This is a genomic window from Pseudoalteromonas sp. AWH4_217 (assembly GCF_056161105.1).
Genome location: NZ_JBSWYM010000015.1, coordinates 56439 through 114109 on the forward strand (window position 1 = coordinate 56439; position 57671 = coordinate 114109).

A 57671-nucleotide genomic window follows, 5' to 3' on the forward strand; every position below is an offset into this window, starting at 1 on the left:
GGTTGTGAATTGTGAAGGACGAGTTTTCCAGAGGCCAGCTGACCGGGAACTTGTCAGCCACGGGTTTGCCTGTAGTGGCACAGAAGATCAGGCGAGATTTCTTAACTGCCAGGCTGGTGGTCGGCTCTTGCAAAAAGTGGCTAAAACTTTTCAGTGTAGAAGTATGAATTTCTTTGACTTTACCTGCTGCTACAACGGGTATCCCCGGAGCGAGGTGGCTAAGCTGGGATAGCTGATGTTGCAGTAGTCCAGCATTTTTTGGCACCTTTATTAGAATCAGATCGCACTGCTTTGGCAAGTCAGCCAGACTATCCAGCTGGGTGAATCTAGCGTCGTCCTGTATCCAGTCCAGTTGATTTTCAGCCAGGTTATGGCATGTTGCCTGCCGGGCCACGAATGAGTCACTCACCTGTGTGATCTGCCACTGCGAGTGATCTTTCAGTTGTGCTGCCAGCGTACAGCTTAATGCCCCAAAGGCATCATTGAGGATCAGGATGTCGCGTGCATCCGGGTAGGCTGTGGTAATATGGTCCAGCAAGTATTCGTCGGCCGCATCCCAGGCTTGCAGGCTGCGGTTTTTTTGCTCAAGGGGAAAACGATGCAGGGTCAGAGCCGTGCCGGCCAGTACAGCGTCGGTGATCATGACGGGGCTAATCTCACTCATGGTTGGTGCCAACACTTTGCAAAGTGTTGGCAAAACTAACAGAACACGTAATATAGCATGTCGAGACTGAACAAAGAATGTTTGCCCGGGCAAACGCCGCAATTGCCGCCTGGCTTTGAGTTTTTGCCCACCTGTATCGGGTTTGAGAAAAGCTTGTCGCTGTATAAACATTTGGCGACAACACTGAGCTGGCAGCAGCCCAGTATCACACTTTTTGGCCGAACCTCGCCAATTCCCAGGCTCCAGTGTTTTATTGCCGACCCGTCGGTATCTTACGGATATTCGGGCACTCAACTCAACAACACCCCCTGGCCAGATGTACTCAGAGCAATGCGTTCCCGCCTGAAGCGTGAGTATGGGCAGGACTTTAATGCTCTGTTGGTTAATTGGTACCGAGACGGTCAAGACAGCATGGGCTGGCATAGCGATGATGAAGCTGAGCTGGGCCTCAACCCGACGATTTTTTCCTTATCACTGGGCGCAACACGCGCTTTTAAAATTCGCCACATACAGACACATGAGACGGTGACGCTGCCCCTGCCAACCGGCTCTGGGCTATTAATGACGGGCCGCAGTCAGCATGACTATCAGCATGCACTGCCCAAACAAGCGCGGGTAACTCAGGGCAGGATCAACCTGACGTTCAGAACAGTTGGTTAATGGCGCATAAATGCGTATAGTATGCGCTAAATTTTCTCCGTACTGGGAGTGAGTTATGTCAATGCAACAACAAATCTACAGCAAACTCGCCGATGCCATTGCGTGCAAACACCTTAATGTTCTCAATGAAAGCCATATGCACAGCCGAGGCAGCGAGTCACACTTTAAAGTGATTGTGGTCAGCGACAAGTTTGCCGGACAGCGCCTGTTACAGCGCCATCGTTTGATCAACGAGGTATTAAAGGAGGAGTTGGCAAATCACATTCATGCGCTGGCGATCCACACTTATACCCCGGAAGAATATGCCGAGCAGCATGGCGCAGTACCAGATTCACCGAGCTGCCTGGGTGGTTCAAAATTCGACAGCGAGTGATCAGACCTGTGTTTTCAGGATCTGCATTTAAACTAACGCGGTTTTCACAATACAGAATATGTAGGAATAGACATGGTCATCAAACCTAAGATCCGTGGTTTTATCTGTACTAATGCCCATCCAGTGGGCTGTGCCGAGCACGTAAAAGAACAAATTGCTTATGTTAAGGCTCAGGGCCCAATCAATAATGGCCCTAAAAATGTGTTGGTGATCGGCGCATCAACCGGTTATGGTCTGGCTTCTCGCATCACCGCAGCATTCGGTGCTGGCGCAAAAACTCTGGGTATCTTCTTCGAGAAAGAAGGTACAGAGAAAAAAACGGCCTCTGCTGGTTGGTATAACACAGCAGCATTTCAACAGGCTGCTGATGAAGCTGGCCTGTGGTCAAAGAACATCAACGGCGATGCTTTTTCAGATGAGCTAAAAGCCAAAGCAGTTGAAACCATCAAAGCCGAAATGGGCAAAGTAGACTTGATCATCTACAGTCTGGCATCTCCGCGCCGCACCGATCCCAAGTCGGGCGAGACCTTTTCATCGGTACTTAAGCCAATTGGTCAGACGATCACAACCAAAAACCTCAATACTTCCAAGCGGGTTATAGACGAAGTGACTGTGGAAGCTGCGAATGAGGAAGAGATCGCCAACACAGTGAAAGTGATGGGCGGTGAAGACTGGGAGCTGTGGCTGGAAGCGCTGAAAGAGGCGGATGTACTGGCCGAGGGATTCAAAACATCGGCATACACCTATATTGGCAAAGAACTGACCTGGCCTATTTACGGTCATGCGACTATTGGTAAAGCCAAAGAAGACCTGGACCGTGCAGCTGACGCTATCAAAGCCTCAACAAAAGCGTTAAATGGTGAAGCTTACGTGGCGTCATTAAACGCTGTAGTAACTCAGGCGAGCTCGGCTATTCCGATTATGCCTTTGTACATCTCTACGCTGTTCCGGGTAACCAAAGAAGATGGTACTTACGAGGGGACTATCGAGCAGATCCAGGGGTTGTTTAGCGAAAACCTGTACGGTGAGACGCCACGTTTTGACGAAGGCGGTCACCTGTTCCAGAACTATAAAGAACTGGAAGACGGTGTACAGGCACGCATCAAGGTGATCTGGGATAAAGTAGACACCGACAGTATTGATGAGCTGACAGATTACGCTGGTTATCACAATGAATTTCTGAAGCTGTTTGGCTTCGGCATTGAGTCAGTTGACTATGATGCAGATGTCAATTCTGTGGTTGAGATTAACCATCTAATCTAGCCGACAAGCGGGCGAATTCGTGTAGTTCGCCCGTTTTAACTTGTGCCCACAGTAGAGAAAACGCCTTCCCAATTTGCCTTTCATTTTTCATCAATACCACTTTGGTCTATATTTAAATTCTTGCAGTGACGCCCAATGAACTAAATCCATTGTTAAGTCGTATTATTTTCATATTTCCACTCGCATAGTCAGTACGATTAATGTTAAAATTGCGGAAATATGTAAGGACTATATACCACGGTGCTCGTTTCCCGTTGCGGACAGGTTGGCCCGACTTTGTGTATGTTGTGCCAGCTCTTTGACTCCAATACAACTCAGAGAATAGTGCCGTGGTAAGTAAAGATTTATCAATTTCTTTCCGTTAATGTAATGCAAGTGCGTATGATCAACATAAAAAAAGGTCTGGACTTACCCATAGAGGGCGCACCACAGCAAGTTATTCATGATGGTTCTGCTGTCAAACGAGTAGCTGTGTTGGGTGAAGAGTTTATTGGTATGCGTCCAACCATGCGAGTCCGTGTGGATGACCAAGTCAAGAAAGGCCAAGTTCTTTTTGAAGACAAAAAGAATCCTGGCGTCAAGTTTACTGCGCCAGCCTCTGGTGTAGTTAAAGAAATTAACCGTGGAGCCAAGCGTGTTCTTCAGTCCGTTGTGATTGAAGTACAGGGCGATGAGCAAATCACTTTTGAAAAGTTCCCGGCTGCTGAACTCGGCAACCTGGATCGTGAAAAGGTGAAAGAAGTGCTGATCGAATCGGGTCAATGGCCAGCGTTGCGTGCACGTCCTTTCAGTCGTGTAGCAGTACCTAGCGCGTCGCCAAGCTCGATCTTTGTTACCGCAATTGACACTAACCCTCTAGCTGCGGATCCTGCTGTTGTGATCGCTGAAAACGTGGAAGCGTTTGAGGCTGGTCTGGCTGTGGTTTCGCGTCTGACTGATGGCAAAGTGTTTGTTTGTAAGCAAGCTGGCAGTAAGGTGCCGAGCTCTTCGCTTTCTCAGGTAGAAGTACATGAGTTTGCGGGTGTTCACCCTGCTGGTCTGGTTGGTACACACATTCACAATCTTGATGCTGTTGGCGCTAACAAGCAAGTATGGCACCTGGGTTACCAGGATGTGATTGCTTTCGGTAAGCTATTCCTAAGCGGTGAAGTCTACTCAGATCGTGTTGTTGCTTTGGCTGGTCCGAGTGTGAAGAACCCGCGTCTTGTTAAGACTCAAGTTGGTGCGTCGTTAACCGATTTAGTTGCAGGTGAACTTGAAGATGGTGAAAACCGGGTCATTTCTGGCTCTGTGTTAGCTGGTAAAACAGCCACTGGTCCTCATGCTTACCTGGGTCGTTACCATGTACAGGTTTCTGTGTTGTCTGAAGGTCGCGAAAAAGAGCTGTTTGGCTGGATCGCACCAGGTAGTACGAAGTTTTCTGTAACCCGTACTTTCATCTCTCACTTTGCGCCAAGTCGTCTGTTTAAGATGACCACTTCTACTGGTGGCTCAAAGCGTGCGATGGTGCCAATTGGTAACTATGAGCGTGTAATGCCGCTTGATATCCTGCCAACTCTGTTGTTGCGTGATCTGATCTCTGGTGATCTGGACAGCGCGATTTCACTGGGTGCGCTAGAGCTGGATGAAGAAGATCTGGCGTTGTGTACTTTCGTTTGTCCGGGCAAATACGACTATGGATCAATCTTGCGTGATTGCCTGACTACAATCGAGAAGGAAGGTTAAAATGGCCTTAAAGAAATTTTTAGAAGACATTGAACCTCACTTTGAACCTGGTGGTAAACACGAGAAGTGGTATGCCCTGTACGAAGCAGTTGCAACTGTTTTTTACACGCCAGGTTATGTCAACAAAGGCGGCACTCACGTACGTGATAATATCGACCTGAAACGTATCATGATCTTAGTATGGATGGCGACATTCCCAGCTATGTTCTTCGGTATGTTCAACATTGGTCACCAGGCAGCTATCGCGCTGGGCAATGGTTTTGAAATTGCAAACACTTGGCAGGCGGCACTATTCCAGCTGTTTGGTGGTGAGCTTACGGCTGATTCTGGCTGGGGCGCGAAAATGTTCTACGGTGCCTGTTTCTTCCTGCCGATTTACGCCACTGTATTTATTGTCGGTGGTTTCTGGGAAGTATTATTCGCCTCAGTGCGTAAGCACGAAGTAAACGAAGGTTTCTTCGTAACATCAGTACTGTTTGCCCTGATCCTGCCTGCAACGATCCCGCTATGGCAAGTTGCGCTGGGTATCACCTTCGGTGTGGTAGTGGCAAAAGAAGTATTCGGTGGTACAGGCCGTAACTTCCTGAACCCGGCACTGGCTGGTCGTGCATTCCTGTTCTTCGCATACCCAGGTGACATCTCAGGTGACACCGTGTGGACAGCGGTAGACTCTTTCTCAGGTGCAACTTACCTGGGGCAGGCTGCAACAGGTGCGCTTGATTATGACAACATGGTACTGTGGTGGAATGCATTCTACGGCTTTATTCAAGGCTCAGTAGGTGAAACTTCTACACTGGCTATCATGATTGGTGGTTTGTTCCTGATTTATGTTCGTATCGCATCGTGGCGCATCGTCCTGGGTACTTTCCTGGGTATGGTGGTGATGTCTATGCTTCTGAACATGGTCGGCTCAGACACTAACACAGTATTCGCTATGCCTTGGCACTGGCACTTAGTACTGGGTGGTTTTGCATTCGGTATGTTCTTCATGGCAACCGACCCGGTATCTGCGTCATTCACAGACAAAGGTAAGTGGGCATATGGTGCATTGATTGGTGTAATGGTTGTGCTTATCCGTGTTGTTAACCCGGCATACCCAGAAGGTATGATGTTGGCAATTCTATTCGCAAACCTGTTCGCACCACTTTTCGACCACATGGTTGTGCAGTCAAATGTGAAGAGGAGATTAGCACGTGTCTAGTAACAATGAATCTATCGGCAAAACGCTAGGCGTTGTTGTTGGCCTATGTTTAGTGTGTGCGGTTGTCGTATCTTTTGCGGCAGTACAGCTTCGCCCACTCCAACAGGCAAACAAAATCGAAGACGTGCAGCGCAACATTTTGGCGGCTGCTGGCGTTGAGAACGTTGAAAACGTGTCAGAAACCTACAACCAAGTGATCGATGCACGCGTTGTAGACATGAACACCGGTGAGTTTGTAGACACAGATCCTAACTCATTCGATTTCACTATGACTAAGTTCGATGCGGCGCGCAGTGTTGCTTTACCAAAAGCAAAAGACGTTGCAGGCGTTCAGCGTATGACGACTGAGTCTCCGGTTTACCTTGCGAAGAACAGCAACGGTAAATATGAGTCTGTGATCCTGCCAATTCAGGGTTACGGTCTTTGGGGTATCATGTACGGCTTCGTAGCATTGGATTTGGATGGTGAAACCATTCAGGCAATCAAATTCTACCAGCACACTGAAACTGCGGGTCTGGGTGGTGAAATCCAAAACCCAAGATGGACTGCAACCTGGGAAGGCAAAAAGCTACCAATCGACGTAGTGAAAGGCACAGCAGGTAACGACGTGCATAAAGTAGATGGTCTGTCTGGTGCAACGTTAACGTCTAACGGTGTTGAAAATACATTTACGTTCTGGACAGGCGACGATGCGTTTGGTCCATTCCTTGCGAAAGTACGTGAAGGGGCATTGAACTAATGGCAAACTCAAAAGAAATGAAGCAAGTCCTGTTTGGACCTGTTTTCGCAAATAACCCAATTGCACTGCAAGTACTGGGTATCTGTTCTGCGCTGGCAGTAACATCAAGCCTGAAAAACGCACTGATCATGTCAATTGCATTGACAGTGGTAACTGCGTTCTCAAGCTTGTTCATCTCTATGATCCGTAACCACATTCCGTCAAGTGTACGGATCATCGTTCAGATGACCATCATCGCTTCTCTGGTTATCGTTGTTGACCAGGTACTTCAGGCATTTGTGTATGCCACGGCAAAAGAACTGACGGTATTCGTTGGTCTTATCATTACTAACTGTATCGTAATGGGTCGTGCAGAAGCCTACGCAATGAAGTCGCCACCTCTGATGTCATTCCTGGATGGTATCGGTAACGGTCTTGGTTACTCAGTTGTCCTGATCGCGATTGGCTTTGTACGTGAGCTGTTCGGTGCTGGTGCTCTGTTCGGTGTTGAAATACTGCCACTGATCTCTAACGGCGGTTGGTACCAGCCTATGGGTCTGTTGGTTATGCCATTTAGCTCGTTCTTCCTGGTAGGTGTATTCATCTGGGCACTACGTACCTGGAAGAAAGACCAAGTAGAAGCTAAGGCATAAGGGGAGAGAGATGGAACATTATCTGAGTTTATTTGTAAAAGCGGTTTTCGTTGAAAACTTAGCGCTATCTTTCTTCCTGGGGATGTGTACTTTCCTGGCGGTATCTAAGAAAGTAACTACCTCATTCGGTCTGGGTGTTGCGGTAATCTTCGTACTGGGCGTTGCTGTACCAGTCAACAACGTGGTTTATCACGCTATCCTGGCACCAGGCGCACTTGAGTGGTTAGGTTTCCCAGAAGCTGACTTAAGCTTCCTGAAGTTCCTGACATTTATCGGTGTAATCGCGGCACTTGTACAGATCCTTGAAATGACGCTGGACAAGTTCTTCCCGGCACTTTACAACGCTCTGGGTATCTTCCTGCCTTTGATCACAGTTAACTGTGCGATCTTCGGTGCGGTATCCTTCATGGTTGAGCGTAACCTGAACTTTGGTGAGTCAGTGGTCTTTGGCTTAGGTTCTGGTGTGGGCTGGGCGCTTGCTATCGTATTGCTAGCAGGTCTTCGCGAGAAAATGAAGTATGCTGATATTCCTGATGGTTTACGTGGTCTGGGTATTACCTTTATCACTGTAGGTCTGATGGGCTTTGGCTTCCTGTCATTCTCTGGTATTTCACTTTAAGGTAGCGAGGAAACTATACGATGGAAACTATTGTATTAGGTGTAAGTATGTTCATCGCTATCGTTGTGGTGTTGGTACTTATCATCATTGCAGCGAAATCTAAGCTGGTACCTAGCGGTGACATCATGATCGGCATTAATGGCGATCCTGAAAAAGCAATTAAATCTGCACCAGGTGGTAAGCTGTTAGGCTCACTGGCTGATGCTGGTATCTTCATTTCATCAGCCTGTGGTGGCGGTGGTTCATGCGGTCAGTGTCGCGTCCACGTTCACTCTGGTGGTGGTGACATTTTGCCAACTGAACTTGATCACATCACTAAAGGTGAAGCCCGTGAAGGCTGTCGTCTGGCGTGTCAGGTTGCTGTTAAAACAGACATGGAGATTGAAGTTGAAGATTCAATCTTCGGTGTGAAGAAGTGGGAATGTACTGTTATCTCTAACGATAACAAAGCAACCTTCATCAAAGAGCTTAAGCTGGCTATTCCTGACGGTGAGGTTGTACCTTTCCGCGCGGGTGGTTATATCCAGATTGAAGCGCCTGCACACCATGTTAAATACGCAGACTTTGATATTCCTGATGAGTATCGTCCGGACTGGGAGCGTTTTGGCTTCTTCAAGCTGGAGTCTAAAGTAGACGAAGAAACGATCCGTGCATACTCAATGGCGAACTACCCAGAAGAGTACGGCATTATCATGCTGAACGTACGTATCGCAACTCCGCCGCCTAATAACCTAAGCCTGCCTTGTGGTAAGATGTCATCGTATATCTGGTCACTGAAAGAAGGCGACAAAGTCACGATTTCTGGCCCATTCGGTGAATTCTTCGCGAAAGACACTGATGCAGAAATGGTCTTCGTTGGTGGTGGTGCAGGTATGGCGCCAATGCGTTCACACATTTTCGACCAGCTTAAGCGTCTTAACTCTGATCGTAAGATGTCTTTCTGGTACGGTGCACGTTCTAAGCGTGAAATGTTCTACGTGGAAGACTTTGACGGCCTGCAGGCTGAAAATGACAACTTTGAGTGGCATGTTGCACTTTCTGATCCTCAGCCTGAGGATAACTGGGAAGGCTACACAGGCTTCATTCACAACGTACTTTATGAAAACTACCTGAAAGATCATGAAGCACCAGAAGACTGTGAATTCTACATGTGTGGACCACCGATGATGAACGCGGCGGTTATCAACATGCTGAAAGACCTGGGTGTTGAAGATGAAAACATCCTGCTTGATGACTTCGGTGGTTAAGCTGAAATACATATGATCTTAAAGTGGTTTTTAAGATAAAATAGAAGCCCCTTAGCAGTTTTGCTGAGGGGCTTTTTTTTATGGGTAATGCTCCGTACAGAGCGGGGGTTACTGGCAATTGAATTACAAGGGATGACACTGATGCTAAGACAGAGCCAGTTTTGTTTAGTTTTTTTATTGAGCATGTTGCTTGTGGCATGCGGCCAGGCAAACAAATCAGCTGAACCTATTGTGCTACAGGGCAGTACAATGGGCACAACCTATAACATTAAGGCTTTTCCCCAGCAAAGCACACTGACAGAAGCGCAGTTACATACTGAGGTTGAGGCTGCGCTAAAAGCGGTGAATCAATCTATGTCGACCTATATTCCAGATTCAGAGATCAACCAGTTCAATCGTCTGGCTGCTAACCAGGTCATGCCTGTCAGTGAGGACTTCAGAAAGGTGGTGGCTGAGTCCATTCGCCTGGGTCAGTCTACAGAAACTCTGGATGTAACCATGGGGCCGCTTATTGATTTATGGGGATTTGGCCCGGACAAACGCCCGACCAAGCGACCTTCCGATCAACAGCTGGCGCAGATGCGCGAAGAAATTGGCCTGGATAAGCTCATTTTAACCGATGCGGGCCTGGCAAAAACTCTGGACCATCTGGAGCTGTCTTTTTCAGCAACAGCGAAGGGCTACGGTATAGACAAAGTGGCCGAACTCATCGAGTCTCACGGTATCACTAACTATATGGTGGAAATTGGGGGTGAGCTGAGACTATCGGGTACTAAGCCGGGTGATGAGCCTTGGCGCATTGCCATTGAGAAGCCGGATGCACCGGTTGGACAAAGACAAATTCACAAAGTGATTGAGCCGGGTAAGAACAGTGTGGCGACGTCAGGCGATTATCGTATTTTTTATGAAATGGATGGTGAGACCTTTACCCACCTGATCGATCCGGGTACGGGTAAGCCTGTCAAACACGATCTGGTGTCTGTGACGGTATTGCACCCTTCTGCGATGACAGCCGATGGACTCGCTACAGCGCTAACTGTGATGGGGACTGAACGCGCCAGAGCGTACGCTGAGCTACACGACTTAGCGGTCTACTTGATCAGCAAAAGTGATGACGGTCTGAAGGTGTATGCCAGCAGCGCATTCAAGCCTTATTTATAAGCGGATCTGTGTCGCGAACGTTTCAACTTAAGCGCGTTTAGTTATATAATGAGCACAATTCACCGTCACACATCCAAACTTGTGGATGAATAAGCAAAAGGGGCCTGAGATGTCACTATTTTTACTTACCTTCGGATTGCTGTTGTTGATCGCCGTTGCAATGGCGGTAGGCGTTATAGTACAGAAGAAATCAATGGCCAGTAGTTGTGGTGGACTGGGCTCCATGGGCATCGACAAGATCTGCGATTGTGACGACCCGTGCGACAAACGCAAGAAGCGTCTTAAGAAAGAGCAAATGTGGAAAGAGAATCAGATTCTTTAATCCGTTGCTTTCACCAAAAACGCAAGCTCAGGCTTGCGTTTTTGCGTTTCAGGCCCCGAATAACAGAGCTCTAACCCAATGCAACAAACCTTGTATTTTATTCGCCATGGTGAGCCGCTTGAAACCGGTCGATTGCTCGGGCGCACAGATTTGCCGGTAAGCATATCGGGTAATGAGCAGGTGTATGCCCAACTACAGGCTTGTGATGTCATTTCACAGGTAATTAGCTCTCCGTTACAGCGGTGTCAGACTGTGGCGCGCGCGTTTTGTGAATCAGCCGGTTTGCCACTACAGGTTGACCCCAGGCTCAGTGAAATGGACTTTGGCGACTGGGACGGACAAAGCTATGAGGTGCTCTGGCAGTCAACGCAGTCGCCCGGCATTGGGGATTTCTGGCAGAGCCCGTGGCAGCATACGCCACCAAACGGTGAACCGATGTCAGCATTTCACTTACGCTTAAATGACTGGTGGCAGCAGTTTACGACAACGCCCTCACCCCAGAACACCGCCATTGTCACCCATGCGGGGGTGATTAAACAGTTGCTGGCAACCTGGTTAGGCTTGCCTGAGGGCTTTGATACGCATTTATCTCGGCTGGAGATAGGCTATGCCAAAGTGATTAAAGTAAATGTCTTCTATGATGACACCGGTCGTGCCTGGCCGAAAGTTGTGTTTTAGACGTCTGGACTTCATAATAGGTGCTAAATCTAGAATCGTAATGTATTGGTAGTCATTGGGAATGAGGTGCAAATCCTCAGCTGTCCCCGCAACTGTAATGGACTTTTATACCAATTTGCTTAATTAAGTGTTCTATTTTGAGGCGAGAAAATAGGGTCGATAACACCGCTCACGCGTCCTGCTATCGCTGAGGCACCTATGTCCATATAGGCGAGGCAAAAATTTTGCTATTTAGTTGTTCTAAATGAAAAATTTTTAACGCCGTTAGCGTCATATTTGCTCCGTCAAATTGAACAGGTATTAAGTGAAATTGGTATTAGTCTGAAGCCAGATACCAAGGCCAATACCTACACTTAAGCGGGCGCACTTAAGTCAGTACAGAAGGCCAGTCGTAGCAATGCGAGTGGCCTGCTCTGCTGCCGTCCGTATTTGAGGCGGTATGAGTTCACCACAAATCTCCGTGCACAACCTGAGTCTGAACCTCGGCAATAAGCCTGTACTGAGCGGATTAAATTTTGCCATTGCGCGCGGTCAGTTTATTGGCCTGATTGGGCCAAATGGGGCGGGAAAATCCAGCTTATTACGCTGCCTGTATCGTTACTGGGAGCAGACTGAGGGCGAAATTCGTTATGTGGGTAGACCTGTGTCTGACTACCCCCGCCGGGCTTATGCGCGTCAGGTTGCGGTTGTTTTACAGGAGATCCCCAGTCAGTTTAACCTGGCGCTGTTTGAGGTGGTGGCGATGGGCGTCACACCACATAAAACTCTCTTTAGTACAGTCAATGCCGACGATAAACAGCGTATTTTAGAAGCCATTGAGCGTGTGGGCCTGAGCCACAAGGCGCAGCAGGCTTTTGATTCCCTGTCCGGGGGCGAAAAGCAACGGGCGATGATCGCCCGGGCCATGGTTCAGCAACCTGAGCTGTTAATTATGGACGAGCCCACCAGTCATCTAGATGTGAAATACCAGATCCAGATCATGGAGCTGGCTAAGGCCATGGGGGTGACTGTGATTGCTTCTTTTCACGACCTAAACCTGGCGGCTGCGCTCAGCGATGAGTTGCTGGTGCTGGCACAAGGTAAGCTGATGGCTCAGGGCACACCTCTGGATATTATAACCCCCGACTTACTCAGCGACATTTTTGGGGTGTGTGCCGAAGTAGAAACGGTACCCGGACTCCACAGCAGCGCACCGGGTGTGCCCCACATTCGTTATCATTATGGGTATCAGTTATGAAGGCTTTGCTGATACCGGGTCTCATTTTTGCCTGCATGTTCAGCCTGCTCTGTGCGCTGTCTGTCGGCGCCGTTTCTTTGAGTTGGGGTGAAGTCTGGCAGGCACTGAGTAGCTATGATAGCAGCATACTGAGCCAGAAAATTGTTGTAGAGCTGCGATTACCCCGCACTTTACTGGCATTCTTCGCCGGTGCTGGGCTGGCCATTGCCGGGCTCATTCTGCAAACGGTCACCCGAAACCCATTGGCCGATCCTTACTTATTTGGCATCTCCTCTGGCGCCTCATTTGGTGTGGTGTTGCTGGTCGCGCTGTTTGGTGTGCAAAGTGCGCTGGCGTTGTCCGGTGCCGCGTTTGCGGGCAGTGCTGTGGCAATGGGTCTGTTGCTGCTGATTGCCTTTCACAAAGGCACCGCCCTGGTTGAAAACATGTTGCTGTCGGGTGTCGCGTTGACCTTTTTATTCTCGGCCTTTACCAGTTTGCTGTTGTACTGGAGCGATCCGCAGGCCATTAGCGCGATTATATTCTGGAGCCTGGGCAGTTTCAGCCGCGCAGACTGGCAATGGTTGTGGCTGCCTGCATTGGTTGTTTCGCTGGGGTGTACCCTCATGCTGTTAATGCGCCGCAGCCTGAATGCCTTGCTGGTTGGAGATGAGAGCGCGGGGACGCTGGGGATCAACGTCCACCGGCTCAGGCTGGGCATGCTGATCTTGGCGTCGATGTTAACGGCCGTGATTGTCGCGGCCTGTGGTGGTGTCGGCTTTGTGGGCCTGATGATCCCCCATATCGTGCGCTTTTTTATCTCTCAAGTTCGCACTGCGGGTATGTTAGCGACGGCCTTATCAGGTGGACTCATGATGTTGTGGGTCGATGTACTCGCTCGTACCCTGATAGACAATCAGGAGCTGCCGATTGGGGTGATCACCTCAGCGATTGGCAGCGTGTTTTTCTTATCGCTGTTAATCGCCAAAAAGCGCGCCGCCAGCATCTGATCTAACCGGAGACTTTATGATCCCACAACTCAACCGCCAGCATGACACGCATATTCAGCACACCATAGATATGAAGACTAAGCCTCAGGGCGCTTTGGGCAAGCTTGAAACGCTGGCACATCAGCTGGTCACGATTTTAAGTCAGGGCATGGAGCGCAGTCAGCTTGAAAGCGAAAGGCCAGATATCGTAAGGCCTCAGATGCTGATCTTTGCCGGCGATCATGGCATTGCAGGCGAAGGCGTTTCCATTGCACCCAGTGAAGTGACCGCCCAGATGGTGGCTAACTTTGCCACTGGTGGCGCGGCCATTAATGTTTTATGCGCTCAGCTTGGCTGGCAACTGAGTGTGATTGATTGTGGTATTTTGACGCCACCGGCGCCTGAGCTGAATGTGGTGTCGCAGCGTCTTGGTAATATCACCCGACCTTTGCACCTTGAACCAGCACTGAGTGAAGCGCAGCTGGAGCAAGGCCTGGCATTGGGTCAAGAAGCGGTAAAGCCAGCACTGGCATCAGGCACTAACTTATTTGCATTGGGCGAAATGGGGATCGGCAATACCACCGCCGCGGCAGCCATTTTTTCTGCCCTGAGCGGGCTAACAAGTGCCGAAACGGTCGGGCGAGGCACCGGCGTCAGCAACGAGGTGGTAGAGAAAAAGCAACAACTTATCGAGCAGGCTTTGCGATTACATCGTGAGGCATTGCATGACCCACGTCAAGTATTGCGCCGTTTAGGCGGGTTTGAGATCTGTCAGATGGTCGGTGCCATGCTGGAGATTGCCCGAGCTCAGAAGGTCATTCTGGTGGATGGCTTTATTGCAACAGCAGCGGCCATGCTGGCCTATCGGATTGACCCTGCGTGTAAAGATTATATGGTTTTTGCCCATTGCTCGGGTGAGCAGGGGCATCAGGCGATGCTGAGCTGGCTAAATGTTGAGCCACTATTGAACCTGAAAATGCGGCTCGGCGAGGGCACCGGTGCCGCACTGGCTTTACCCCTGTGTCAAAGTGCGCTGGCGTTTTATTATCAGATGGCCAGCTTCGAAGCCGCGGCCGTCACTCAGGTGGTCGAAACCTCATGAATGCGCTGAGACAATTTAAACTGGCGGTGATTTTTCTGACCCGCATTCCCGTTAAAGTGACGGGCGAGATCAGCAGTCAGGATATTAACCAGGCCAGTGGCTACTTTGCCTGGGTGGGCGTGTTATTGGGTGCTCTGCTGGCCCTTATCTACTTAGTGCTGAGCAGCTTCTTGCCCGAAGGCATTGCGGTATTGCTCACGCTTGGCGGCGGACTGCTGATCACCGGCGCATTCCATGAAGATGGCTTTGCCGATGTCTGGGATGGCTTTGGGGGCGGCTGGAGCGTGGCCGACAAGCTGACCATTATGAAAGACAGCCGCCTTGGCACTTATGGTGCTGCGGCATTGATCATCTTGTTGCTTACCAAATATCAGGCTTTGCTGGCACTGAGTGAGCGCGTCCTTTATGTCTGCAGTGCATTCATTCTTGCCCATGGTCTGAGCCGGGCTATGGCGACCAGCCTGATCGGTAAACTGGACTATGTGCAGGCGGATGCGCAAAGTAAAGTGAAGCCGGTTGCCCAGTCTCTTGCCCATGAAAGTAAGCAGTTACTCTATGTGTGTGGTATGAGTTTGCTGATAGTGAACTGGATAGCCGGGCTGTTTACGTTATGGCAAAGCATTGCGCTGCTTGGTGTACTTTGGCTATGCCGCACGATTTGTATTTACTGGTTTAAGCGTCAACTCGGAGGGTATACCGGAGACTGTCTGGGCGCGGCGCAGCAAGTGGGTGAGGTCGCTGTGTATCTATTTTGTCTGGGTGTCTGGTTATGACAGGGCGGGTGGAATTGATCCTCGGCGGGGCTCGCTCAGGAAAAAGCAGATTAGGTGAGCAAAGAGCAGAGCGCTGGCTTAGTGACGGCAAAGTTACCCGGCTAATTTATGTGGCCACGGCACGGTCAGGGGATGAGGAAATGGTCGCGCGGATCGCCCATCATCAGGCAACGCGCTCCAAGCACTGGCAGCTAGTTGAGGAGCCCTGGGCATTGGATCAGGTGCTGAGCACGCTTGGGCCTGATGATGGCGTATTGATTGACTGTCTTACGTTATGGTTGACCACTGCGCTTTGTGACTTCAGCAGCTCGGTATTTCAACACAGGCGCGCTGAGTTGCTGCGTGTCCTGAAATCCAGCCATGCACAGATTATTCTGATCAGCAATGAAGTGGGCCACGGTATCGTGCCACTTGGTGAGTTAAGTCGCCGTTTTGTTGATGAAGCAGGCTGGTTACATCAGGACATTGCCGCACTGGCGGATAAAGTCGATTTTGTGATGGCGGGTTTGCCGTTGACACTTAAAGGAGGGGAGCTATGAATACGTTAATGGTGCAGGGCACCACCTCTGATGCGGGTAAAAGCACGCTGGTAGCGGGCTTGTGCCGGGCATTACAGCGCCGCGGCATTGAGGTCGTTCCGTTTAAACCACAAAATATGGCACTTAACAGTGCGGTCACGCCGGATGGTGGCGAAATTGGCCGGGCTCAGGCGCTACAGGCCATGGCCGCCAAGGTACCGCTCAGCACCGACCTCAACCCTATCTTACTCAAACCGAATTCAGATACCGGTGCGCAGGTAATCGTACATGGCCGAGCGCTGAGTAATATGGAAGCGGCGGGCTATCACGACTACAAAAAAGTCGCCATGCAGGCCGTACTGACCTCACATCAAAGGCTCAGCGAACAGTATGCACTGTGTGTGGTAGAAGGAGCCGGGAGCCCGGCGGAAATTAACCTGCGGGAAAATGACATCGCCAATATGGGGTTTGCCTGTGAAGTAGATTGCCCGGTGATCATCATTGCGGATATCGACAAGGGTGGGGTGTTTGCTCACCTGGTTGGCACCCTGGCGCTGCTGAGTGAATATGAACAATCCCTGGTGAAAGGGTTTGTGATCAACCGCTTTCGCGGTGATATTGCCTTACTGCAAAGCGGCCTGGACTGGCTCGAGCAGTATACCGGTAAACCCGTATTGGGTGTGCTGCCTTACCTGCATGACCTGGCGCTGGATGCCGAAGATGCCGTGACCATTGCCAATCGCATCGACAGTCCTGAGGTCAAAGTGGCGGTTCTGCTACTACCACATATTAGCAACCACACCGACTTTGATACCCTGCGATTAGACCCCAAAGTGGACCTGCGTTATGTGCGCCACACCGAAACCATAGGCGCTGCCGACTTGGTGATCATTCCCGGCAGTAAAAATGTCCTCAATGACCTTGCCTTTTTGCGCGCAGAAGGCTGGGACGTCGAGCTGCAACGTCATGTGCGTTACGGCGGTAAGGTACTTGGGATCTGTGGCGGATTTCAAATGCTGGGCAAGAGCATTTGCGATCCAGAGCAGGTTGAGTCGACGCTGGGCACTATTAAAGGTCTGGGTCTGGCAGATTTCGAAACCAAACTGACGAGCAGTAAAACCCTGACTCAGGTGCAGGCAAACTGCCTTTTAAACGCACAGCAAACGCCATTGAATGGCTATGAGATCCACTGCGGGATTAGTCAGGGCCCGGCACTGGCGCAGCCATTTTTACAGTTTGTTGCACATCCATCGGGATGGCAAACCGACGGTTTTATCAGCGAGGACAACCAGCTGGCAGGTACCTATCTGCATGGATTGTTTGATAGTCCCGACGGGTTAACCTGTGTATTGCACTGGGCAAGCGAAGGTCGCTACAGTGGCGGCGGATTCAATCTGGCTGAGCACCGGGAGCTGCAACTTGAGCGGCTGGCAGATATGTGCGAAACCCATTTAGAGATAGATAAAATTCTGGCAATCAGTGAACAGAGGACAACATGAGCGAACACAATCAAGATAAACACAAGGCAAGACAGCAAAAAGTGAAAGAGCAGGTCGATGCCAAAATCGAACAGGCACAGGAAGAAAAAGGCATCCTGCAGGTGATCACCGGCAATGGCAAAGGTAAGTCCACTTCAGGTTTTGGTACCGTGGCCCGGTGCGTGGGTCATGGCATGAATGCTGCGGTTGTGCAGTTTATTAAAGGCATGTGGGAATGCGGCGAGCGTAACTTGCTGGAGCGTGCTGGTGTGCCGTTTGCCGTTATGAAGACAGGCTTTACCTGGGAGACACAAAACCGTGAAACAGATACCCAGGCGGCACAGGCTACCTGGCAACAGGCAAAGCAGTGGTTGCAGGATGACAGTATCGATCTGGTCCTGCTGGATGAACTCACCTATATGGTCAGCTACGACTATCTTGATTTGGATGAAGTGATTGAGGCGCTGGAAAATCGTCCAGCGATGCAGTCGGTGATCATCACCGGCCGTGGTGCACATCGTCGCCTGACTGAACTGGCCGATACCGTCAGTGAGGTGCGCAATGTGAAACACGCGTTTGAAGCGGGGATCAAAGCACAAAAAGGATTCGACTTTTGATGAACAAGGTCCTGATCATCTGGCTGAGTCTTGTGTTCTTTTTGACTGCAAAATCAGCGAGCGCAGATGATAGTCCTGTGCCGCCTGCCAAACGGATTGTGGCTCTTGCGCCCCACATTGTTGAGAACTTATATGCCATTGGGGCAGGAGAGCGCATCGTCGGCACCGTGGAGTATGCGGATTATCCGTCTGAGGCCAATCTGATCCCCCGTATTGGCGGCTTTCATGGTATTGCACTGGAGAAGTTGCTGGCTTTGTCGCCCGACCTGGTGATTGCCTGGCAGGGGGGCAATCAACAAGCCGACCTGGAGAAGCTTGAACAGCTTGGCATCAAGGTGGTGTACAGCGAAACCAAAGACTTACAACAGATCCCTGATGCGCTGCGCTGGCTGGGTCAGTTAACCGCACTGGAAGAAAACGCTGAGCAGGTTGCTCGGCGCTTTGAGCAAGGCCTGACAAAATTGCAGGAACGTTATCGTTCAGCTATGCCTGTATCTGTATTCTATCAGTTATGGCCTGCGCCTATGATGACAGTCAATGGTACCACCTGGATCCATCAAACCCTGGAGGTGTGCGGTGCCAGTAATGTGTTTGCCGATGCTACCACGGCATATCCTCAAATCAGTATCGAAAACGTGCTTTACACTAAGCCACAAGTGATAGTGATCCCGCAGGAAAAGTCCAAAAAAGCACAGCCCAAAATCGACTGGCACAACTGGCCAGAAATCCCGGCTGCCAAGCATCAGCAATACATAGAAGTGAATGCTGATTTATTGCACCGATATACCAGCCGGGTGCTTGAAGGGCTGAGCGGATTATGTGATAGACTTGATACTTCGCGAACTTACTATCAGAAACTCACAACAACTGGGAAATAAACATGACAACCTGGAGTGACGTGCTCGGGCACGAAAAACAACAAGCGTATTTTCAGGACACCCTAACCTATGTTGCTGAGCGTCGGGCGCAGGGCGTGACTGTTTACCCACCTCAGGAGCAGGTATTTGAGGCGTTCAAGGCGACCCCATTTGATCAGGTCAAAGTCGTGATCCTGGGGCAGGACCCTTACCACGGACCTGATCAGGCTCACGGACTGTGTTTCTCAGTGTTGCCAGGCGTTAAGGCACCACCGTCGCTGGCCAACATGTACAAAGAACTGGCGCAAGACATCGCGGGCTTTCAAATCCCTGACCACGGCTATTTGCTGCCCTGGGCTGAGCAAGGCGTACTGCTGCTCAATACCGTACTGACGGTTGAACAGGGACAGGCACACTCGCACAAACATCTCGGTTGGGAGCGCTTTACCGACGCCGTCATTGCACAGCTGAACCAACACAGCGAAGGGGTTATTTTCTTGCTGTGGGGCGCGCATGCGCAAAAGAAAGGCAAAGCGATTGACCAGCAACGTCATCACGTGCTGCACGCACCTCACCCGTCTCCGTTGTCAGCGCATCGTGGTTTTTTTGGCTGTCAGCACTTCTCGCAAACCAATACGCTATTGCAAAACATGGGCAAAACGCCCATCAACTGGCAAGTCTGAGCCGGATTCAAAAACAAAAAAAGGCGCTCAATGCGCCTTTTTCGTTAAATAAAGTCAAGCTCGTCCAAATCAATGCTGTCTGCGAATATGTCCAGTTCTTCCAATTCCTTACGCAGGCGTTGTTTGTCTTTCAGCGCTTCAATTTCACGCCACTTTCTTTTTTTGCCTTTAGATGAGGTTCTTCTCTTTGGTGCAGGACTTTCTAGTGTTGAAATAAAATCGTCTAGGCTATCCATGAATTTCTCCTATTGATGTACTAACCTCAAAGATTTGTGTTTACGCATTACCCAATTTGAATGAAAAACACACTTCAAGTAATGCTGGTATACCACAGACAAGAGAAAAGTAAAATAAAAATGTGTCCGTCAGGTTAAAAGCAGGTGACAGTTTGATGAAGCTCAAATTTGCTTCAAGTTATGCTGAAGTTAGGAAAACAAAGCGCTGGCGGGTAGGGAGCCGATGAGCCAGGCAATAAATCGTAGGGAATAAAAAAACGCCACATAAGGTGGCGTTTTTCGCATAGTTGATGAGCGCTGGAGGCGATATGCTTACAAGGCTTTAAAGCGAGCTTCCAGAGTTTCCTGAGCTGCCGCAAATGAACGAATACCTTCAGCCAGCTTTTCAGTGGCCATGGCATCTTGATTGTGCAACCAGCGGAATTCGCTTTCACTTAATGGTGCAGGCTTCGCTGTAACCTCATAATCGCTATCCAGTAAGTAGTCCTCTGTGGCAGGCAACTCACCCAGCTCTTCTAACAGTGCCGGGCTGATAGTCAGCTTGTCACAGCCGGTCAGTGCAACAATCTCGCCGGTGTTACGGAAGCTGGCACCCATCACAACCGTGTTGTAGCCATGACGTTTGTAAAACTCGTAAATACTGCGTACAGACTGTACGCCGGGATCTTGCAGCGGATCAGTCGGCTTTTCCAGGCCATTGGCCACGTGCCAGTCCAGAATACGGCCAACAAATGGCGAGATCAGGAACACGTTAGCGTCGGCACATGCACGGGCCTGCGCCTGACTGAATAGCAAGGTCAGGTTACATTTAACGCCTTGCTTTTCTAATGCTTCTGCAGCTTTAATGCCTTCCCAGGTAGAGGCAATTTTAATTAAAATCTTGTCTTTGCTGACACCCAGCTGCTCATACAGCGCCAGTAGCTGTTGTGCTTTGGCAATGGTCGCTTTGGTATCGAACGATAAACGTGCATCGACTTCGGTTGAGATATAGCCAGGTACAATATTGGCAATCTCTTTACCAATCAGTACGGCAAAGTAGTCACAAGCCAGTTCCAGTTGTTGCGTTGCGTCGTCATGCTGACTTTTGGCGTAATCCCAGGCCGCTTTCAGGTAATCCTGATAAGCAGGCATCTCGGCTGCTTTTAAAAGCAGAGACGGGTTAGTGGTGGCATCTTCCGGTTGGTGTTTACGGATTGCCTCGATATCTCCGGTGTCGGCGACGATAGATGAATGCTGTTTTAGCCTATCTAATGCTGAAGTCATGCTGTCCTCATTCCAATTCATAGCAGCGTGTCAAAAAGTCTACTTTTCCTATGTTGCATTACCGTGACCTGTGTGAATAGGTCATATGTCCGTATTTGCGAGGTCGCTTCACGAGAAATTCCGAATGCTGGATGCGGGTGCACTTCGTCAGTCGGGGATCTGTGTGACGAACTGCAAACAGGCTGGTCTGCCAGCAACTGGGCAAGCAGTGTCGAACCCCCGAAGAATATTGCGCTTGCGCTCACCGGGGGATAGTGTTGAAATTGACATTTATCAATAGTTAAGTCAATAGGCAGGCCATGATCACTCTCGTTTCCCCGGCAAAAAATCTCGATTATGATACTCCGGCGCACACCGCGCGTTTTACCCAGCCCGAACTGCTCACACACAGTGAAGAATTGATCCACGTGTGTCGTGACTTATCACCGCAACAGATAGGCACGCTGATGAAGATCAGCGACAAGCTGGCGGGTCTGAATGCGGCGCGCTTTGCCGACTGGTCGCAGCCTTTTACTCCCGATAATGCCAAGCAGGCTGTGCTGGCGTTTAATGGCGATGTGTACACCGGTCTGGATGCGGCAAGTATGGATGACGCAACACTGGACTATGCACAGCAGCATTTGCGTATTTTGTCTGGCCTCTATGGGGTACTGAAACCGCTTGATCTGATGCAGGCGTATCGCCTTGAAATGGGCACTAAGCTGGATAATCCGCGCGGTAAAAACCTCTATGAATTCTGGGGGCGTATCATTGCCGACAAGCTCAACGAAGCGCTGGAAGCGACTAATAGTCAGGTGTTGATCAACCTGGCATCAAATGAATACTTTAAAGCGGTAGACAAAAAGGCACTGAACGCTGAGATCATCTCGCCGGTGTTCAAAGACTGTAAAAATGGTCAGTTCAAGGTCATTAGTTTCTATGCCAAAAAAGCCCGTGGCATGATGGCGCGCTACATTCTGGACAATCAGGTCGAGTCACCCGAGGCATTAAAAGCGTTTGATGTCGCGGGTTATTACTACAGCGAAGAAGCTACCCAAAAAGCCAGTGAGCCGGTGTTTTTACGCGCTGAGCAAAACTAAGCGGGAGTTAACAATGGTGGCTAAAGGATTAGTTTTGGTTGCATTCATTGGGCTGTTGACTGGCTGTCAGGGCCAGCTCAGCACACATGCAGGTGGCATCGTCCTTACATGTGAGCATAATGAGCGTGCCTGTGTGCAGCGCTGCCAGGATGATTATTTCAGTGCTGATCCGCTTCAGGCACGGTGCATTCAGCGTTGTTATGAACAGGCGAATCAGTGTCGTGTGAGTGCGCCTGCTGAGTGACTTGGTTACCCGAACATAGCTCTGGTTAGCGCAAGCTGAGCAAACGCTCAGGTTTTCTGGGGCATATCGCAAAATATGCCTTTAACACCTTCACCTACCGATGCGCTGGACTTTAACCTGCAAGTAACCAAAATTTATACAACATACCATTACCTTGTTCAATTGCTATGGCATAATAGACTGCTAAAAATCAATGACAATTGAATGTCTCAAATATAATAAACAGGAATAGCGATGAAGCACCTATCCCTTCTTTTAACCATCCTGAGCGTTTTATTACTGAGTGCCTGTAATACAACGTCGATAAAGCAAACGCGTATCAATGTAGATCAACCTTTGGCTGCGGGTCAGGGCGTTATTGCAGTGCAAGTGATCAATAACACTGAGCGCTTGGCACCATGGCACCGAGAGTGGGGGGAAGTGATAGTTGTCCGTCTGGATAACCAACAAGCACTCAAGCAGGCAGCCGTTGCAAAGGCAAAAACTAAGGCAAAGGGTAAGCCAATCGATGAAGACAAGGTTGACTGGGATCCCGATGTTTATACACTGAGTGCAAGGTCACATGGTACTGAGTCCAGTCAGGTTTTTGTCGGTGCGGTTCCAGAGGGGGACTATGCCATCGTGCAGCTGTATAGCTACCATAACGACGGTAATGTGGTGTCATGGGTCAGTATGCCTGTTCTTTCCTCTGCTGGGGAATTTAAGGTGGCAAAAGGTCGCTTTACCGATCTGGGCTCTGTGGTGTTTCAGCCACTACTGAACATCAAAAATGACAGCTTCTGGAGTCAATCATCAAAACAAAAAGCCTATGTCACGCGGCTTAAAACCTCGGCGGAGCTGGGAACGTTTGTTCGCGAGCATTATGCTAATCTGAGTATGTCGGTTGATTTCTCTAGTCCGCTAGGGTGGCAGCAGGATATCCTCGATCCCATCAGAGATTCATTGGGGGCGCTGTCGCGAGATAATGCATACGGAGATAAAGCGGTTTCGATCAAGGGGGCCGATTATAACGCAGTACTCGCAAAGTTTGGTCAGCTCAGGCTCGTTTCTGATCGAAGGTGGCAGCAGTATAATTTACCGACAGACAGCGAACTTCTGTCAGCGATGGAACTAAACGGTCAGTTATTGGTGGGAAGCGAACGTGGTCAATTATTTGAAAAAACACCAGAAGGCTGGACGAGCCATGCGCCCGTCAGTGCCAAAGAGGCGATTGTTTGGATGGGGACTCATTCGCAGGTTGGATATGCTCTAACAAGCTCAGACAAGCTACATACCATCTACAAGTTTGGAAGCGTTGCTGAACAGTGGCAGCAAATTGGGCAATTCAAAAAGAAGCAAAGTCAAACATTTTGGGTACAAAACGGTGGTCTATTCGCGTTTTTTGACCAAGCCGGCAACTTGAAGATTATCAACGACAATAAACTGTATTGGTATGATGTGGCATTACAACAATGGCAAGCTAAAAAATACAAGTCATTTAAGCGTTTTACCCAACTTAAGACTGGTGCTTTGTTGGGCGTAGAGGTCAGCCAATGGGATGGTTATGGCGATCCCTTGGTGAGCTTTGATCATGGCAAGAGCTGGCAGAAAATTCAACGTGGCAGTACTTTGTTGAGTTACAATAAACATGACATGAGCCTGGCGGCGGTGTTATCTGATGGTACTTTGGTGAGTACCAGTTTGCAGAAGTCGGCCACTCAGACCAAACGTACTCACAAAATTATCACGCTGAAACCAGGTACTGAGCAGGCCAGTGGCTGGCAACAGCAGGGCCCGCTTAAAGCAAACTGCCACACTTTATTACCTGAGCTAACGTCGCAAAACACCCTTTACTTTTTGTGTGATCAGGGGCAGATAGTGAGTACGTCAGATCTGGGTCAAAGCTGGCACAGTGAAGTGGATATCAACATCGCACAAATGCAAAAACAGTACGAAGAATTTATTGCCAGTTATCTTGAGCGTCTAAAGAAGGCCGAGAGCACAGCAGCAGACAACGAAGGTGCCTCAGAGTAACCGATGAATAAAAATGTCTTGCTGCTGGCCTGCTGCCAGGGCCTGATCACCACAGGAAATATTCTGTTGGTGACCATTTCTGCGCTGGTGGGGCAGTTGCTCAGCCCGTCAGCGGCACTGACCACTTTGCCTGTCGCAATGCAGATGGCAGGGCTATTGATGGCGACCATTCCGGCCTCGCTGATCATGGCTAAAACCGGTCGCAGACTGGGCTTCTCACTGGGTAATCTGATAGGTATCAGTGGCACCTTGCTGGGGGTCTGGGCGCTCAGAGAAAGTGATTTTGCGCTGTTTTGTGTGGCGACCACTTTGATTGGTATCGGTATTGGTTTTGCCACCTTGTATCGATTTGCGGCCATAGAGGCCAGTGACAAGCCCGCTACGGCCATTTCGACCATTATGGCCAGTGGTGTGGTGGCAGCGATTTTGGGACCGAACCTGGCAGTCTGGGTCAATGAGGTGTATCCGGCGCTCAATTATGCCAACTCTTTTGTTGCGCTCAGCGGCTTGTATGTGCTCGCCTTACTGCTGCTTCAGGGCGTACGCTTTACTGAAGTCGATACACATACCACTGAAGCACCCGCCCGGACCTTGAAAGAAATCGTGGCACAGAAGCAGTTTCAGCTGGCGGTGCTGGTGGCCATGATCAGCTATTCCGTGATGAATTTTCTTATGACTGCGACGCCGCTGGCCATGCATCGTCATGGATTTGATCTGGCGGATTCTGCGTTGGTCATTGAATGGCATGTACTGGGCATGTTTCTGCCATCTTTCTTTACTGGCAAGCTGATTGAACGCTTTGGAGCCAGAGTCATGATCCTGTCGGGCTGTGTGCTGTATCTGGCCAGTGCCGGCATTAACCTGCTGGGCGTGAGCCACTGGCATTTTTTACTGGCCTTATTTGCCCTTGGCGTGGGCTGGAATTTTATGTTCATCAGTGCCACGCAGTTGGTGAGTCAGACGTATGCGCCGCAGGAGCGTGCCAAGGCGCAAGCCTGCAATGAGTTTCTGGTCTTCAGCATGGTGGTGGCATCCTCACTGAGCGCTGGGTTTTTGGAAGCCACGGTGGGTTGGCAGACGCTCAACCTGTGGAGTATGCCTGTGGTGGTGGCCGCTTTAATAGCCACCCTTGTGCTGTCCAGAAGCCGTGTTACACCTGCACGTTTACCGGCAGGCTGAGGTAGGCAAGCACCACTTCATCGCGAAACAGGATGTCCTGATGTTTGCCCTCGTTGCGGTAGTGCTGGCACATGGTCTGGGCACTGTGTGTTTGCGCTTTTAACAGCTGGCTGGGCATATCAACACCGGCCGCTGCGCTGTGCCATTTATCGGTGAGTGCCGGTGGCGGTGCTGGCAAAGAGGGTAGCACCCGCTCGACCAGCTCAAAGGCACTGTCGCGTGCCAGTAGCAGCATGTCGTCGTTGGCGGCGGCAAACCAGCTGACTCCGGTATGGCTCACACACACCAAAGGCATAAACGGGGCCAGTGCCGGGAAAATCTCATTACGATAGACGTCGACCTCCCAGTAGCTGCGAGCGATTTTAACGAACTGCTCAAAGCTGGTAATGGCACCAAACCCAGATTCTGCGAGTAAGCGGATCTCGACCCGGGGTTTATTGGGGTTGACGGTATCGTTGGCTGCATCCAGGTACCAGGGTCCGGCCACCAGCGCATTCTGAAAATACTCATCACGCAGCGAGCCCCATACCGGCTCGAGCGTCAGGCCTTTATCCAGTAGGGCTTTGAGCGGTTGCAGAGGTGCCGCAACTGGCTCTTTTGCCAGCTCTGCTTTAAGCAGATCCTGGATGGCATTGCGAACTTCTTTGCAGCGTCCGAGCGGATAAGGTTTGCCCGCAAAGGTGGGGTACTTTTGTGCCAGCGCGGGGTCAATCTTCAGGCGTAAATGGGCCAGATACACTTCCAGATCGGTGATTTGTTGTGCTGTGAGCATCGGGGTTCCTGCATCAGTGAGTACTGTATGCAGTGTAACCCCGAGTCTGACAAGATAAAAGCCGTCGGCTTATTTTATACAGCTGATCAGATAGCTGAGAATAGCATCCGGGTGATCTGGGTCACGGCTATAATCCGGCAGGTAGGCCGGTTTATCCAGTAACTGACGTTCAACCAGCATGTCAATGGCATCCAGCTGTGCCAGCCCGGTTTTGCCTAGATAAAGATTATCCAGCGAACGTTGCTGCGACAGCTTCACCACGTCTCTGAAGCCTTTCAGATAGAGATGGTCTTTGGTAAACCCGCCACCGCGAAACACCCGGGTCGTCAGGCCAAACGCTTCGGCGCTGCCCAGATAACTGGTATCACGCAAAAACTCATACACCTGATAAAACTGCTCACCTTTGACCATTTTATCCACGGCCAGCACCCGCAGTGCCAGGGTTTTCAGGCGCATGAGGTTGATATTCCCCGACTGGAACTCACGGAAAATCGCCAGCCCTTCCTGGGTATAGGTATTACCCGGCAGGCCCAGACGCAGCAGATGCAGCGGCTGTTGCTCGGCATTGAGCGTGGTGAGCAGGTGCACACCAATTTCATGCTCTATCAGTGCCCGCACATCCAGCTCTGAGAACATCGCCGTGCTGTTAACCAGCAGGGTTTTCTTGCCATTATCCACCATGGCTTTTGCCACCAGCTTAGTCGACAAGCTCACCTTACAGGGCAGCTGCATTTGTGCAATGGCCTGCTCAAAGCGGCCCAGCGCCTGCTCGGCATTGATGGTTTTTGGGGCCGCGGGCTGTGGCTCAGTGGCATGAATGATAAAGCGCGCGTTGGCGATGTCATCGACGCTCGGTTCACCATAGTAACGCAGCGAGTTATACAAGAACTGCTCTTTGCCGACCTGAGTGATAACGTCAATTTTCGTGGCAAAGTTATCAATCAGCTTGCGATAAATGTCTTTGATCAGCGGATCGCCGATGTCCGCCACGGGCAAGCGATAGAGTTGCTCTTTAAATTCATAGGGATCCATGCGCAGTGGGCGATACTTAAACTGGGGCCGGTAATGGCTTTTGTTAAAGAAACGGCGCTTTTCCTGAGCAATGTTAGTTGGGTTCACATAATGCAGAGTGTCCAGGTTACGGGCCAGTTTATACAGCGCCAGATCGACAGCCTTGATGGCCGGATCTATATGTTGCTGAACATGGTTAAACTGCGCCATGGCTTTGGAGCAATAGCGTTTAATAAAAAACCGCGCGGTCTGGGTCAGGGCAATATGCAGATTGCGCTTGAGCTTTTCGAACACCAGCGGGTAGAGCTCTCCGGTCAGCTCATCCATAAAGAACTTACGCACTTCCAGCGGCAGGATCAGGGTGTTTTTGTATGTTTTGGTTACAAACGTGGCCTGGTAGCCGTCACCCTGAAACACGCTGTTCTCGGCAAAGCTCAGCGGCGCGCCCTGAAACTTCTTGCGGCACAGCTGCTGCCTGAGGGTATTAAACACCGGACGCCAGCGCAGTGCATCGAGCTGGGCAGTGCCGAGGTTAAAGTCGGGCGCAAAGTCATACTGGCGAACCTGCCAGTTGTAGCTGTGGATGTCGAACACCAGACAGGCACCGAATTTTTTCTCCAGTGTATCCAGTACCAGCTTGAGCACCTGATAGTAGGCCGCATGTTTAGACAGACTGAGATCACGCTCGGGGCCATCTGGCTGCTGTTGCCAGACTTCTTTGCCCCAGGCCTTGGTATAAATGGCCTGTTGCGGGGCACGGTTGAGGTCGTACTCGTAACGGGAATCACGGGCTATCAACACAATCGGCATAGCATCAATCAGCTCGCCGGTGTGGGGATCTTCCTCTTCAAAACGGGCCTGTTCGCTCAGCGCCATATTGCTGTGCAAGGAGGTCCGCAAGCGGCTCCCGGCATGGACGGCTGTCGCCACATAAGGCACATATTCGCGGATGTGCAAATACACGGCACCGCCGGCCACTTCCCCTTCAAAGGGTTGCTGGGCGGCAAGGGCCGCGACCAGCGCTTGTTCAGACTGCATGGGCATCTTCAATTACCTGACGAAATGCATTTTTACGATGGTTTACCAGCTCTTTGGCATGCACCACACTTTCAACAAAGTCGATCACCTGTACCTGCAAGCGGGTGCGATTCAGGCGGTTGATGCGAGAGATCCCGCCCGGACTAAGTACATTCACCTCAATCAGCTTGCCGCCAATCACATCAATTCCCACAAAGTACAGGCCATCGCGTACCAGTTTAGGGCCTATGTGCTTGCACAGTGCCTGCTCCTGCGCGGTCAGTTTGTGCTTAACCACTTTGCCACCGGCATGCACATTGGCACGCACTTCATTACTGGCCGGAATGCGTTTCATCGCCCCGATGGGCTCGCCATTGAGCATCAGGATCCGCACATCGCCTTCTGCAGCGCCGGGGACATATTCCTGTAAGATCACATAATTACTGCCTTTGCCAGACTCATCGCCACCAATATAAAACTCCAGCAGGGAGCTGAAACTTTGCTTGGCGCTTTTCTCCAGCACAATGACACCGCGACCACCGTAGCCATCGAGCGGCTTGAGGATCATTTTTTCGCAGCTGGACTCGGCGAAGATCCGCTCCAGGTATTCTTTGTTTTTTGACACATGGGTGGCTGGAATAAACTCACTGGCGGTGCCCTGAAAGGACGCGGTGTACAGCTTATTGTTAGCAATACGCAGCCCGTCGATATCGTTTACGATAAAAGTATCGTCGCGCACAGAATCAAGAAAGTTCATGGCCAGGGTATCGAGCGGCGGATTGGCGCGCATAAAAATCACATCAAAACCGGCCAGCGGTAACTGAGTGCGCTTAAACTGGGCCTTGTTGTAAAAGCTGACGAAGTTGTCAGAGACTTTGTCCTGTTTGACGAACACATCGCAAAACGCGCTGGCAACGCTGTCGCGGATGGTCAGGGCGTTGACTGTGGTAATGGCCACAATGTGATTGCGCGATACCGCTTCGTGGATCAGGCGCAGGGTACTGTCGTTCTCGGCGTCAACCCGCTCCCACGGGTACATAATAAAACAAATTTTCACTGTCGGAATAGATCACTTAATCAGGCTTATTTTGGGCGACTATAACGACAAAAGCCGTGCTTAGCTCGCGAGTTATTTTTATCGTCAGGATAAAAAATAAAGGGAGTAATAAGGAGAGGAAGGAAAAATGCAGGACGCCGGGCGGCGTCCTGATATGGCTCAGGTCAGGCTACTTTTTCTTTTTTGCTTTGACTTTGGCGGCCTTTTTCTTGGCTTTGATTTTTGCCGGATCTTTTTTCTTTTTCGGCAGCTTGGCTTCTTTGTGTTTTGGCTCCAGACCTTCAATCACGCGGCGTTTTAGTTTTTGCTCTGTATAGCGCTCAACCTTACCGAGGATCTCAGCATCATGGGCCTCAACCAGTGAAATGGCGGTGCCTTTTTTACCGGCACGACCGGTACGGCCAATACGGTGCACATAAATGTCGGCGGTACGCGGCATATCAAAGTTAATGACATGGCTGATGTCCGCGACGTCGATACCACGCGCCGCCACATCGGTTGCGATCAGAATGCGGGTGCGACCACTGTGGAAGCTGGCCATGGCGGCCATACGCTTGTCCTGCGGCATTTCACCACGCAGCCAGGTGGTTTTGATGTCCTGGGTGTATAGCTCGCCAACCAGTTTTTCAAGACGCTCGCGGGTCTTTACAAATACAATGGCTTTAGTGACGTCTTCACTTTGCAGCAGGTTGGCCAGCATTGCCAGTTTATGCTCGTAATCATCAGCCAGATGGATCCACTGATGAATTTTGCCTTTTTCTTTACGCGACGATTCGGCTTCAAGCAGCGCTGGATCTTTTAAGATACGCTCGGCAAACAGCTCAACACTGTCGCCTTCCAGAGTCGCTGAAAACAGGAAACACTGACGGCGATTTTTGGCTTCGTTGCAGATCTTGAGCATTTCTTTTTTAAAGCCCAGGTCGAGCATGCGGTCGGCTTCATCGAGGATCAACAGCTCAACGTTATCGGCGTGGAAGTTCTCGGTTTCGAGGTATTCCATCAAACGCCCCGGTGTGGCGATTAGAATATCGTTGTTCTTTTCGAAGATCTCTTTGTGACTGCCGTAGTTAATTCCCCCGGTCACCACCCCGATTTTCAGGTGTGTGCCTGCTGCCAGTGCTTCGCATTGCTCAAACACTTGGTAGGCCAACTCGCGGGTTGGCGTCATGATCAGCACTCGGGCAAACCCCGGATCGCGACGCGGAAAATCCATCAAATACTGAATTGCCGGGATCAGGAACGCGGCTGTTTTACCTGTGCCCGTTGGTGCGGAAGCAAGGATATCGCGGCCCATCAGAGCCTCAGGAATGGCCAGCTGTTGAATGCTGGTGGCTTGCTCAAAGCCCATTTTTTTTATGGCAGTCAGTAGCGTGCCGTCGAGATCGAATTCAGTAAATTGCATAGTGCATCACAAATAAAGGACAATAGCGGAATTATACTTGGCAATCCGGGTTTCTCAAAGGAGCAAAATGGCAGGCTTTGCATTTAAGCAATTTACGGTGGCACAATCACGCAGCGCAATGAAGGTGTCGACCGATGGGGTGTTATTCGGCGCCTGGGTTTGTGTGACGGGCGCGCAGCGCGTGCTCGACATTGGCGCGGGCATGGGGTTACTGAGTTTGATGTGCAAACAGCGCGCCCCATCGCTTGCTATTGATGCGGTTGAAATTGATGCGCAGGCCTGTCTGGATGCTGTTGATAATATCCATGCCAGCCCCTGGCAGGGAATAGCAATACACCAGACACCTATTCAGACATTCGTCTCGGACCAGCCTTATGATTTGGTGATCAGCAATCCGCCGTACTTTAATCACAGTTTAAAAGGACCAGATGACGCTCGTAACACTGCGCGCCATACCGACAGCCTGAGTTTTGTGCATCTGATAGAAGCATTTATGCGTCACAGTCACTCAAAAGGTCGGCTGGCGGTGATTTTGCCAGCTCAGGAAGGACTCGCGTTTATTGCGCTGGCACAGCAGCACGGTTTGCATCTTGCGCGTCGCTGTGATGTGTCCATGACATCGGATAAGCCCGTCAGCAGGCTGATGCTGGAATGGACTAGGGTGGAAACTGAGCTTACTCAAGAAAGCTTGTGTGTGAGAGCGCCCGATGGTGCATACAGTGAGTCGTTTATTGATCTGTGTCGTGATTTCTATCTAAAAATGTGACTCAGAAGGGCGGCGTAATGGGCACTCATGCGGTAATCTTATGTAATACCTAAGATGTTTTAAAAGCGCTACACTCGCAAATAGCCAAATAAGACTAAACTGGGTCAATGCATGCCCAGTGCAAGGAGCCGATAATGGACCAAGATACCCAAATCATCTGTGACTTTCTGAGTGACATTAATTTGCCCCATGCGCTTTGCCCTGTTGAGGGGGAAATGTTTCTGCCGGGACTACAAATTGTACATGGCGTACTTCATATAGATGTCAATAAGTTAGTTTGTCCGGGAGATATATTACATGAAGCAGGCCACATAGCGGTGTGTGAGCCGATATTCAGACCACAGCTTCACAAAGATGTCTACAAAAACGGGCTTAAAAACGGGCGCGAAAAACAAGCGATGGAAGGCGAAGAAATGGCGGCAACCGCCTGGTCTGTTGCCGCAATTTGGCATCTAGGCTTGCCAATCGATCTGGTGTTCCCTGAAAATAGTTATCAGGGCATGAATCAGGCGCTGAAAGAGACATTCCAAAACGGTGGTGTGTTTGGCGATCCGCTGCTTACAGCATGGGATATGACCTGCCCTGAAAAGGGGTTTCCTGCGATGACGAGTTGGATGAGAGAAATGCGCTGGGTAACAGAACTGCCGCAGCCGCTTGCGCAAGCTTAGATTCGGCTAAGAACTTCCCTCAGAGCACAGGGTTAACTATGCTCTGAGGGACTTTAATTAAGCTTGACCATGCTGGCGTATCTTGGTCAAAAAGTCAGAGACATCAACAGAGCAAAAAGTCACCATGGCAAAAAATTGATTGAGCTTTGGCTGGCCCACATCTCGCTCCCAGTTTTCATAAGTCTTACGGCAAACCCCCAGTTGAGTTGCCATAGCCTGAGTTGTTACCCCTTTGTTCTTTCTTAACTTCCTAAGGTCATCACCGGTAATATAACGGGAAAAGAAATCCATGCTGTTTATTCCTTTGTTTATTTTTTGAAGGTTAAGCCGGTACCGCATGATGCACTCATCGCATCACTTAAAAGACGGATTGCCGGGCGCCTATTGCTATTTCCTGCAATGGGTAATTTGTAACTCAGATTGCGATGAAATAAATAATAATATACACCGAGTTTGCATGTTATGAATTGATTCATCAGGGAGATAGTGTGCCGGTGAAATAAGCGGTCATAGAAGACTCTGCATAGTCAGTATGGTACAACAGGCCTGTCAAGCATAGGTATGGGCAAAATGCTGCAATCATCTGTACGAGAAACCGCGAACTAACCCGGCACAAATTGATCCGTTATTTGGCTAACTTTTACAGTACCTAAGACACGGCTTTGCGGAACAGAAACCCGGGTTGTCAAATTGCAGATGCCAGAGAGTGCGTATTCTGAATCACTGTATTGTTTCATTCTTATGAAGACCAGAGAAGGGCAAAATCGGATAAATGTGATGCAGGCTGTTGGCTGATTTGTGAGTAAAACAAGGTGCTGTCTAATACGTGTATTACACAGCACCTGTCGCGTTATTTAATGTAGTACTTCAGCACATCCTGTTCTGGGTGAGAGTACAGCGTTGTATATGGCCAGATGGTAAATTGTCGCTCCGGATTGCCATTAAAAATAGCCGCACCGGCAATATCCCATTGATAATATCCGGTATTATCGGCAAGCTGCGCCATGGTGAATGTGCCGCTATCGACATAACTACAGGGCACCCCCGTGGGCTCAGATCTGAATATATTCAGGCCTTCAAGATGAGGGGTGTTGTCAAATGTTGCTGTCAGGTCAGCAGCGGTGTCGTCCAGCAGCCCCTGGCACCCTGCGCCAGTTGGGTTGGTGACATTGAAAGCCGAGATCATAGATACTTTATTGTGCTCATCAACAAACATCAGTCCTTCTGTCATCGCAGCGCGCAATGCCTGCCACCTTGAGGATTCCAGCACGCCATACTGATCGACTCTGACTGGCTCACGGATCAACTTTCTTTCAACGCCATCGGCATGGTTGGCAAACAGCGTCCAGCCGCCGCCCAGGGTCTCCATATCGCAATACGCCACAAATGGGGCAACACTGCCATCCCCGTCCGGGTCTATGGTGTAATAGCCTGACTGACTGGTCGGATTGGTTTGTTGAATGTCATGACAAGTTTTGCCTTGTGCCTGTGGACTGTTATTGGCAAACTCATCAACAAAGAAGCCGTAATATTCCATTTCATCGATTTGAGTATAGTCACCAGATCCATGGGTGCTCAGTACCAGCAGTCGGAAGCTGCTTCCTAAAGCAGCCTTCGAGAGTTTAACGTGGCTGGTCCCTTTTTCCATCATAATGGTTTCATGATCGGTAAAGGTCACGCCATCGTCTGAGACCTGAAAAACGACTTCTTTTGGCGTCCGGGGCGAAAACTCCGCATGCTTCATCGACACCTGAGTGCTAAAACCTGTGATCACGGCTTTTCTGGCAAAGGAGACCTGCAACCACTCGTTGCTGTTGGTTGGGCCAAGCCAAATCCCGTGTGTCAGCAACTCTCCTGCCTGAGGGTTAATTTTTGGATTTGGATCTGTGTAGTAAAGATGGCCATCAAATGCGCCAGCCGGACTGAACTGGTTAACCGTGCCACTGGCTGTGTAATTACCCGGTGAGAGTGAATTTGTGTAGACTAGCGCAATGTTATTATTGGCGCCAGTGGTATCACCATCGGTGACAACCGGGCGGGAGAGTGTCAAGTCTTCAAAGTGACAGAAGTATTGGATTGCAGGTGCGCCACCCGGGCCGTCCACATCAATCAGATATAAGTTGGACGTAGCAGTCGGGTTACTTAGAGCTATGCTTTCACAGCTGATCCCATCACTGGGGTACACTTCCTGATTGAGGACATTGACCATGTCGAGTAAACGGGCGTACTTGGCTTCCAGAGACTGGCTGGCATTATCGACATACCGTTTGGTGACCAGATGGTTTGGCGCGATAGGATCGTTGGCGATGGCATTACCAATGACTTCCAGCGCTGCACTGGGTGACTGGGTGCCTACACCCACAGAGACACTGGTAGAGACTGATGATGCAGCATCGCGCCAGTGTGTAGTGCCAGGCAGGCCTTGATCTCCTCTCGGGCCCTGGATACCCTGGTCGCCTTTTGGCCCTTGTACACCAGGTTCACCTTGTGGTCCTTGTACACCTTGCAAGCCCTGCGGACCTTGTGGCCCCTGTAGCCCTGGTTCACCTTGCAAGCCTTGCTCTCCCTTTAATTCATTCCACAGTGCACCATCACAGCTGAAAATCTGCTTTTGTACGCTGCTGTAGTATATAGAGCCCGTATGCTCTGGAGTACAGGGAATCGGTGCTGTCGCTTTGGGTGTTAATTTCAGGGCACCGGGTATAACCAGATTGCTATGCGCAAGTGGCTCAAACAGCGGTGGGTAACTGGTACTGTCCGTCGGGTCGGTCTTTGCGAGAAACTCTGCCAGATTGCTGACCGTATCCAGATCCAGATCCTGGCTGGCATCATTGGCACTGGATGGGTTCAGTCCATACTGGATTTCCCAGTCATTACTCATGCCATCTGCATCGTCATCGAGCGGCTTGATTTGGCTGACAACTGAAATAGCATCTACGTCAATGATGTTGTCGTCAATACTGGTATTGTGTATCTCTAACGCGATTGTTTCGTTTAGATCAGATATTGCGCGATGCGCTTCTGTTGGACTAAAGGTGACGGAAAGTTGAACAAACGCCCCGTTTACCAGAGTGAGGTCTGGCGTCACATCAATAAAATGCTCTGCAACGCGAAAGCCAATTCTAAAACTGGCAGGGTTGATACCGGCACGTAATCCCATTTTAGCCTGAATGACATAATTGTTTTGCAGGCTAAAAGGCGATTTCAGAGACTGGCTGAGAGATGCCCCCTGGCCGATAAAGGCAACGTTATTCAGACTTTGGTGGTCTGCATACTGGGCTGCGGTAAGGTTAATGAGTCCGGCCTTACTGTCTGAGAATGTCCATACGTCAGAATGATGGCTTAATTGCGCTGGTGCCAATAATTGTTGCTCAAACTGACCATCTTGAACTAATTCGGAGCCGCTGGCGCTCCAGCATAGTGTTGCCAGAACGGCAGGTAAAACCTGTTTTTTCATATTTCGTCCCTTAGTTGTAGAGCTTATTTACAGTCGATGCGCATTGTACATAAAATAATCCGATTGTCTCGGTTATTTCAAATAAACCGTCTCTTTCTATTAGTTATTAAGCCTTATAAAGGCGATAGAACATTTGAACTGAGCGAGGCTTGGTATAGCTTTACCTATTGGTGTTTTGATAATGCGCTACTGATTTGTAGCGTGCCGGAAGGAGTTAATATGTTTGCGTGTATACTAAGGTTTTGAATGAACGGGCGCTTCAGATCTATGTGTGCTTTGATGTCCAAGCTAACATGCTTACTAAATCATAAGTCAGGAGGCCTGGCCTCCTGACATGGCAGGGTTAATCGGCGCGTGACGGGTAGGTACCAAAAAGACACACTTGCCAGCTGATAGCTTGCACCGGGCTGCGGATATCTACTGCAGTACTGGAACCGGCACTTTCTACTTGAACGGCTGCTTGTGCAGTAGAGCTTACCGCTACACTAGGCCCTTTAATCTCTTCCAGTTGCGGTTGCGCAAAGGGAGTAGGGCTAAAGAAGCTGGCACTGCCAGGAGAACCGATATAACTGTCTGATGTGGGTACCGTTGCATTGGCACCATTGGCTGCAACAGACATTGCAGCCGTTGCTGTACTTTCTACAGCCACCTGAGCTGATGCCAAATGGGTGTGCGCAGGCAGTTGGCTGTGAGTCAGTTGGATTGTTTCACTTCCAGACATCATCCCCGGTATATAGTTACTTAAACCGGGTCCGCTGCCATAACTGATGGGACTTCGTCCGCGCAGGTCTGGTAAGCCAAATGATGTTCGGCCATCACCGCCATAGTAGGTGCCTAATATAGAGAACATCGCCTGAAATTGCGCAATTGAAAGTAATTGTCCTCTGCACTCTGCGTGGTTGCGAACTGCGAATACCCCTGAAAAGGGCATTAATTCGCCGATAAATGCGTCGACAGCCATAACACTCACTCCTTAACTTATTGTTGTTAAAAACTTTATAGTCATATAAAACCATACTCTAGTTTAAGTCATAAGTATATTACGTTGTATTACAACCAAAGTATTGGACCTAACCCTAACGTAAACCTATGCCTGAACGAGCTGTGTGGCAGGTGCGTATCTGCTTTTTGCGAATTATTTTAGTCGTACAAGTAGTGCAGGCTCATTGCCCGTCATAACCTGCTCTGTGAGTGGTATCAGTAGGAAATGGACCTGCCTTAGCATGAGGTGTTTTAAGCGTATGGGGTGTCGATGTACTCGCCTAAAGCTGGTGTTTTTCTATATCAATGGCGGCGATTCTGTAGGCTGCTTTGAGCATAACGATAAGCGCCACCACATTAAAAAACAGGCTGAATATCGCTTCAAACGCCATAATATCGATATTGAAGGTGCGTAGATAACGTGTGAGCTGATCGACAATCTCAATTGCTATTCCAATCACAATGAGCATAAAGCCATAGTATTCAGAAGTGGCATTGAGTGCACTATGCTGTTCGAGAGAGGGATCGTTTTTACTTTCCAGCATACGTTTGGAGAAGATTTTCCGACCATCCATGATAGCGCCAAACCCGATCAGTAAAATGGTGATGGTTGATTCATTATCAATGACTTTTTGATAGCCATGCTGGTCCATATGGCCCAGCAAATACCGAATGTCTTCTGCGGTGATGCTACCAACCAGCAGGCTGATCAATACAAGAGGAAACAGTAAAAATCCCCGGTTGAGTACAACCGCATAAATAAGCTGTCGGGTTTTGGTCATAGTCCTGAGTAACTTGTTGTGATAATGGAAATTATCTGACCTGTTTTAGCTTGTGCGGTGTGCCACGCACAAGCTCAGTGTTGGTTACACTGACTGGGCTGTCAGTAGTGCCAGCTGGATCATCTCCTCAAAAGAAGATTGTCTGGCATCGCTGCTCAGATGGGTATCTTGAGTGATATGGTCTGCGACGGTGAGTATCGTCAGTGCCCTGGCACCATATTGTGCTGCTACACCATATAGCCCGGCGGCTTCCATTTCTACACCCAGGATCCCCATGGTATCCATCAGGTCAAACATGTCTGGCTGAGGAGTATAAAACAGGTCAGATGAAAAAACATTGCCAACTTGTACTTTTAGTGCAAGCTCGCTGGCTGATTTCACACAGGCATTGAGCAGGTTGAAATCGGCGATGGCTGCAAAGTCATGATCTTTAAAGCGCAGGCGATTTACCTTGGAGTCAGTGCAGGCTCCCATGGCGACTATAATATCCCGGAGCTGCACCTGCTCGGAGACCGCGCCACAACTGCCAACTCGGATCAGGTTTTGGACGCCGTATTCAGTGATAAGCTCTTTGGCATAGATAGAACAGCTGGGGATCCCCATGCCCGTGCCCATCACAGATATTCTGTGATCTTGGTAGTAGCCGGTGTAACCTAGCATGTTGCGCACTGTATTGACGATTTTGACGTCTGTCAGAAAGTGCTCGGCAATAAATTTTGCCCGCAATGGGTCACCGGGAAGCAGCACGGTGTCTGCAAACGCATCAGCAGCTGCATTGATATGCACGGTGGTGTGGTGGTTGTGATGGGCCATTAGTATTCTCCTTTTGGAGTAACATTCGAGCCACTCAAAGCGGCAAACACATCGCTGAGCAGGGCAGATGCACCAAATCGAAAGCGCTGCTTGTTAATCCAGTCAGGTCCCATAATAAGTCTGGCTTGTGTCAGATAGTCGTTGGCATCGGCAACGGTGCGCACACCACCGGCCGCTTTAAACCCGACCTCTTTACCACTGTGTTTAATTGCAGTGAGCATAACTTCGGCTGCTTCGAGCGTGGCATTCACAGCCACCTTACCTGTACTGGTTTTGATAAAGTCGGCACCAGCGTCTATTGCTATTTGCGATGCCCGGGCAATAAGCGCAGGTGTAACCAGCTCACCGGACTCAATGATCACTTTAAGCGCTACTTGCTCAGGACATGCCTGTTTGCACTGCTGAACCAGCTGGTACCCAACGTCAGGATCACCTGCCATGAGTGATTTATAGGGAAAAACCACATCGACTTCATCGGCGCCGAGTGCAATAGCTGAACGGGTTTGTTCAACGGCTGTGGTTATGTCCTTGTCTCCGTAAGGAAAGTTACTGACAGTGGCAATCTTGATACTCGGATCCAGATGCTGTCTGGCCAGCGGAATAAACTGCGGATAAACACAGATGGCAGCCACGGAACCGACCTCTGAACTGGCCTGCTGACAGAGTCGAATAATATCCTCGTCGCTTTCTGTGCCGGTCAGGCTGGTCAAATCCATACAATTGAGCGCCAGCTGAGCTGCTTCTTTGGGTGTTGTTATTGACATAGGAGACTCCTATTGTGCTGCCGATATAATGTGGTCGGGCAGCAAAGAACCACTTTCCCAAATGTTCGAGGAGGGCGCGCAGGTGGGCATAGCTCACTCGACAATTGGGGACTCGAGTGGACTTGGTTCCGTGAAGACTTGTACGTTGTGTTCAAGCTAATTCCGTTTAATCACCAGGGGATTGTCTGACAGTTAGCTGCCTTTTTCCAGTGCTAAGATACGGTTACTTGATATGGCGCAAGGTTGTTAGCCGACAGGTAACATATCCGAGAGTAACAGGGCGATCCCCAAAAATGACATAAAACCCGCAATATCGGTGATGGTTGTCAGTACAATGGAAGATGACTGTGCAGGGTCGAGGCCAAACTTCTTCAACGCTATGGGCACAATGGCACCGGCACTGCCTGCGATCACTAAAGAGCAGATCAAGGCCAGCGCAATCACCAGAGCTAACCCAACAGACTGACTCCAGATATAAACCCCAATGGCGCAGGTCAGTGCAATGGCCAGGCCATTGAGTAATCCGGTCAGCATTTCTTTGAGCATCACCTGATACCAGTGTCTTGTGGAGATTTCTCTAAGCGTTAATCCGCGCATAGTGACAGCCAGCGCCTGGGCACCGGCATTGCCCGATTGTCCGGCGGCAACTGGCAGCAAAATCGCCAACGCAGTCACCTGAGCGATGAGCCCTTCAAACGCGCCAACCACCGCTGCGGCAGCAAAGGCGGTGAGTAAGTTTATTTGTAACCAGGGGAGGCGCTTTTTAACAGCAAACCAGCTGCTGGAGAGGGCCTTTTCATCTTTACTGGCACCCACCATGGTTTGCATATCGCTGGCGAGTTCTTCTTTGGTAGACTGATACACATCAAAAAAGCGGATCTGACCAACCAGCTGTTTTTGTGCATCTAATACTGGTAAGGCCCGGGCCCGCAGACCTTCAAACATTTCCACGACTGTGTCCTTATGATCCATCACATCCAGCTTGCCTTTTATTGGGGCCGCCAGCGTTCCAAGTGTTTGATTTCCTGAGCTGGCAAGTAACTGGTTGAGCGTCAGCTCACCAATCAGCACTTGATCCGGGCCGAGTACATAAAGCACATCGGCAATCTTGCTTTTGAGCTTTTTCAGCTGGCTCAGGGTCTCATATACGCTGGTATCGGTATAAAACGCCTGAATAGAGCGATCCATCATTCTGGCTGCGGTGTTTGGGGGGTAGATCAGCAGTTCCTTGAGTTCGCTGGCTAAGTCTGGGTGCTGTGTTTTGAGTTCGTCGAGCAGTACTGAGCGCTTGTTATCATCGAGCGTTGCAAGCAGGCTGACTGCAACATTGGCATCGAGCTGGCGCAGCAGGTTTATACTCAGTGGCAGCGCCATGACCTTAAACAGTGAATTGGCGCTGCCCGGCGGGATATATTTCCAGAGTTTAACGACAATATACAAGGGCTGCTCATGCAACAGTCGAGCAGCTTCCTCGGGGGTCAGCTGACTTATCAATTGAGCGCCTTTGCGAGGGTAGGCATTTAAAAAGGCGGTACCCAGTTTCTCAATGGCGGCGTCGAATTGTTCATTGCTGGCATGCATAAACACTTTCCTTCAGGGTTTTTCCGGGATCAATAAGTCGAGCACATTGGCAAACGAGCTGGCATAGGCATCGAGTAAATCACTGCTCACGAGAGGGGCAATTTGCTCCACCTCATGGTGCTTCAGAGCGTGGCGCACGCGGTAGTGTTGTAATGTGCCGATAAACCCTTGTTTGCGGTTGACCACCGCAACCTGATCTTGTCGCTCCCAGACGCTGGCAGACAGGGCGCTGCCCAGCTCAGTATAGCCGCTCAGACAGGGCACCTGTTTATCCATAAAGTCGGCAACAGGCTGCCCGCCAGAGCGACATAGGAGTTCATATATTGAGACCTGACCGACAATCTGACGTTGATAGTTAACCACGTAAAGTCGAGCCGGGCCTCGGTAGGCACGCTTTTTCAGGCGCAGCATGGCATCTTCTACAGACATTTTGTCATCCAGCGTCAGCACATCGGTTTCGACCCAGGCACCCACGGTGTAGTCAGGGTAGCTGATCAGCATCCGGCACATAGTTTGTTTTTTCAGTGGTAGCAGTGCCAGATAAGTATCTGTTGAGTGCTTTGCTACATGTCGCAAAATGGCTGCAATGTCTGTCAGATTAAGTAATTGTAGCCAGCGGGCCTGTTGTACTTGCTCCACGTTGGGCAGCAGCTGAGCGGTATAACTGGGGTGCATGGCCTTAAGCACAGCACCCACTTCGTGATCTTTCAGAGTGCACAGAATACTGGCGACAACCTCAGGAGCTTGCAATTCAAGCCGCCGGGCTGCTGCGCGCGGCTCTTGCTGCATAAAGTGTTGGGCGAGTTTAAGGTGTAAAGTCGACATACCCTGCCTTATTATTTGTGTTCGGTCGTCTGTGTGGTTGTGATGTGGCTATTGTGTTTGAGAAACACACTGGCAGGGATCAGCACACGTCCCTGATCTGATTCAATGACCAGCATGGTCGCCGTGATCTCAGTTAGCCTGCCACGCACGCCGGCGATGTCTATATCATCATTAATTCGGCAATGGCGCTGTGCCTGTCTGGCCGCAACTGTGTTCGCAATTATTTCCTGACTGCCGAGACCAAATGCCAGCGCGACGCCGAAACACAGCATGCCGGTAACGACGATAACCAGGTTGGTGACAAAGTGCACATTGATCCCCAGTTGTTCTACCCCTATTACTATGGCGGTAAAAAGAATAACAAAATGGGCAATGCGGGTGGCGGCTTCAGTGTGGGCAAAGCCAATAGAGTGCGCACTGGCTTTAATCATTGAACTGATAAGCCCTGCCAGCAAATAACCGGCAACCATGATCAGAATACCGGTGATCAGGTTTGGCAAGTAAGCAAAGAGCGCAGCGGCAGAGTCAGTAAATAAACTTAAGCCCAGGCTGGAGGTGGCAGCAGTGGCGAAAAACAGCAATGTCAGCCAAAAAACACTTCGGCAAATGACCTTTATATGTTGGGGAGAAAGCTGCGCTTGCCTGGGTTGCCGTGCCTTTTGCTGGATACTGGCTAGTGCCTTGTTGAGTACCCGCAGCAGCGTGAGTGTCAGTTTGCTGAGTAACCAGGCACAGGCCCAACCAAGCAGGAGTATGATGGCGGCAACGAAAAGTTGAGGAAGCAGACTAAAAAAGTAGTTTTGCAGCTGCTCAAAACCGATATGTGCGCCGTTTTGCCAGTCAAAAAGCGCAGAGCCATCAGCCATGACTGGTCCTGAATAAAGCAGTTAGAAAAGTTATCAACATCGCGATCCATCCGGTTTACCAACCTGGAAGTTGTCAATAATGAGAGCTGGTTGGTCTTTAAGTTACTGGTTAAAGTGTTGTATTGAAAACGGGGTTTGTCCAGCAAGTGATGGTGAAATAAAAAAGCCACTGTGAACACAGTGGCTTTAAAATCGCTGGCGGCGGCGTTTTACAATACCGCTTCGATTCGTTTTTGGATCCCGTCGGCATCCAGGCCCATTTCGGCATGCATCTCATCCTGAGTACCATGCTTGATGAACTCATCGGGAATGCCAAGGTGTAAAACTGGCTTGAGGATCTGCGCAGCTGCTAAGTGCTCACTGACGGCACTACCGGCACCGCCTGCGATGGCGTTATCTTCCAATGTCACTAGCAGGTCATGCTCGGCTGCCAGTTTTTCAACCATGTCGCCGTCTAGTGGTTTCACAAAACGCATATCAACCAAAGTTGCATCCAGCGCATCTGCGACTGGTTTTGCGTTATGTAACAAGGTACCAAAGTTAAGAATGGCGACCTTCTTACCTGAGCGCAGTTGGTTTGCCTTGCCTATTTCCAGCTCGGTCATCTGCGCCTCAATCTCTGCTTCACCGGCAGACCCTCTTGGGTAACGCACTGCGGCAGGTTGCTGCAGGCGGTGGCCAGTGTAAAGCATCTGACGGCATTCATTCAGGTCACTTGGGGCCATAATCACCATGTTGGGAATACAGCGCATAAAGCTCAGATCGTAAGCGCCCTGGTGTGTCTCACCATCGGCACCAACAATGCCAGCACGGTCAATGGCAAACAGCACCGGCAGATTTTGCAATGCGACATCGTGGATCAGCTGATCGTAACCCCGTTGCAAAAAGCTGGAGTAAATGGCCACGACCGGGTTCAGGCCTTCACAGGCAAAACCGGCACCTAAAGTCACGGCATGCTGCTCAGCAATTGCAACGTCAAAGTACTGGCTTGGATGCTCTTTTGAGAAGCGCACCATACCAGAACCCTCACGCATAGCCGGGGTAATGGCCATCAACTTGCCGTCTTGTTCTGCCATATCACACAGCCAGTCGCCAAAGACTTTCGAGAACGTTGGCGCGCTTGGCTTAGATTTAGGTAAGCTGTGTATGGATGGGTCGAATTTGGGTACGCCGTGATAGCCAATCGGGTCGGCTTCCGCAGGCTGATAACCTTTCCCTTTTTGGGTTTTTACGTGCAACAGCTGAGGACCTTTAAGGTTACGCATGTTTCTCAGCGTATCAACCAGCATATTGACATCATGACCATCGATGGGGCCGATGTAGTTAAAGCCCAATTCCTCGAAAAAGGTACCCGGTATTACCATACCCTTAAGGTGTTCTTCAACCTTGCTGGCCAGCTCTTTGACGGGTGGTACGCCCGAGAGTAGCTTTTTACCGCCTTCGCGGATATTGGTGTAAAAACTGCCTGACAGAATGCGCGCGAAGTGATTATTTAATGCGCCTACATTTTCGGAAATAGACATCTCATTGTCGTTGAGGATCACGAGCATATCTGATTTTACATCACCGGCGTGGTTCATCGCTTCAAAGGCCATGCCCGCGGTCATAGCACCATCGCCAATCACGGCAACCACTTTGCGCCCTTGCTGCTCTTTTTCTGCGGCAATGGCCATGGCCAGTGCTGCTGAAATTGAAGTACTTGAGTGGCCAACACTGAATGTGTCGTACTCGCTCTCTTCACGGAACGGGAAAGGGTGCAGACCGTCTTTTTGACGAATCGTATGCATTTTGTCACGGCGACCTGTGAGTATTTTATGCGGGTAAGCCTGATGGCCAACATCCCATACTAAACGGTCTTCGGGAGTATTGTAGACATAGTGCAGCGCCACAGTAAGCTCTACCGTTCCCAGACCTGAGGCAAGGTGACCACTACTTTGCGAGACTGAGTTTAACAGGTAATCACGTAGTTCATTACTGAACTCGGTCAGTTTGTGTTGCGGCAAAGTTCGCAGCTGATCGGGCTGCTCTATCAAAGCCATAAGGGGATACTTGCTGTTATCAAGACTCATATTGATTATGTTATCCTGGGCAGAGTTTGCTGACTTAGCTGTCATCATTGTCTGCCATTTAATTTATAAAATCTGTTTCTGGTGTTCAGCCATACTGGCAGGCCACTTATGACCGCTATTTTCGAGGTACATGCTGCAATGCACCACAGTATAACTGAACTAGTTATTAATTTAGCGACTTATCAGTCGATTGCTAGTCTGTTTGCATCGTTTAGTGGTCTCTGGAGATGATATAATCTGCCAGCAAAGCCAGAGTTTGTGTGTCCGCATCAATGTCTTGTAATGCCCGCTTTGCTTCATCAACCAGTGCTTGTGCTTTTTGCTTTGCGCCTGACAAACCCAGTAGTGCAGGATACGTAGATTTATTGTGTTCCAGATCAGAACCCTGCGGTTTGCCTAGCACCTCTGTATTGCCTTCTATATCCAGAATGTCGTCCTGAACCTGAAATGCCAGGCCAATATTTTTGCCATATTCACGTAATCGGGCAAGTGTGTGTGGCGACACATCGGGTGCACATAGCGCGCCGAGCTCAATGGCACAAGTGAGTAGCGCTCCCGTTTTTAAGCGGTGGATACGTTCAAGTTCATCCAGACTGACAGATTTGTCGGTTGCGGCTAAATCCAGCGCCTGACCTCCCACCATGCCTTGTAAGCCAGAAGCCTTTGCAAGTGTATTGATCATGGCAATCTGGTTCTTTGCCGGTACTGAGAATGCGTGTCCAGATAACAACTCAAATGCCAGCGTCTGCAATGCATCACCCGCCAAAATAGCCTGTGCTTCATCGAAGGCGATATGGCAGGTCGGTTTGCCGCGACGTAAGTCATCATCGTCCATTGCTGGTAAATCGTCGTGGACCAGTGAGTAGCTGTGAATACATTCAACCGCAGCGGCTGCAATATCCAGGTCACGAGGCGCTGCCCCAAAAATTTGACCTGTCGTGTAAACAAGAAACGGGCGTAATCGCTTGCCGCCATTACTAATACTGTAGCGTGCTGCAGCAATGGCTGTACCGTCACTGTCCAGTTCCTGTGTAAAGTAGGTGGCCACAGTTTTGTCTACCTGGGCTCTGGCTTGGGCAAGTTGTGCTTGTAAATCCACTGCTTATTGTTCCAGCTCGTCTGTAAACTCGTTCAGTGGGCTTTGTTCATCATTGCCCAGTAAAATTGCGACTTTCTGTTCTGCCTGCTGCAGCTTGTGTGAGGAAGCATTGGCCAACTTGATGCCCCGCTCAAACTGCTTGAGTGACTGTTCGAGGGTCAGTTCGCCGCGTTCCATGTCCTGTACTATGCCTTCAAGCTCGCCAACAGCTTCTTCAAAGCTCATGTTTTCTGGTTTTTTTGTCGCCATGTGCATTCTTCACTTTGAGCTAAATTAAAAAACGCCTAATTTTATGAGTATTACAGATTGAGGTCAAAGATCTCTCGGACTTTTTGCGTTATATAGTCTGCGGGGATTGCCAATGGCTTATGAATTCGCATTTTCAAGGCAATTTAATATAATTGAGTTAAGTTATTGCAAAACTGGCCGATAACTCTGTCGATAATAATAACTGCGTGATAGATAACGGGTAATTTCCTTTGGAGGGTGTGTGGATTTAGCAACCGTGATTGGGATCTTAGGGGCCATTGGCTTGATTGTGATGTCCATGGTACTTAGTAGTGATGGCCAGATTGCCATGTTTTACAACACTCCATCAGTGGTTATTGTGTTTGGTGGCTCGATATTTATCGTGCTTTCCAACTTTACCATGAGCCAGTTTTTTGGCATCGGTAAGGTGGCCGGTAAGGCCTTTATGTTTAAACTTGAAACACCTGAAGAGTTAATTGAAAAAGCTGTTGAACTGGCTGATTCAGCACGTAAAGGTGGATTTCTGGCGTTAGAAGAAGCGGAGATCCCTAACTCTTTTATGCGCAAGGGTGTAGATATGCTGGTGGATGGCCACGATGCCGATGTCGTCCGGGCAACATTGCAAAAAGACATTGCACTGACCTCTACTCGACATGAGATGGGTGCCGGGTTGTTTAAGTCTCTGGCGGATATCGCTCCGGCAATGGGTATGATAGGGACCCTGATTGGTCTGGTAGCTATGTTATCGAACATGGATGATCCTAAGGCAATCGGACCTGCTATGGCCGTAGCACTATTGACCACTCTATACGGTGCGTTTTTAGCGAACGTAGTCGCCATTCCTATTCAGGTAAAACTGGAGCTGCGCAAAGACGAGGAAGAGCGTAATCAGCGATTGATCCTGGATGCTATTTTGGGCATACAGGATGGGCAAAACCCGAAAGTGATTGAAGGTATACTGAAAAATTATCTGCCTGAGTCTAAACGGGGTGGTGAGGCCGAGGAGTAGTTATGTCGGACGAGAACGAATGCAAATGTCCCCCCCCAGGCTTACCTGCCTGGATGGGGACCTTTGCCGATCTGATGTCGCTGCTGATGTGCTTCTTCGTTCTGCTGCTGGCGTTTTCGGAAATGGATGTACTGAAGTTTAAGCAAATAGCAGGCTCGATGAAGTTTGCGTTTGGTGTACAGAACAAAATTGAAGTAAAAGACATTCCCAAAGGTACCAGCGTGATTGCGATGGAGTTCACGCCGGGTAAACCCGAGCCGACACCAATAGAAACGATTCAACAGCAAACTGTTGAGATGACTCAGCAAATGCTTGAATTTCAGGCTGGGGATGAAAGCTCGGCGGGTGGTCGACAAGAACAAAGGGGCAACAAGCGTGGTGGTGAATCTTCCAGTACGGCCCAAGAGCAGTCCATGACTCAGGCAATAGCAGCTGCGGAGCAAGAGCAAGTAAACGAGTTGGTGAAAAAAATCGCCCAACAGCTTGAAAAACAAATCATGGATGGTGCTATTGAACTTGAATCACTTGGTCAGCAGATCATCATACGTATTCAGGAAAACGGCTCTTTTCCATCGGGCAGTGCATTCTTACAACCTAAATTCAAGCCTGTGATCCAGGACATTGCGCAGTTACTCAAAGATGTACCCGGCGAAATAACGGTGTCCGGGCACACAGACGATTTTCAGTTTTCAAATGAGCTTTACAGCAATAACTGGGATCTGTCTGCGACCCGCGCGGTTGCGGTTGCAACTGAAATGCAAACTGTACCTGGGTTTGATAAAAATCGCATGGTGGTGGTTGGTCACGCAGATACCCGGCCACTGGTCCCCAACGAAACGGATGTAGATCGACGACGTAATCGCCGGGTGGAAATATCGATTATGCAAGGCAAAGCCAAAGAATCCGACCCAATAAATGTGCGTGGAAACAACTAGAAGTATTGCGTGGTACCGATTCTTGGGCTAGGCTATTCAGCGGATTTTAATCTAATAATGTTAATGGAGAAAACAATGCTAAATAAATACGCGTATATGCCGGGTTCCAATGGTGGTGGTGCTGACGAAGGTGATGAACAGCCAAAGTAATGGCAGTAAGGTTATAATCTGATAATGACGAGTATCGATATTCTTGGGCCCCACGTCCCGGTTATTCACAATACACTGATAGCGATCATTGATAGCCAGATGATTTTGGTGTCGATAGCCGTTGTATTGTTCTATTTTTTAAAGGACAGACAAGCGTTAAGATACTCGTTACTTTGCCTCGTTTTCTTTATCAATGGTTATTTAACCTACGACCTAATTTTGAGTGTCGATGGTGGGAAAGTCTACCGTTACATTTACTGGGCAGCGATGGATGTACTCTTTATCGCCATAGTTGCCTACTGGGCACTTAAAGACAAAATGTATATGTGGCAGAGTATCATCTGTCAACTTGTGGTTATCCCCGCCCCCTTATTACAACTTTTCAGGCTCGTTGATCGCCATCTGATGGATCTCAGCTACTCAGGTTACCTGTACATGACGGTATTACCTTTGGTTAATTATGCAACCGTATTCTTATGCTTTGTGCCGCTTATCTATGTGTTAGGTAAAAATAGAAAAACCAACAAAGTCACCGAAGAAACCAGCTAACTCTGGGCTCGTCAGGACCCTTGTGTGTTGCATAGCACTCCACAGTTCATATTGATACTTGATGCGTCTTTGAATATAACTGGGCCTCAACTGATTTCATTTCTGATACCAATTTGCGCAATTACATAACCTGTTATTAGGCATAAGAAGCTGGTCGATAACGTTACTCATAGTTATACCAATTTCACTTCATACCTGTTCTATTTGAAGGAGCGAATATGACGCTAACGGCGTTAAAAATTTCTCATTTATAACAACTAAATAGCAAAATTTTTGCCTTGTTATCGACCCCATTTTCTCGCCTCAAAATAGAACACTTAATTAAGCACATTGGTATTACACGTTTGCTGATGCATCTAGTTTCAGACATGCCACACAATAACGTCAGAACCTGTCTCTAAAGTACAGGTTCTAAATAGATGTTTTTACACAGATAGCGATTAACACATTACTTGATGTCGATCTGAGTAATACTCAGTTCGGCATCATCGTTGTCTATTGCGAGTGTGCCGGAGACCTTAACGGCTGTTTTGTTACCCGAGCTATCAGGCAACGCCACGCTGGTTGTACCAAACTGGCACGACTCTAGTTTATCAGTGGTTGTGAGTGCCACGCTTAAGCAGTGTGTCGTTGCATTATCTCCGGTTCCCTGAGTCTCACAGAAGCTGGGATTTAACGTAGCCAGCTGGCTTTGTGCAACCTGTGAGAGTGAATAAGACAGAGCAAATCCATCTTGGGTGCAGTTCATTGTTACCGGGTTCTGGTTGCTTTCTGGCGTGCCTAACGTAAAGCGGTTTTCATCTTTATCACGGTACCAGATAGTGATGTCGCTAGCGGGGGGGGTTAATGTGGTCTGTGCAGGAGAGCCTTGACTGCGCCAGTCATCAAGAGACTCCAACTCCGGTAAAGCACCAGTAAATGTAATGGCAGGGCTGTAATAATATAATTCGCCCTGATTTACTGAGCCACTATCTTCACCTATCCATGTCTGGGCACCGCTTGAGCCAAATATGTCGGCTGCTAACAAACACAGTGTTTCATCCGAACTGAGTTGGTGAGAAGCATTTAATGAAAACTTGTCTGCATACATGAGTAGCTGCGGCTTTGACTGCAACCGTGCTCCTTCAATTTGCCAGAAAACTGCGGTGCGCTCAAATTCGTTGAGCGAGCGTTGCGCGCTAAAATCGTTGCCGCAACTTTGTACGGCGGAATTTGTATCCGACGACCCATTGTCACTTGACGAATTTGGATCCGCTTTTAACGGCTCACTGTTTTCTCCGCCACAGGCAATAAGCAAAACGGTTGGAAGAATGAGGGGGATGAGGTGTTTCATGCGGTCCTTCTTAACTACGGCTGGGAATATCTTAGTACGGACATTATATCGCCAGCCACAGTTAAATCGAGGCAAAAAGTGTGGTTATTTGTTAAAGCGCCGGGATCACACCCAGCATTTGCAGACATTGTGCAGAAATGATCAGCACACCACATAAACCCGCACAAATCAGCCCAACATTGCCACCAACTACCTGATAGCCGCCAGTTGGCTGGTTGTAGCCTTCGGTCTGATGCGTTTTACGCTGTTGCCACACCATAGTAACGGGAAGGAAAATAGCGAGCACAACGAGTGCGATAGCGGCATAGCCCAGTGCCATGATAAACCCCTGCGGGTAAAACAGTGCAAAGCCAAGAGGAGGCAAGAAGGTAATCAGTGCAGTGATCACTCGCTCAGATACGGTATTGCGTTTTTTAAAGGCGTCTGCAAAAAAATCGAACAGACCCAGGCTGACGCCCAGAAATGACGTTGCCAGCGCAAGGTCGGCAAACAGGGTAACAAACGTACTTACTTGCGGACTGTGGGCAATATTAGAAATGCTGGCAACGAAGCCAGGCAAGCCTTCACTGTTGAGCAAGGCGCTCTGCGCCATTACGCCCTGACTGAGCAACTGCCAGCCGATATAAATCACTAAGGGCAATGAGGCCCCGACTATCATCACTTTTCTTAAAGTGCGTATATCCAGCCCTACGTATTTAACGATGGAAGGAATAGAGCCATGAAAACCAAATGACGTAAAGATAACGGGTAGTGCAGAGATGATCAGTCCTTGTTCTACCGGCATATCTAATAAGTGCTGCCCGCGCACATAGGGAGTCAGAACAAAAAACAAACTGGCCAAAACAACTATCTTGATTGCAAACAGAACACGGTTGAGTTTATCAACTGTACTGGTGCCCAGAGTGACGATTGTTGCAACAAGTACGGCCAGCAACACTGAGCCTGCCTGAGGTGCTATCTCCATATTGGTTAAGGCTGTAAGTTTTTCTTGTAGCTGAGCGCCTCCACCCGCGATATAGGCTGCACACAAGGCATAGAATAGGAAGACCATGGAGAAATTAGCAATATACTGACCTTTCTTGCCTAAAATGCGCTTGGCTAACGTGTTTAAGGTCGCTTCTTTACTGGCGTACTGGTGCAGTTCTAACATCAGTAATGCGGTATAAGTCATTAACACCCAGGTTGCCAGTATTAAGAGTAAAGCAGTGGTAAAGCCCAGGCCTGCTGAGGCGATAGGTAACGCCAGCATGCCAGCTCCAATTGTGGTGCCGGCGACAATTAACATGCTACCGATGGTTTTGTTCTTTTGCACACATAGCCCCTAACTTTGTGAGAGAAGCAGGCACAATATAACGGTTAACTAAAAAATGAAATAGTTTTGCTACAAATCAAGGTACAGGCTTGTAATTTGTGCATTACAACTGTGTTAAGGCCATTGATATTAAATATAAAAAAAGCCGGCGAATGCCGGCTTAAGTGAAATTAAGATTTAACGAATTCTATTATTCGTCATCTTCTACCAGTGTCATCAGAGAGGTATTACCACCCGATGCCGTGGTATCAATACTAATTGTTTTCTCTGTCACCAGACGGCTGATCAACGTATCGTAGTACTCTGCACTGATCACTGGCAAAATAGCGCCCTTACGCGCAGCCAGTTGCTGACTGAAGTAGCCCAGGCGTGATGAGCGGGCAGCAACCACTGCGCCAGACAGGTGAGGATGCGCCAGAATAGCCTGTAACTGGTTTGGCTTAGCAACCTGGAATACCCCTTCGGCAACACCAGTTGCGATAAACTTATCGCGGAACGCCTGTGCTTCTTCATAGAATAACTCAGAGGCAACCGTAATTACTGTGTTACCGGCAGCCAGAGCTGTAATGACCGACAGCGCCCAGAAGTTAAACGAGGTACTCTTATCGGCATAACATACTACACAGCCGCGAGGCTCAAGGTGCAGGGTGTTAGATTCACCCGTTGGCCCAGGTAATACGATGTGTGAACGCATGCGTTTTTCCAGGCGGTTCAATTGGGCACGGGCATCCGCCAGCGTCAGGGCTAAGTCATCAGCCAACTCGTCGATGATCTCAACCGTGGCTACCTTAGCAAGTAGCTGACGTACCGCAGAAACACGGTCATTTAGCGGCGTTGCACGCCAGATCTTCTCGTCGCGCAGCGAGTTCTGCATCAGAGCTTCAACCTGCTCAACGGCACCCGGGAAGTGGTGTGTTTCCAGCTCATCTGGTGTCAGATTGGTCATCTGCACGTTATCCGGAGACGCTTTTTCTTTAACCAGGCGCAACAGGTAGTTTGGACCACCCGCTTTAGGACCAGTACCAGACAGGCCACGACCGCCAAACGGCTGAACACCAACGATGGCACCAATCATATTACGGTTAACGTAGACATTACCCGCACGAGACATTTTTGCCAGGTACTCGCAACGCGCTTCGATACGTGAGTGAACACCCATGGTCAGGCCGTACCCTGTGCCATTGATCTGGTCTATCACCTTATCGAGATCTTCGCCTTTGAAGCGGATAATATGGACGACCGGACCAAAGACTTCACGTTTAAGTACTGACAGGTCAGAGATTTCATACAAACGCGGTGCAAAGAAATACGCGCCGTTTTCGCTGTTGTCCGGGATTTTGGCTTCGAACAATAGCTTGCCGTTGCTCTTCATAAAGTCAACGTGCTTGGTTAAGGCATTCAATGCTTTTTCGTCGATCACCGGACCTACGTCGGTAGATAACATCGCCGGGTCACCAACATGCAGCTCTTGCAGTGCACCCTGAAGCATTTTGATAATGCCGTCAGCCACATCTTCTTGCAGGAACAAGACACGCAATGCAGAACAGCGCTGACCTGCACTTTGGAAACCAGATGAAATCACGTCATCCACAACCTGCTCAGGCAGTGCTGTTGAGTCAACCACCATACAGTTCTGGCCACCCGTTTCTGCGATCAGAGGTACCTGAATATCGTTACGTTCAGCCAGGATCTGTGAAATCAGGGTGCCGGTTTCAGTAGAGCCTGTGAACATCACGGCCTGAATACGCTCATCCGGTACAATGTGTTTACCCACTTCGCTACCACGGGCAATAACCGGCTGAACAACATGCTCTGGCAAACCGACGGTACGCATCAATTCGATACAACGCAGTGCAATCATACTGGTTTGCTCAGCAGGTTTAGCTATAACTGTATTACCAGTCACAATGGCAGCGGCAACCTGACCAAGGAAGATAGCCAGCGGGAAGTTCCATGGGCTGATACATAAAATCACGCCACGGGCTTCAAAACGCTCATCTTTCGACAGTTCTTCGGCACGCGCCGCATAGTAGCGACAGAAGTCGACAGCTTCACGGACCTCATCGATGCCATCCTGAGTGATTTTACCAGCTTCTTTAATACAGATAGCAACCAGCTCATCGTGATGACGCTCAAGAATATCGCCAACGCGGCGCAGCAGATCCGCACGCTCTTTTACAGGCGTTTGTGACCACTCGGCAAAGGCATTTTCGGCATTGCTCAGAATGCTTTGCATGTAGGCGTCATCGTGCATAGGAACATGGCCGACAATTTCTGTGTGATTGGCCGGGTTACGCACGGCCATACGGCCTTCAGGCACGTCGCTTTCTTCAATGCGGTGCTCGTTGAACCAGTTGTCCAGATTCTCTTTAAATGGCGTCAGTACATTGATATCAGTCAGATCCATACCTTTTGAGTTCGGGCGCTCATCACCGTATAGCTCGATAGGCAGGCTGATCTGCTTGTTGTACTTATTGCGCAGGCCTTGCAGGGTTTCAACCGGATCTGGCAGTAATGACTCTACTGGCTTAGTGGTGTCGACAATGGCGTTTACAAACGATGAGTTAGCGCCGTTTTCCAGTAGACGACGTACCAGGTAGGCAAGCAGGTCTTCATGGTGACCAACCGGTGCATAAACACGGCACTGAATACCTTCGCTTTCAACGATTTGATCAAATAGTGATTCACCCATGCCATGCAGACGCTGGAATTCGAATCCAGTGTTGTCGCCTTTTGCAACTTCAAGGATGGTTGCGGCTGTGTAGGCGTTATGTGTGGCAAACTGTGGGAACAACACGTCACGCGCTTCCAGCAGCTTGATGGCACAGGCTTTATATGACACATCGGTGGTTGCTTTACGGGTAAATACCGGGAAGTGGTCTAAACCGTCTTGCTGGGTGGTTTTAATTTCAGTATCCCAGTAGGCACCTTTTACCAGGCGGACCATCAGCTTGCGGCCAACGCGTCGTGCCAGATCAGCAACCCATTCAACAACGAAAATGGCACGTTTTTGATAGGCTTGTACCGCCAGACCGAAACCATTCCAGCCATCCAGCTCTGGAGCTGAGAAGACGGCTTCAATTACGTCTAAAGAAATGTCCAGTCGATCGGCTTCTTCAGCATCTACGGTAAAGCCGATGTCGTATTGCTTGGCCGCCACAGCCAGTTCTTTCAGCTTTGGTACCAGCTCGTCCATTACACGGTCGCTGTGAGAAAACTCATAACGCGGGTGGATAGCAGAAAGCTTAACAGAAATGCCCGGGCTCTTGATTGGACCACGACCCGCCGCTGCTTTACCAATGGCATGGATCGCATTCATGTAGCTCTGGTAGTAGCGCTCAGCGTCGGCCATTGTACGTGCGCCTTCGCCCAGCATATCGTACGAGTATACATAGCCTTTTTGTTCTTTTTCTGCGGCGCGGGTAATGGCGTCCTGAATGGTCTCACCCATTACGAACTGCTTACCCATGATCTTCATAGCAAAGTTTACAGACTTACGGATCACCGGCTCACCAAGGCGGCCAATGGTACGTTTCAGAACACCAAACTGCTCTTCCTGATTTTTATCGCTGTAGTTCACCATTTTACCAGTAACCAACAGGCCCCAGCTAGAGGCGTTGACGAACAGAGAATCACTGCTACCTAAATGCGAGCTCCAGTCACCTTTGGCCAGTTTGTCACGAATAAGCTGATCCTGAGTTTCTTTATCTGGCACGCGAAGTAGGGCTTCAGCCAGACACATCAGTACTACGCCTTCTTCTGACGACAGAGAGAATTCGTTCAGCAGTGCGTCTACACCATTCTGGCCATCCTGATCGCGACGAATATTCAAAACCATCTGACGGGCTCTTTCCCAGGCACGGCTACGTGCCGTTACGCCGACTTCTGCCAGCGGCAGAATATGGTCGATAACTTCGTTTTCATCGATGCGGTAAAAATCGCGGATCTTCTGTCTGATAGGACAGGTGGTTGTCAAATCGCCGTTATAAAGCATAACTCAGCCTCATAAAATAAGAGTCAAAAATGATTGTAAATTGAACAACTTAATGCTTTGCATGCTAACAAGGTTGGTAAGTGCTTGCTAGTCTTTATGTGCCTGCAAAGTTTGAGTGGCACCTGCAAGAAGTCTCAATTACGACAATATGATGCGGTCATAGTGCTAACCTTAACACACCTCAGGGTGTGTTCAACTTTTAGCCAGTCTCGCGTTCTAATAAATGGTTTGCCACGGATACGATCTTAATGTGGCGGTTACGTCAAATTTCGGGGACATTCTATCGAAAAGACAGCAGAATATGCTGTCTTATTTTTTTTGATTACGGTAAATTTGCGGGTAATTGCGAAGCTGCACAGAATTTTATGCTGAATGACCACTTCAATTAAAACACGGGTGCTCGACAGGATCGATATGGCAATTCTGGATATCCTGCAAAAAAATGCCCGTATTTCCAATGTAAACCTGGCGAAAGCCGTCAATCTGAGCCCCAGTCCATGCCTGGATCGCGTGAAAAAGCTGGAGGCCGAAGGGTATATTGAGGGCTATGCTGCTCAATTAAATGCGGCAAAGCTGGGGCAGCATCTGGTTGCGCATGTTGAAATCACGCTTAAAAGCTCCACTGAGTCTGTATTTGAAACATTCAGGCAGCACGTGCTGGAGATCCCCAATGTCGTAGCCTGCGATATGGTTGCAGGGGGATTTGATTACCTGTTGAAGATCCGGGTGCAGGATATGCGTCAGTACCGTGAAGTACTCGGGCAGATTGTTGAAATACCGGGGGTTGGAACTAACCACACCTATATGGTGATAGAGCACATCAAAGAAGATAGAGGCGTGGAAGTGTTGAACTTTCAGTGATCACAAGATGGATTATCAGCTCATGGACAGATAATCCGGATTTCATATTTTGTAACAAGCTTTTGGCCGCAAGTTAGCTGTAATTAGGAACAGACTTGTTATTATAAATGAGATAAAATAACAAAACTAATTTGTGAGGCTTATGAAACTCAAGCACCTAGTTGCCGCCATTGCGGCTGTAGCTGCGCCATTGGCGGCTGCATATCAAACTCAGGACACGCGTCTACTGCGTTTTCCTGATATTCATCAGGACAAAGTTACTTTTGTATATGGCGGTGATATCTACATTGCGGATACTAAGTCGGGTAACAGCACCCGCCTGACCGACCACGTTGGCTTTGAGACCTTCCCCAAATTTTCACCAGATGGAAAACGCATTGCGTTTGCGGCTGAGTACAATGGCAGCCGACAGATTTATGTGATCGATGCCGATGGCTCTAATCTGAAGCAGCTTACTTACTACAATGATGTGGGCCCGATGCCGCCACGTGGCGGGTTTGATTACCGGGTGTTTGACTGGACACCGGATGGCAAACATATTGTGTTTCGTGCCAACCGCACGCCCTGGGGTAAACGTATGGGGCGTCCTTATATGATCCCCGCAGATGGTGGACTAGAGCAGCCGCTGGCCATTCCAGAAAGTGGTGGTGGTATGCTGTCACCAGATGGTAAGCAGTTTGTCTATACGCCGATTGACCGTGAGTTCAGAACCTGGAAGCGCAGCCGAGGCGGTCGTGCACAGGATGTCTGGGTGTATGATTTAGAAAACAACACCTCAAAACAGCTGACCGAACACAGAGCAACTGATCAGCAGCCAACCTGGGTGAATGACAGCATATACTTCGTATCTGATCGTGACTATACCCTGAACCTGTATAAATACCGTGAAGGGAAAGCACCGGTTAAGATGACCAACCACAGTGAGTATGATGTACTGTGGCCATCTGCCGGGCCAGATGCCATCGTGTATGAAAATGGCGGCTATTTGTATCGCTTTGATGAAGCAACTAAAACCACAGAAAAGCTGACTATCAATGTGCCCGGGGTACGTAAGTACGCTATGCCTTATACAAAAAATGTCAGCAAGTTCATTGACTCAATGGACGTTTCTCACGATGGTAAACGTGCCCTATTCACGGCGCGTGGTGAAGTATTCTCTGTCCCGGTTGAGCAGGGTCCGACGCGTAATTTGAGTATGACGGCTGAAGGCCGTGAAATTGCTGCGAGCTGGTCACCGAATGGCCGTTATATTGCGTATATGAGTGACGCAACGGGTGAGTATGAGATTTACCTGAAAGACCGCGCTAATAACAATGAAGTTAAGCAACTTACCAGCAACGGGTCCATCTGGCGTTTTGACCCTATCTGGTCGGCCGACAGCTCAAAGCTGCTATTTGCTGATAAGAACCACACTATGTGGTGGCTGGATGTAAGCTCAGGTGAGCTGCATAAGATCGATACTGGCAAGTACGACGATGATGGCATCACTCAGTATACCTGGTCTCCAAACAGCGAAGATCTGATCTTTGTAAAGAATAATGCCAATCGCTTTGCTTCTTTGTGGCACTACAATACCCAAAGCAAAGCGCTGAGCCGTCTTACTGACGATATGACCAATGAACAGAACCCGGCTTTCTCACCGGATGGTCAGTATCTGTACTTCACATCGGAGCGCGATTTTAACCTGACCTTCAGCGCTTATGAGTTTGCTTATTTGTATAACAATGCAACACGCCTTTATGCCGTTGCAGTGAATGACAAGGTTTCATCTCTGACACAGTTTAACAGCGATGAAGCGGCCATCGTCAGCGAAGAGAA

Annotated in this window: 54 protein-coding genes and 1 riboswitch (2 of these 55 cut by a window edge); of the genes, 32 read left to right on the plus strand and 22 right to left on the minus strand. The window is 49.4% G+C overall.

What is annotated here, in order from left to right; all coding sequences use genetic code 11:
- A protein-coding gene (locus tag ACXAH1_RS17830) for a methyltransferase (RefSeq protein ID WP_475198615.1) crosses the window boundary here: on the minus strand, positions 1 to 643 show its 5' portion. 521 nt of this gene lie to the left of the window's left edge; 643 of the gene's 1164 nt are visible here — the first part of the coding sequence; its start codon is at positions 641 to 643; its stop codon lies off the left edge, out of view.
- A 78-nt stretch (positions 644 to 721) separates the two neighbouring features.
- Here ACXAH1_RS17830 and ACXAH1_RS17835 point away from each other — a divergent pair, with 78 nt between their 5' ends.
- From ACXAH1_RS17835 to ung, 21 genes are all read left to right on the plus strand, one after another.
- On the plus strand, positions 722 to 1324 hold the full coding sequence (locus ACXAH1_RS17835) for an alpha-ketoglutarate-dependent dioxygenase AlkB family protein (RefSeq protein ID WP_475198520.1): 603 nt from the start codon (positions 722 to 724) through the stop codon (positions 1322 to 1324).
- 55 nt (positions 1325 to 1379) lie between these two features.
- The gene (locus ACXAH1_RS17840; RefSeq protein ID WP_253046102.1) at positions 1380 to 1697 is read left to right on the plus strand and encodes a BolA family protein; all 318 of its coding nucleotides are present in this window, start codon (positions 1380 to 1382) and stop codon (positions 1695 to 1697) included.
- 72 nt (positions 1698 to 1769) lie between these two features.
- The gene (fabV, locus tag ACXAH1_RS17845) at positions 1770 to 2960 is read left to right on the plus strand and encodes an enoyl-ACP reductase FabV (protein ID WP_475198522.1); all 1191 of its coding nucleotides are present in this window, start codon (positions 1770 to 1772) and stop codon (positions 2958 to 2960) included.
- A gap of 381 nt (positions 2961 to 3341) precedes the next feature.
- The gene (locus tag ACXAH1_RS17850) at positions 3342 to 4685 is read left to right on the plus strand and encodes a Na(+)-translocating NADH-quinone reductase subunit A (RefSeq protein ID WP_475198524.1); all 1344 of its coding nucleotides are present in this window, start codon (positions 3342 to 3344) and stop codon (positions 4683 to 4685) included.
- A gap of 1 nt (position 4686) precedes the next feature.
- On the plus strand, positions 4687 to 5886 hold the full coding sequence (locus tag ACXAH1_RS17855) for an NADH:ubiquinone reductase (Na(+)-transporting) subunit B (protein WP_475198526.1): 1200 nt from the start codon (positions 4687 to 4689) through the stop codon (positions 5884 to 5886).
- Positions 5879 to 6625, plus strand: coding sequence for a Na(+)-translocating NADH-quinone reductase subunit C (locus tag ACXAH1_RS17860; protein ID WP_475198527.1), 747 nt, complete (start codon positions 5879 to 5881; stop codon positions 6623 to 6625). The genes ACXAH1_RS17855 and ACXAH1_RS17860 overlap by 8 nt, the downstream gene beginning before the upstream one ends.
- The gene (locus ACXAH1_RS17865; RefSeq protein ID WP_235411014.1) at positions 6625 to 7257 is read left to right on the plus strand and encodes an NADH:ubiquinone reductase (Na(+)-transporting) subunit D; all 633 of its coding nucleotides are present in this window, start codon (positions 6625 to 6627) and stop codon (positions 7255 to 7257) included. The genes ACXAH1_RS17860 and ACXAH1_RS17865 overlap by 1 nt, the downstream gene beginning before the upstream one ends.
- 10 nt (positions 7258 to 7267) lie before the next feature.
- A complete protein-coding gene (gene nqrE, locus ACXAH1_RS17870) occupies positions 7268 to 7876 on the plus strand; it encodes an NADH:ubiquinone reductase (Na(+)-transporting) subunit E (protein ID WP_049864589.1) in 609 nt (202 codons plus the stop codon).
- 20 nt (positions 7877 to 7896) lie between these two features.
- Entirely contained in the window at positions 7897 to 9123 is a 1227-nt protein-coding gene (gene nqrF / locus ACXAH1_RS17875) for an NADH:ubiquinone reductase (Na(+)-transporting) subunit F (protein ID WP_475198528.1), read from the plus strand.
- Between the two features lie 183 nt (positions 9124 to 9306).
- On the plus strand, positions 9307 to 10284 hold the full coding sequence (locus tag ACXAH1_RS17880) for an FAD:protein FMN transferase (RefSeq protein WP_475198616.1): 978 nt from the start codon (positions 9307 to 9309) through the stop codon (positions 10282 to 10284).
- A gap of 109 nt (positions 10285 to 10393) precedes the next feature.
- Positions 10394 to 10606, plus strand: a complete 213-nt coding sequence (gene nqrM, locus ACXAH1_RS17885; protein ID WP_046003082.1) for a (Na+)-NQR maturation NqrM — start codon at positions 10394 to 10396, stop codon at positions 10604 to 10606.
- A gap of 78 nt (positions 10607 to 10684) precedes the next feature.
- Complete coding sequence (locus ACXAH1_RS17890; protein WP_475198532.1) at positions 10685 to 11284, plus strand: histidine phosphatase family protein; 600 nt, start codon at positions 10685 to 10687, stop codon at positions 11282 to 11284.
- Positions 11285 to 11484, plus strand: a riboswitch (cobalamin riboswitch).
- Between the two features lie 239 nt (positions 11485 to 11723).
- Complete coding sequence (locus ACXAH1_RS17895) at positions 11724 to 12521, plus strand: ABC transporter ATP-binding protein (protein WP_475198534.1); 798 nt, start codon at positions 11724 to 11726, stop codon at positions 12519 to 12521.
- Positions 12518 to 13510: a FecCD family ABC transporter permease gene (locus tag ACXAH1_RS17900; protein ID WP_475198536.1), complete on the plus strand. Its 993-nt coding sequence runs from the start codon at positions 12518 to 12520 to the stop codon at positions 13508 to 13510. Before ACXAH1_RS17895 ends, ACXAH1_RS17900 begins: the two co-directional genes overlap by 4 nt.
- Positions 13511 to 13526: 16 nt before the next feature.
- Positions 13527 to 14591, plus strand: a complete 1065-nt coding sequence (gene cobT, locus ACXAH1_RS17905) for a nicotinate-nucleotide--dimethylbenzimidazole phosphoribosyltransferase (protein ID WP_475198538.1) — start codon at positions 13527 to 13529, stop codon at positions 14589 to 14591.
- Positions 14588 to 15364 carry an adenosylcobinamide-GDP ribazoletransferase gene (locus ACXAH1_RS17910; protein WP_475198540.1) on the plus strand — a complete coding sequence of 259 codons (777 nt, stop codon included), beginning with the start codon at positions 14588 to 14590 and terminating at the stop codon, positions 15362 to 15364. The genes cobT and ACXAH1_RS17910 overlap by 4 nt, the downstream gene beginning before the upstream one ends.
- Positions 15361 to 15903, plus strand: a complete 543-nt coding sequence (gene cobU, locus ACXAH1_RS17915) for a bifunctional adenosylcobinamide kinase/adenosylcobinamide-phosphate guanylyltransferase (protein WP_475198542.1) — start codon at positions 15361 to 15363, stop codon at positions 15901 to 15903. The genes ACXAH1_RS17910 and cobU overlap by 4 nt, the downstream gene beginning before the upstream one ends.
- Positions 15900 to 17381: a cobyric acid synthase gene (locus ACXAH1_RS17920; RefSeq protein ID WP_475198543.1), complete on the plus strand. Its 1482-nt coding sequence runs from the start codon at positions 15900 to 15902 to the stop codon at positions 17379 to 17381. The genes cobU and ACXAH1_RS17920 overlap by 4 nt, the downstream gene beginning before the upstream one ends.
- Positions 17378 to 17977 carry a cob(I)yrinic acid a,c-diamide adenosyltransferase gene (gene cobO, locus ACXAH1_RS17925; RefSeq protein ID WP_475198544.1) on the plus strand — a complete coding sequence of 200 codons (600 nt, stop codon included), beginning with the start codon at positions 17378 to 17380 and terminating at the stop codon, positions 17975 to 17977. Before ACXAH1_RS17920 ends, cobO begins: the two co-directional genes overlap by 4 nt.
- Positions 17977 to 18855, plus strand: a complete 879-nt coding sequence (locus tag ACXAH1_RS17930; protein ID WP_475198617.1) for a cobalamin-binding protein — start codon at positions 17977 to 17979, stop codon at positions 18853 to 18855. The genes cobO and ACXAH1_RS17930 overlap by 1 nt, the downstream gene beginning before the upstream one ends.
- A gap of 2 nt (positions 18856 to 18857) precedes the next feature.
- Positions 18858 to 19517, plus strand: a complete 660-nt coding sequence (gene ung / locus ACXAH1_RS17935) for a uracil-DNA glycosylase (RefSeq protein WP_475198546.1) — start codon at positions 18858 to 18860, stop codon at positions 19515 to 19517.
- A 44-nt stretch (positions 19518 to 19561) separates the two neighbouring features.
- Here the strand turns inward: ung and ACXAH1_RS17940 are convergent, their stop codons facing one another.
- Complete coding sequence (locus ACXAH1_RS17940; protein WP_125557981.1) at positions 19562 to 19753, minus strand: DUF3545 family protein; 192 nt, start codon at positions 19751 to 19753, stop codon at positions 19562 to 19564.
- 312 nt (positions 19754 to 20065) lie between these two features.
- Positions 20066 to 21016, minus strand: coding sequence for a transaldolase (gene tal / locus ACXAH1_RS17945; protein ID WP_475198548.1), 951 nt, complete (start codon positions 21014 to 21016; stop codon positions 20066 to 20068).
- 299 nt (positions 21017 to 21315) lie between these two features.
- On the opposite strand from tal, the gene yaaA reads away from it, so the two are divergent.
- The 4 genes from yaaA (at position 21316) to ACXAH1_RS17965 (ending at position 25531) form a co-directional block, all read left to right on the plus strand.
- The gene (yaaA, locus tag ACXAH1_RS17950) at positions 21316 to 22095 is read left to right on the plus strand and encodes a peroxide stress protein YaaA (protein WP_475198552.1); all 780 of its coding nucleotides are present in this window, start codon (positions 21316 to 21318) and stop codon (positions 22093 to 22095) included.
- A gap of 13 nt (positions 22096 to 22108) precedes the next feature.
- Positions 22109 to 22339: a hypothetical protein gene (locus tag ACXAH1_RS17955; protein WP_475198553.1), complete on the plus strand. Its 231-nt coding sequence runs from the start codon at positions 22109 to 22111 to the stop codon at positions 22337 to 22339.
- A 234-nt stretch (positions 22340 to 22573) separates the two neighbouring features.
- Positions 22574 to 24352 carry a hypothetical protein gene (locus tag ACXAH1_RS17960; RefSeq protein ID WP_475198554.1) on the plus strand — a complete coding sequence of 593 codons (1779 nt, stop codon included), beginning with the start codon at positions 22574 to 22576 and terminating at the stop codon, positions 24350 to 24352.
- A gap of 3 nt (positions 24353 to 24355) precedes the next feature.
- A complete protein-coding gene (locus tag ACXAH1_RS17965) occupies positions 24356 to 25531 on the plus strand; it encodes an MFS transporter (RefSeq protein ID WP_475198556.1) in 1176 nt (391 codons plus the stop codon).
- On the opposite strand, the gene ACXAH1_RS17970 is transcribed toward ACXAH1_RS17965, so the two are convergent.
- From ACXAH1_RS17970 to srmB, 4 genes are all read right to left on the minus strand, one after another.
- A complete protein-coding gene (locus tag ACXAH1_RS17970) occupies positions 25503 to 26303 on the minus strand; it encodes a hypothetical protein (RefSeq protein WP_475198558.1) in 801 nt (266 codons plus the stop codon). The genes ACXAH1_RS17965 and ACXAH1_RS17970 overlap by 29 nt on opposite strands.
- Before the next feature lie 69 nt (positions 26304 to 26372).
- Positions 26373 to 28352: a flavohemoglobin expression-modulating QEGLA motif protein gene (locus ACXAH1_RS17975; protein WP_475198560.1), complete on the minus strand. Its 1980-nt coding sequence runs from the start codon at positions 28350 to 28352 to the stop codon at positions 26373 to 26375.
- Positions 28342 to 29388, minus strand: coding sequence for a glutathione synthase (gene gshB / locus ACXAH1_RS17980; RefSeq protein ID WP_475198565.1), 1047 nt, complete (start codon positions 29386 to 29388; stop codon positions 28342 to 28344). Before gshB ends, ACXAH1_RS17975 begins: the two co-directional genes overlap by 11 nt.
- A 169-nt stretch (positions 29389 to 29557) precedes the next feature.
- On the minus strand, positions 29558 to 30790 hold the full coding sequence (gene srmB / locus ACXAH1_RS17985; protein ID WP_054014621.1) for an ATP-dependent RNA helicase SrmB: 1233 nt from the start codon (positions 30788 to 30790) through the stop codon (positions 29558 to 29560).
- A 67-nt stretch (positions 30791 to 30857) separates the two neighbouring features.
- On the opposite strand from srmB, the gene ACXAH1_RS17990 reads away from it, so the two are divergent.
- Together ACXAH1_RS17990 and ACXAH1_RS17995 are read left to right on the plus strand one after the other, a co-directional pair.
- Positions 30858 to 31556 carry a tRNA1(Val) (adenine(37)-N6)-methyltransferase gene (locus ACXAH1_RS17990; RefSeq protein ID WP_475198567.1) on the plus strand — a complete coding sequence of 233 codons (699 nt, stop codon included), beginning with the start codon at positions 30858 to 30860 and terminating at the stop codon, positions 31554 to 31556.
- 134 nt (positions 31557 to 31690) lie between these two features.
- A complete protein-coding gene (locus ACXAH1_RS17995; protein ID WP_475198568.1) occupies positions 31691 to 32224 on the plus strand; it encodes a hypothetical protein in 534 nt (177 codons plus the stop codon).
- Positions 32225 to 32281: 57 nt separating this feature from the next.
- On the opposite strand, the gene ACXAH1_RS18000 is transcribed toward ACXAH1_RS17995, so the two are convergent.
- The 12 genes from ACXAH1_RS18000 to xseB form a co-directional block, all read right to left on the minus strand.
- Complete coding sequence (locus ACXAH1_RS18000) at positions 32282 to 32515, minus strand: helix-turn-helix domain-containing protein (protein ID WP_054014624.1); 234 nt, start codon at positions 32513 to 32515, stop codon at positions 32282 to 32284.
- A 559-nt stretch (positions 32516 to 33074) separates the two neighbouring features.
- The gene (locus ACXAH1_RS18005; RefSeq protein WP_475198569.1) at positions 33075 to 35681 is read right to left on the minus strand and encodes a fibrinogen-like YCDxxxxGGGW domain-containing protein; all 2607 of its coding nucleotides are present in this window, start codon (positions 35679 to 35681) and stop codon (positions 33075 to 33077) included.
- A gap of 343 nt (positions 35682 to 36024) precedes the next feature.
- The gene (locus ACXAH1_RS18010) at positions 36025 to 36642 is read right to left on the minus strand and encodes a phage tail protein (protein WP_475198570.1); all 618 of its coding nucleotides are present in this window, start codon (positions 36640 to 36642) and stop codon (positions 36025 to 36027) included.
- Positions 36643 to 36943: 301 nt separating this feature from the next.
- Positions 36944 to 37444, minus strand: coding sequence for an MAGE domain-containing protein (locus ACXAH1_RS18015; RefSeq protein ID WP_253046124.1), 501 nt, complete (start codon positions 37442 to 37444; stop codon positions 36944 to 36946).
- Positions 37445 to 37528: 84 nt separating this feature from the next.
- On the minus strand, positions 37529 to 38257 hold the full coding sequence (gene deoD / locus ACXAH1_RS18020; protein WP_475198571.1) for a purine-nucleoside phosphorylase: 729 nt from the start codon (positions 38255 to 38257) through the stop codon (positions 37529 to 37531).
- Positions 38257 to 39015, minus strand: a complete 759-nt coding sequence (deoC, locus tag ACXAH1_RS18025) for a deoxyribose-phosphate aldolase (RefSeq protein WP_475198618.1) — start codon at positions 39013 to 39015, stop codon at positions 38257 to 38259. Before deoC ends, deoD begins: the two co-directional genes overlap by 1 nt.
- Positions 39016 to 39267: 252 nt before the next feature.
- Positions 39268 to 40602: a magnesium transporter gene (locus ACXAH1_RS18030; protein ID WP_475198572.1), complete on the minus strand. Its 1335-nt coding sequence runs from the start codon at positions 40600 to 40602 to the stop codon at positions 39268 to 39270.
- Between the two features lie 12 nt (positions 40603 to 40614).
- Positions 40615 to 41427, minus strand: coding sequence for a magnesium transporter MgtE N-terminal domain-containing protein (locus ACXAH1_RS18035; protein ID WP_475198576.1), 813 nt, complete (start codon positions 41425 to 41427; stop codon positions 40615 to 40617).
- 11 nt (positions 41428 to 41438) lie between these two features.
- Positions 41439 to 42293 (minus strand): mechanosensitive ion channel family protein, encoded by an 855-nt coding sequence (locus ACXAH1_RS18040; protein WP_475198578.1) that lies wholly within the window; start codon positions 42291 to 42293, stop codon positions 41439 to 41441.
- 209 nt (positions 42294 to 42502) lie between these two features.
- Positions 42503 to 44362, minus strand: a complete 1860-nt coding sequence (gene dxs, locus ACXAH1_RS18045) for a 1-deoxy-D-xylulose-5-phosphate synthase (RefSeq protein ID WP_054017292.1) — start codon at positions 44360 to 44362, stop codon at positions 42503 to 42505.
- Positions 44363 to 44573: 211 nt separating this feature from the next.
- Positions 44574 to 45461 (minus strand): (2E,6E)-farnesyl diphosphate synthase, encoded by an 888-nt coding sequence (gene ispA, locus ACXAH1_RS18050; RefSeq protein ID WP_475198580.1) that lies wholly within the window; start codon positions 45459 to 45461, stop codon positions 44574 to 44576.
- A gap of 3 nt (positions 45462 to 45464) precedes the next feature.
- Positions 45465 to 45710: an exodeoxyribonuclease VII small subunit gene (gene xseB, locus ACXAH1_RS18055; RefSeq protein WP_253046128.1), complete on the minus strand. Its 246-nt coding sequence runs from the start codon at positions 45708 to 45710 to the stop codon at positions 45465 to 45467.
- 241 nt (positions 45711 to 45951) lie between these two features.
- Between xseB and pomA the strand changes: the two genes are divergently transcribed.
- The 3 genes from pomA to ACXAH1_RS18070 all read left to right on the plus strand — a co-directional run bounded on the left by pomA (position 45952) and on the right by ACXAH1_RS18070 (position 48353).
- Positions 45952 to 46719, plus strand: a complete 768-nt coding sequence (gene pomA / locus ACXAH1_RS18060) for a flagellar motor protein PomA (RefSeq protein WP_138543906.1) — start codon at positions 45952 to 45954, stop codon at positions 46717 to 46719.
- A gap of 2 nt (positions 46720 to 46721) precedes the next feature.
- Entirely contained in the window at positions 46722 to 47654 is a 933-nt protein-coding gene (locus tag ACXAH1_RS18065; protein WP_054017278.1) for a flagellar motor protein MotB, read from the plus strand.
- Between the two features lie 174 nt (positions 47655 to 47828).
- A complete protein-coding gene (locus ACXAH1_RS18070; RefSeq protein ID WP_475198582.1) occupies positions 47829 to 48353 on the plus strand; it encodes a hypothetical protein in 525 nt (174 codons plus the stop codon).
- A gap of 448 nt (positions 48354 to 48801) precedes the next feature.
- Here ACXAH1_RS18070 and ACXAH1_RS18075 read toward each other — a convergent pair whose 3' ends face one another.
- From ACXAH1_RS18075 to putA, 3 genes are all read right to left on the minus strand, one after another.
- Positions 48802 to 49686 (minus strand): hypothetical protein, encoded by an 885-nt coding sequence (locus tag ACXAH1_RS18075; RefSeq protein ID WP_475198583.1) that lies wholly within the window; start codon positions 49684 to 49686, stop codon positions 48802 to 48804.
- Between the two features lie 91 nt (positions 49687 to 49777).
- Complete coding sequence (locus tag ACXAH1_RS18080; RefSeq protein WP_475198584.1) at positions 49778 to 50998, minus strand: aromatic amino acid transport family protein; 1221 nt, start codon at positions 50996 to 50998, stop codon at positions 49778 to 49780.
- A 190-nt stretch (positions 50999 to 51188) separates the two neighbouring features.
- Positions 51189 to 54992, minus strand: a complete 3804-nt coding sequence (gene putA / locus ACXAH1_RS18085; RefSeq protein ID WP_475198587.1) for a bifunctional proline dehydrogenase/L-glutamate gamma-semialdehyde dehydrogenase PutA — start codon at positions 54990 to 54992, stop codon at positions 51189 to 51191.
- Positions 54993 to 55364: 372 nt separating this feature from the next.
- Here putA and ACXAH1_RS18090 point away from each other — a divergent pair, with 372 nt between their 5' ends.
- Positions 55365 to 55853 (plus strand): winged helix-turn-helix transcriptional regulator, encoded by a 489-nt coding sequence (locus ACXAH1_RS18090; RefSeq protein ID WP_138543900.1) that lies wholly within the window; start codon positions 55365 to 55367, stop codon positions 55851 to 55853.
- A gap of 142 nt (positions 55854 to 55995) precedes the next feature.
- A protein-coding gene (locus tag ACXAH1_RS18095; protein ID WP_475198589.1) for a S41 family peptidase crosses the window boundary here: on the plus strand, positions 55996 to 57671 show its 5' portion. The gene runs 1549 nt beyond the window's last position; only the first 1676 of its 3225 coding nucleotides appear in the window; the start codon lies at positions 55996 to 55998; its stop codon lies beyond the right edge, outside the window.

What these genes read in the sequence shown, in the direction of transcription:
- ACXAH1_RS17835 (WP_475198520.1), top strand. Translation starts at nt 722, where the DNA reads ATGTCGAGACTGAACAAAGAATGTTTGCCCGGGCAAACGCCGCAATTG.
- ACXAH1_RS17840 (WP_253046102.1), top strand. Translation starts at nt 1,380, where the DNA reads ATGTCAATGCAACAACAAATCTACAGCAAACTCGCCGATGCCATTGCG.
- fabV (WP_475198522.1), top strand. Translation starts at nt 1,770, where the DNA reads ATGGTCATCAAACCTAAGATCCGTGGTTTTATCTGTACTAATGCCCAT.
- ACXAH1_RS17850 (WP_475198524.1), top strand. Translation starts at nt 3,342, where the DNA reads ATGATCAACATAAAAAAAGGTCTGGACTTACCCATAGAGGGCGCACCA.
- ACXAH1_RS17855 (WP_475198526.1), top strand. Translation starts at nt 4,687, where the DNA reads ATGGCCTTAAAGAAATTTTTAGAAGACATTGAACCTCACTTTGAACCT.
- ACXAH1_RS17865 (WP_235411014.1), top strand. Translation starts at nt 6,625, where the DNA reads ATGGCAAACTCAAAAGAAATGAAGCAAGTCCTGTTTGGACCTGTTTTC.
- nqrE (WP_049864589.1), top strand. Translation starts at nt 7,268, where the DNA reads ATGGAACATTATCTGAGTTTATTTGTAAAAGCGGTTTTCGTTGAAAAC.
- nqrF (WP_475198528.1), top strand. Translation starts at nt 7,897, where the DNA reads ATGGAAACTATTGTATTAGGTGTAAGTATGTTCATCGCTATCGTTGTG.
- ACXAH1_RS17880 (WP_475198616.1), top strand. Translation starts at nt 9,307, where the DNA reads ATGTTGCTTGTGGCATGCGGCCAGGCAAACAAATCAGCTGAACCTATT.
- nqrM (WP_046003082.1), top strand. Translation starts at nt 10,394, where the DNA reads ATGTCACTATTTTTACTTACCTTCGGATTGCTGTTGTTGATCGCCGTT.
- ACXAH1_RS17890 (WP_475198532.1), top strand. Translation starts at nt 10,685, where the DNA reads ATGCAACAAACCTTGTATTTTATTCGCCATGGTGAGCCGCTTGAAACC.
- ACXAH1_RS17895 (WP_475198534.1), top strand. Translation starts at nt 11,724, where the DNA reads ATGAGTTCACCACAAATCTCCGTGCACAACCTGAGTCTGAACCTCGGC.
- ACXAH1_RS17900 (WP_475198536.1), top strand. Translation starts at nt 12,518, where the DNA reads ATGAAGGCTTTGCTGATACCGGGTCTCATTTTTGCCTGCATGTTCAGC.
- cobT (WP_475198538.1), top strand. Translation starts at nt 13,527, where the DNA reads ATGATCCCACAACTCAACCGCCAGCATGACACGCATATTCAGCACACC.
- ACXAH1_RS17910 (WP_475198540.1), top strand. Translation starts at nt 14,588, where the DNA reads ATGAATGCGCTGAGACAATTTAAACTGGCGGTGATTTTTCTGACCCGC.
- cobU (WP_475198542.1), top strand. Translation starts at nt 15,361, where the DNA reads ATGACAGGGCGGGTGGAATTGATCCTCGGCGGGGCTCGCTCAGGAAAA.
- ACXAH1_RS17920 (WP_475198543.1), top strand. Translation starts at nt 15,900, where the DNA reads ATGAATACGTTAATGGTGCAGGGCACCACCTCTGATGCGGGTAAAAGC.
- cobO (WP_475198544.1), top strand. Translation starts at nt 17,378, where the DNA reads ATGAGCGAACACAATCAAGATAAACACAAGGCAAGACAGCAAAAAGTG.
- ACXAH1_RS17930 (WP_475198617.1), top strand. Translation starts at nt 17,977, where the DNA reads ATGAACAAGGTCCTGATCATCTGGCTGAGTCTTGTGTTCTTTTTGACT.
- ung (WP_475198546.1), top strand. Translation starts at nt 18,858, where the DNA reads ATGACAACCTGGAGTGACGTGCTCGGGCACGAAAAACAACAAGCGTAT.
- ACXAH1_RS17940 (WP_125557981.1), bottom strand. Translation starts at nt 19,753, where the DNA reads ATGGATAGCCTAGACGATTTTATTTCAACACTAGAAAGTCCTGCACCA.
- tal (WP_475198548.1), bottom strand. Translation starts at nt 21,016, where the DNA reads ATGACTTCAGCATTAGATAGGCTAAAACAGCATTCATCTATCGTCGCC.
- yaaA (WP_475198552.1), top strand. Translation starts at nt 21,316, where the DNA reads ATGATCACTCTCGTTTCCCCGGCAAAAAATCTCGATTATGATACTCCG.
- ACXAH1_RS17955 (WP_475198553.1), top strand. Translation starts at nt 22,109, where the DNA reads ATGGTGGCTAAAGGATTAGTTTTGGTTGCATTCATTGGGCTGTTGACT.
- ACXAH1_RS17960 (WP_475198554.1), top strand. Translation starts at nt 22,574, where the DNA reads ATGAAGCACCTATCCCTTCTTTTAACCATCCTGAGCGTTTTATTACTG.
- ACXAH1_RS17965 (WP_475198556.1), top strand. Translation starts at nt 24,356, where the DNA reads ATGAATAAAAATGTCTTGCTGCTGGCCTGCTGCCAGGGCCTGATCACC.
- ACXAH1_RS17970 (WP_475198558.1), bottom strand. Translation starts at nt 26,303, where the DNA reads ATGCTCACAGCACAACAAATCACCGATCTGGAAGTGTATCTGGCCCAT.
- ACXAH1_RS17975 (WP_475198560.1), bottom strand. Translation starts at nt 28,352, where the DNA reads ATGCAGTCTGAACAAGCGCTGGTCGCGGCCCTTGCCGCCCAGCAACCC.
- srmB (WP_054014621.1), bottom strand. Translation starts at nt 30,790, where the DNA reads ATGCAATTTACTGAATTCGATCTCGACGGCACGCTACTGACTGCCATA.
- ACXAH1_RS17990 (WP_475198567.1), top strand. Translation starts at nt 30,858, where the DNA reads ATGGCAGGCTTTGCATTTAAGCAATTTACGGTGGCACAATCACGCAGC.
- ACXAH1_RS17995 (WP_475198568.1), top strand. Translation starts at nt 31,691, where the DNA reads ATGGACCAAGATACCCAAATCATCTGTGACTTTCTGAGTGACATTAAT.
- ACXAH1_RS18000 (WP_054014624.1), bottom strand. Translation starts at nt 32,515, where the DNA reads ATGGATTTCTTTTCCCGTTATATTACCGGTGATGACCTTAGGAAGTTA.
- ACXAH1_RS18005 (WP_475198569.1), bottom strand. Translation starts at nt 35,681, where the DNA reads ATGAAAAAACAGGTTTTACCTGCCGTTCTGGCAACACTATGCTGGAGC.
- ACXAH1_RS18010 (WP_475198570.1), bottom strand. Translation starts at nt 36,642, where the DNA reads ATGGCTGTCGACGCATTTATCGGCGAATTAATGCCCTTTTCAGGGGTA.
- ACXAH1_RS18015 (WP_253046124.1), bottom strand. Translation starts at nt 37,444, where the DNA reads ATGACCAAAACCCGACAGCTTATTTATGCGGTTGTACTCAACCGGGGA.
- deoD (WP_475198571.1), bottom strand. Translation starts at nt 38,257, where the DNA reads ATGGCCCATCACAACCACCACACCACCGTGCATATCAATGCAGCTGCT.
- ACXAH1_RS18030 (WP_475198572.1), bottom strand. Translation starts at nt 40,602, where the DNA reads ATGCATGCCAGCAATGAACAATTCGACGCCGCCATTGAGAAACTGGGT.
- ACXAH1_RS18035 (WP_475198576.1), bottom strand. Translation starts at nt 41,427, where the DNA reads ATGTCGACTTTACACCTTAAACTCGCCCAACACTTTATGCAGCAAGAG.
- ACXAH1_RS18040 (WP_475198578.1), bottom strand. Translation starts at nt 42,293, where the DNA reads ATGGCTGATGGCTCTGCGCTTTTTGACTGGCAAAACGGCGCACATATC.
- dxs (WP_054017292.1), bottom strand. Translation starts at nt 44,362, where the DNA reads ATGAGTCTTGATAACAGCAAGTATCCCCTTATGGCTTTGATAGAGCAG.
- xseB (WP_253046128.1), bottom strand. Translation starts at nt 45,710, where the DNA reads ATGGCGACAAAAAAACCAGAAAACATGAGCTTTGAAGAAGCTGTTGGC.
- ACXAH1_RS18065 (WP_054017278.1), top strand. Translation starts at nt 46,722, where the DNA reads ATGTCGGACGAGAACGAATGCAAATGTCCCCCCCCAGGCTTACCTGCC.
- ACXAH1_RS18070 (WP_475198582.1), top strand. Translation starts at nt 47,829, where the DNA reads ATGACGAGTATCGATATTCTTGGGCCCCACGTCCCGGTTATTCACAAT.
- ACXAH1_RS18075 (WP_475198583.1), bottom strand. Translation starts at nt 49,686, where the DNA reads ATGAAACACCTCATCCCCCTCATTCTTCCAACCGTTTTGCTTATTGCC.
- putA (WP_475198587.1), bottom strand. Translation starts at nt 54,992, where the DNA reads ATGCTTTATAACGGCGATTTGACAACCACCTGTCCTATCAGACAGAAG.
- ACXAH1_RS18090 (WP_138543900.1), top strand. Translation starts at nt 55,365, where the DNA reads ATGACCACTTCAATTAAAACACGGGTGCTCGACAGGATCGATATGGCA.